Annotated in this window: 33 protein-coding genes; 10 read left to right on the plus strand and 23 right to left on the minus strand. The window is 61.9% G+C overall.

Features of this window, described 5'->3' with window-relative positions:
• Window positions 1-72: 72 nt before the first annotated feature.
• Both OW493_RS06730 and OW493_RS06735 read right to left on the minus strand, forming a co-directional pair.
• Entirely contained in the window at window positions 73-507 is a 435-nt protein-coding gene (locus tag OW493_RS06730; protein ID WP_077375898.1) for an OsmC family protein, read from the minus strand.
• A 62-nt stretch (window positions 508-569) separates the two neighbouring features.
• The gene (locus OW493_RS06735) at window positions 570-761 is read right to left on the minus strand and encodes a hypothetical protein (RefSeq protein ID WP_077375895.1); all 192 of its coding nucleotides are present in this window, start codon (window positions 759-761) and stop codon (window positions 570-572) included.
• A 272-nt stretch (window positions 762-1033) separates the two neighbouring features.
• Here OW493_RS06735 and OW493_RS06740 point away from each other — a divergent pair, with 272 nt between their 5' ends.
• Window positions 1034-2107, plus strand: coding sequence for a folate-binding protein (locus OW493_RS06740; protein WP_289863672.1), 1074 nt, complete (start codon window positions 1034-1036; stop codon window positions 2105-2107).
• Window positions 2108-2348: 241 nt separating this feature from the next.
• On the opposite strand, the gene OW493_RS06745 is transcribed toward OW493_RS06740, so the two are convergent.
• The 5 genes from OW493_RS06745 to OW493_RS06765 form a co-directional block, all read right to left on the minus strand.
• On the minus strand, window positions 2349-5117 hold the full coding sequence (locus OW493_RS06745; protein ID WP_289863674.1) for an EAL domain-containing protein: 2769 nt from the start codon (window positions 5115-5117) through the stop codon (window positions 2349-2351).
• Window positions 5118-5238: 121 nt separating this feature from the next.
• Window positions 5239-6006, minus strand: a complete 768-nt coding sequence (locus OW493_RS06750) for a TatD family hydrolase (RefSeq protein WP_289863675.1) — start codon at window positions 6004-6006, stop codon at window positions 5239-5241.
• Between the two features lie 135 nt (window positions 6007-6141).
• Entirely contained in the window at window positions 6142-6624 is a 483-nt protein-coding gene (mscL, locus tag OW493_RS06755; RefSeq protein WP_077375883.1) for a large conductance mechanosensitive channel protein MscL, read from the minus strand.
• Between the two features lie 346 nt (window positions 6625-6970).
• Window positions 6971-8560 (minus strand): peptide chain release factor 3, encoded by a 1590-nt coding sequence (locus OW493_RS06760; protein ID WP_077375880.1) that lies wholly within the window; start codon window positions 8558-8560, stop codon window positions 6971-6973.
• A 132-nt stretch (window positions 8561-8692) separates the two neighbouring features.
• Window positions 8693-9523, minus strand: coding sequence for a helix-turn-helix transcriptional regulator (locus tag OW493_RS06765; RefSeq protein ID WP_191237107.1), 831 nt, complete (start codon window positions 9521-9523; stop codon window positions 8693-8695).
• Between the two features lie 204 nt (window positions 9524-9727).
• Between OW493_RS06765 and OW493_RS06770 the strand changes: the two genes are divergently transcribed.
• Window positions 9728-11203 (plus strand): Na+/H+ antiporter NhaC family protein, encoded by a 1476-nt coding sequence (locus OW493_RS06770; protein WP_289863676.1) that lies wholly within the window; start codon window positions 9728-9730, stop codon window positions 11201-11203.
• A gap of 107 nt (window positions 11204-11310) precedes the next feature.
• Window positions 11311-12051 carry an aspartate/glutamate racemase family protein gene (locus OW493_RS06775; protein WP_289863677.1) on the plus strand — a complete coding sequence of 247 codons (741 nt, stop codon included), beginning with the start codon at window positions 11311-11313 and terminating at the stop codon, window positions 12049-12051.
• A gap of 81 nt (window positions 12052-12132) precedes the next feature.
• Here the strand turns inward: OW493_RS06775 and OW493_RS06780 are convergent, their stop codons facing one another.
• On the minus strand, window positions 12133-12528 hold the full coding sequence (locus tag OW493_RS06780) for a helix-turn-helix domain-containing protein (RefSeq protein WP_289863678.1): 396 nt from the start codon (window positions 12526-12528) through the stop codon (window positions 12133-12135).
• 184 nt (window positions 12529-12712) lie between these two features.
• Between OW493_RS06780 and OW493_RS06785 the strand changes: the two genes are divergently transcribed.
• Window positions 12713-13495, plus strand: a complete 783-nt coding sequence (locus OW493_RS06785) for a cation diffusion facilitator family transporter (protein ID WP_289863679.1) — start codon at window positions 12713-12715, stop codon at window positions 13493-13495.
• A gap of 139 nt (window positions 13496-13634) precedes the next feature.
• Here OW493_RS06785 and maiA read toward each other — a convergent pair whose 3' ends face one another.
• The 3 genes from maiA to hmgA form a co-directional block, all read right to left on the minus strand.
• On the minus strand, window positions 13635-14285 hold the full coding sequence (maiA, locus tag OW493_RS06790; protein ID WP_289863706.1) for a maleylacetoacetate isomerase: 651 nt from the start codon (window positions 14283-14285) through the stop codon (window positions 13635-13637).
• A 145-nt stretch (window positions 14286-14430) separates the two neighbouring features.
• A complete protein-coding gene (locus tag OW493_RS06795) occupies window positions 14431-15450 on the minus strand; it encodes a fumarylacetoacetate hydrolase family protein (protein ID WP_289863681.1) in 1020 nt (339 codons plus the stop codon).
• A 75-nt stretch (window positions 15451-15525) separates the two neighbouring features.
• Window positions 15526-16839: a homogentisate 1,2-dioxygenase gene (gene hmgA, locus OW493_RS06800; RefSeq protein ID WP_289863682.1), complete on the minus strand. Its 1314-nt coding sequence runs from the start codon at window positions 16837-16839 to the stop codon at window positions 15526-15528.
• Between the two features lie 247 nt (window positions 16840-17086).
• Here hmgA and OW493_RS06805 point away from each other — a divergent pair, with 247 nt between their 5' ends.
• The 5 genes from OW493_RS06805 to OW493_RS06825 all read left to right on the plus strand — a co-directional run bounded on the left by OW493_RS06805 (window position 17087) and on the right by OW493_RS06825 (window position 21398).
• Complete coding sequence (locus OW493_RS06805; protein ID WP_289863683.1) at window positions 17087-17605, plus strand: MarR family winged helix-turn-helix transcriptional regulator; 519 nt, start codon at window positions 17087-17089, stop codon at window positions 17603-17605.
• Between the two features lie 117 nt (window positions 17606-17722).
• Window positions 17723-17890, plus strand: a complete 168-nt coding sequence (locus OW493_RS06810) for a DUF2256 domain-containing protein (RefSeq protein ID WP_289863684.1) — start codon at window positions 17723-17725, stop codon at window positions 17888-17890.
• Window positions 17877-19445, plus strand: a complete 1569-nt coding sequence (locus tag OW493_RS06815; RefSeq protein WP_289863685.1) for a DASH family cryptochrome — start codon at window positions 17877-17879, stop codon at window positions 19443-19445. The genes OW493_RS06810 and OW493_RS06815 overlap by 14 nt, the downstream gene beginning before the upstream one ends.
• Window positions 19446-19558: 113 nt before the next feature.
• Window positions 19559-20830, plus strand: coding sequence for an ATP-binding protein (locus OW493_RS06820; RefSeq protein WP_084208537.1), 1272 nt, complete (start codon window positions 19559-19561; stop codon window positions 20828-20830).
• A gap of 28 nt (window positions 20831-20858) precedes the next feature.
• Entirely contained in the window at window positions 20859-21398 is a 540-nt protein-coding gene (locus OW493_RS06825) for a response regulator transcription factor (RefSeq protein WP_077375848.1), read from the plus strand.
• Here the strand turns inward: OW493_RS06825 and OW493_RS06830 are convergent.
• The 7 genes from OW493_RS06830 to OW493_RS06860 form a co-directional block, all read right to left on the minus strand.
• Window positions 21395-22294 (minus strand): enoyl-CoA hydratase-related protein, encoded by a 900-nt coding sequence (locus OW493_RS06830; protein ID WP_289863686.1) that lies wholly within the window; start codon window positions 22292-22294, stop codon window positions 21395-21397. The genes OW493_RS06825 and OW493_RS06830 overlap by 4 nt on opposite strands.
• 192 nt (window positions 22295-22486) lie before the next feature.
• Window positions 22487-23260: a 3-hydroxybutyrate dehydrogenase gene (locus OW493_RS06835; RefSeq protein ID WP_289863687.1), complete on the minus strand. Its 774-nt coding sequence runs from the start codon at window positions 23258-23260 to the stop codon at window positions 22487-22489.
• Between the two features lie 245 nt (window positions 23261-23505).
• Window positions 23506-24933, minus strand: coding sequence for an ATP-binding protein (locus tag OW493_RS06840; RefSeq protein ID WP_289863688.1), 1428 nt, complete (start codon window positions 24931-24933; stop codon window positions 23506-23508).
• Window positions 24930-25592 (minus strand): response regulator, encoded by a 663-nt coding sequence (locus OW493_RS06845; RefSeq protein WP_077375836.1) that lies wholly within the window; start codon window positions 25590-25592, stop codon window positions 24930-24932. The genes OW493_RS06840 and OW493_RS06845 overlap by 4 nt, the downstream gene beginning before the upstream one ends.
• A gap of 98 nt (window positions 25593-25690) precedes the next feature.
• Window positions 25691-26575 (minus strand): hypothetical protein, encoded by an 885-nt coding sequence (locus OW493_RS06850; RefSeq protein WP_289863689.1) that lies wholly within the window; start codon window positions 26573-26575, stop codon window positions 25691-25693.
• Between the two features lie 163 nt (window positions 26576-26738).
• The gene (locus tag OW493_RS06855) at window positions 26739-27467 is read right to left on the minus strand and encodes an LrgB family protein (RefSeq protein ID WP_084208532.1); all 729 of its coding nucleotides are present in this window, start codon (window positions 27465-27467) and stop codon (window positions 26739-26741) included.
• Window positions 27464-27958, minus strand: coding sequence for a CidA/LrgA family protein (locus OW493_RS06860; protein WP_084208531.1), 495 nt, complete (start codon window positions 27956-27958; stop codon window positions 27464-27466). Before OW493_RS06860 ends, OW493_RS06855 begins: the two co-directional genes overlap by 4 nt.
• A 255-nt stretch (window positions 27959-28213) precedes the next feature.
• Between OW493_RS06860 and OW493_RS06865 the strand changes: the two genes are divergently transcribed.
• Window positions 28214-31390: an EAL domain-containing protein gene (locus OW493_RS06865; protein ID WP_289863691.1), complete on the plus strand. Its 3177-nt coding sequence runs from the start codon at window positions 28214-28216 to the stop codon at window positions 31388-31390.
• 188 nt (window positions 31391-31578) lie between these two features.
• Here the strand turns inward: OW493_RS06865 and OW493_RS06870 are convergent, their stop codons facing one another.
• The 5 genes from OW493_RS06870 to OW493_RS06890 all read right to left on the minus strand — a co-directional run.
• Complete coding sequence (locus OW493_RS06870) at window positions 31579-33681, minus strand: HlyD family efflux transporter periplasmic adaptor subunit (protein WP_289863692.1); 2103 nt, start codon at window positions 33679-33681, stop codon at window positions 31579-31581.
• A 3-nt stretch (window positions 33682-33684) separates the two neighbouring features.
• Window positions 33685-35061, minus strand: coding sequence for an HlyD family efflux transporter periplasmic adaptor subunit (locus tag OW493_RS06875; protein ID WP_289863693.1), 1377 nt, complete (start codon window positions 35059-35061; stop codon window positions 33685-33687).
• Complete coding sequence (locus OW493_RS06880) at window positions 35058-35864, minus strand: efflux RND transporter periplasmic adaptor subunit (protein ID WP_167592997.1); 807 nt, start codon at window positions 35862-35864, stop codon at window positions 35058-35060. The genes OW493_RS06875 and OW493_RS06880 overlap by 4 nt, the downstream gene beginning before the upstream one ends.
• Window positions 35865-35901: 37 nt before the next feature.
• Window positions 35902-37452, minus strand: a complete 1551-nt coding sequence (locus tag OW493_RS06885) for a TolC family protein (protein WP_289863707.1) — start codon at window positions 37450-37452, stop codon at window positions 35902-35904.
• A 206-nt stretch (window positions 37453-37658) separates the two neighbouring features.
• Window positions 37659-40494 (minus strand): VCBS domain-containing protein (locus OW493_RS06890; RefSeq protein ID WP_289863694.1); only part of this gene is annotated, 2836 nt, incomplete at its 5' end.

Raw genomic sequence — 40494 nt, forward strand, 5'->3', positions numbered from 1 at the left:
GCTCTCAATGGTGGCGGTCATGCCGCTCTTCAACTGACGGTGGCGGCCAGACTTGCGAAAGGACACCGCGCCCTACTCGGGTGATATCTCGCGACTCGTCACACTGACCCGGGTGCTGGTCATCAGTCGATGGATGGGGCAACGCTCGGAAATCTCGAGCAGGCGCTGACGCGTCGCCTCATCGAGTTCCGCACCATCCTCGGCCTGGAAGTGCATGCTGACGCTCAGACGATACTCCGCGTTCTCACCTGCGCGACGCTCATCACTGTCATCACGGTCCACCGTGGTCACGATGGACGCGAGTGGCAGCCCCTTGCGCCGCGCATACATCAACACGGTGATCGACTTGCAGGCACCCAGCGAGAGATCAAAGTAGTCGTGCGGGTCCGGCGCACTGTCCTCGCCACCCACCACGGTGGGCACATCCACCAGCAGTTCCTCGAAGCTCGCGACCTGAACCCGATGGACGAAGCTGCCAGCCTTGCGGGTAATCACCTCGATGCTCATGCACTACCTCCTTGTCGTGGACTCTCGCGAGACGCATCCAAGCCTGCTGGCGAGCAGAGCGCTCACTTCACCTTGTAACCCGCCTTCTCGACGGTCTTGACCACGGCGTCATACCGCACCTGCCCTTCGACCTCGGCAAAGCCACGCCCGACCTCGGCCTCCTTGACCCCGTCCATCATCATCAAGGCAGTGGTGACCTTGTTGACATCCTTGACGCTCTCGACACCGATCAATGTAAGGGAAAAGCTGGCCATCTCGTGATTCCTGTCTCGCTGGATAAAAAGGATCGCAGGCGCGATCAAACCGCCAAGAATACCACGTTTGACGAGGGCTCCCCCATGCATGCCAGCGAGTCGCCTCAGGCTCTCATGCCAGTGGATCGCCCCGAAAGATGCCGTGTTGCCCTGCCGGGGGCTGACAGCTGACCACTGCCGCGTGACAATGTCTGCATCGAATGTACCGCTGGCAATTCTCAGGCATTGAACCGCCTGCGGCGGACCCCTCCTTTGCGACAGGATAGCGCGACATGACTGACTTCAAGACCCTGATGCAAGCCCACGGCTTTCACGCGACACAGGAGGGCAAGCTTGCCCCCGAGTCGCCGCTTGCCCCCGAGACCGATGGCGCCGGGAGTCTCACGCCCCTCTCCTGCTTCGAGGTACTCGCGGTCAATGGCGCGGATGGTGAGCGCTTTCTCCAGGGCCAGACCTCGCAGCAGCTTGCGCTGGTGGATGGCTCACTCGCTCCGCTGACCGCCTTCTGCACTCCCAAGGGGCGGATTCTGGCGATGGCCCAGCTGATGCGTCTCAGCGAGGATTGCCTATGGCTGCTGATGCCGACGGGTACGGCGGAGCCCCTGCGCGCGCACCTTGCCAAGTTCGCGCCCTTCTACAAGGTGAGTCTCGAGGTCCGGGAGGATAGCGTGGTCGTGGGGCTCACGGGAGAGCCCGCCCTGACCCGGGCGGCCGAGCAACTGGCCGATGCTGCCTCCTCACAGCACACCGCGCTTGGCCCGCATGATTTTGCCATGCTGGCAACCTCGGATGCCGTGCTTGCCCGCCAGCCGGGGGCAGAGACGGTACGAGGCGTACTGGTCGGCTCTGATGCGCAGGTGACCCGACTCAGCCGTACACTGCTCGATGGCGGCATCAATACCGGTGACGAGAATCACTGGGCGCGCGAGGACATTCGTGCCGGCCTGCAGTGGGTGGACTCGGAGCAGACGGATGCCTGGCTGCCGCAGATGCTCAATCTGGAAGCGCTGGCGGCCATCAGCTTCAAGAAGGGGTGCTATACCGGTCAGGAAGTCGTGGCCCGCGCCCACTTCCGTGGTCAGGTCAAGAAGCGCCTGCAGCGCCTGACGGCGGAGCCGGTCACTCCTCTGCCGCAGCCGGGCGGCAAGGTGGTCTCGCCAGAAGGCAAGGCCATGGGTGAGATCCTGCGGGTCGCCAACAATGCCGATGGCAGCCTGGAAGTGCTGGCGGTGGTGAGCCTGCGCGATGAGGAAGTCCCCCTGACCCTCGAGACTGGGGAGCCCTTGCACCGCGCCCCGCTGCCCTACCCGCTGGAGCGGCGTGACCCGGAACAGCTCAAGGCATGAACTTGAAGGCATGAACTTGAAGACATGAGCTTGAAGACATGAGCACCAGGCAGCGCTGCCAGCCGTGACACGGATGCCACGGCTGGCCTGGTTAGCCACCTGCGGCGTCATGACAGACAGGCCCCGGCGAAGCGATTCGCCGGGGCCTGTCTGTATCAATGCCTGGCTGTATCAGAGGCTGACCTTGGCAGCATCCGGCTGAGTCAAGGCCTGGGCATCTCGAAGCGCGAGAGCCGGGACCCTAGCCCATTTCGCCAGTGACGCTGGCCGGCAACCAGTGCTTGCCGGCCTTGAGATGCTGGATCAGCTGCTCGGACGGCAGAGGACGCGAGTAGAGGTAGCCCTGATGAAGATGACAGCCGCGTGCCAGAAGCGCCGTGCGTTGCTCAGGGGTCTCGATACCCTCCGCCACCACGGCCAGATGGAAGGCCTCCCCCAGTCCCAGCATCGCATCAATCATCGCCCGCCCCTTGTCGGTATCCATCGCGACCACGAATTGCCGATCGATCTTCACCTTGTCGAACGGCAGTTGCTGCAATTGCGACAGGGACGAGTACCCGGTCCCGAAGTCATCCAGTGCCAGGGCGACACCCTGTGAGCGAATGCGCTGGAAGAGGATGGCCAGACTCTGGATATCTTCCGGCAGCTGACTCTCCACCAGCTCGATGGTCAGTTGGCGACACAGCTCAGGCCGCTGGAACAGCCTCTTGAGATCCGCCAGAAATCGCTCGTCCATCATGTGTCTGACCGTGACATTGACGCTGAGATGCAGCGCATGACCGGCGTCATGCACACGGATCAGGGTGGCAATGCTCTCCTTGATGACCCAGCGCCCCAGGGCCACATCGAGGTTGGCGGATTCGATGATCGGCATGAAGTCGCCGGAGCCCAGCAGACCATGCTCCGGATGCTGCCAACGCACCAGCGCCTCGGAAAGCACGAGGGATCCATCCCGTCCATCGACGATCGGCTGCAGATGAAGCCGCAGCTGGTCCTGCTGCAATCCCTCGACGAATTCCGCTTCGAGCTGCTTGAGACGCCTGACTTCTCGTTCGGCCTCTTCATCGAAGAAGTGCCACTCGCGATTGAGCTGAAGCGTGTCGTGCAATGCGCGCTCACAGCGGTAGACCAGCGCATCCATCTGCTCACCATCCTCGGGAAAGCGACTGATGCCGAGGCTGGGCAGCAGATAGATATCCTCGCCGTTGAGCGACACCTTGTGACGTACCGCCACCAGCAGCATATCCAGCCAGCCGCAGATGCCGCCCCGCGCGGCCTCGAGCAGCCGTCGTGGCACCATGATCAAGAGACGATCCGTCTCCAGACGTGCGACATGGCCTGATGTGCCCAGCAAGGGGTCCAGTCGACGTTGCAGCAACTCCAGCTGGCGATTGCCCGCCTCCGGCCCCGCATGCTCATAGAGCTCCTGCAGCCCGCCGATACGCAATGCCATCAGCACGAAACCATCAAGCCCCGAGACACGACCCAACTGATCGATACGCAGCTTGATCAAGCGCAGCATGCCTTCACGACTCAATAGCCCGGTGTCGGTATCCGTCTCGCGCTCCTGCAGCACCTGCTGCTGGAGCAGCAAGCGCTCCTGCTCCAGTCCACGAATGATCAAGGCATTCAGGGTTCTGTCCAGCACCGGCATCATCAGGCTTTCCTCCAGCGCCTGACCACGACTGGCGACCAGCAGCAGCTCGCTGCGACCGGGATGCGGCGAAACGGAATAGCCCAGCAACTGGGTCGCCCCGAGACGCTGACACAGCAGCTGGGCACTCTCCTCGGTGGACGCGTCCACATTCGTGGCACGATTGGCCACGATCCGCCCGGCCGGCAATCGCCACAGAGGGTCACGCCGCAACGAGACACTGCTCAACCATTCCCGCTCATCACGACTCTCGACGATCAGATAGCCTGCGTTGGGGTTGCCCACCTCGCGTCGATAGATGATGACTTCTGCTCCCGTCATCTCTCGTACCCGACGCAGATAGCCGGACAAGGTAGCCAAGGCGTGCTGGGGATTGTGCGCTTCATGCGGCAATGCCAGAAACCGCTCGTTCAGGGCAAGATGCTGCTCAAGCTGAGCTTCACGCTGCAGGCCCTGCGCGGCCCAATCTCGACGACGGCGCTGATCGCGCCACAGCATGCCGCCTGTCGCGATACTCGCCAACACGATGACCAGACTCAAGGCGCCCAAGGGCGCTCCCAATTGCCTGAGCATCGCGGTGACGTCATCTGCATCCTGCCAGCAGGCCATGGCAGCATGCTCATCGAAGCGCTTCATGGCCGGCAGGTCGCTACAGACGAGAGCGGCTTCCCCGCTCATCTGGCGTGACTGACTGACGACTTCCAGCCTTTCCACTCCCAGGGAAGCGGATGATTCGCTGAGCAACTCCGGGCGCATGGGCACCCCGAACACCAGCATGCCCTGCTCTTCCCGTGAAGGAAGCGCGTCTTCATCCGCATAGAGCCCGTGCACGCCCACCAGCCAGGCCCGCCCGTTCAGCACCATCCAGGCGATGACGGATCGCGTCGGGGTCTGGCGAGCCTTCTCGATCAAGGGGGCCATGGCGCGGCGCCACGCAAGCGGCTGAGCCCCCTGCCAATCATCGGACTCAAGCCCCGGACGTCGCTCCTGCCAGACAGCGGCCTTGCCATTTCCTCTGATGGCCCCGACGAGATGGATCCCCGTATTGATCGAGAACTCGGGCCCGTACATGTAGTCCAGCCACTCAGGGTTCGGGGCAGGCAAACGCAGGAACTCCTCGGTGGCCTCTTGCCAATCACCATGCTCGCGCAACTGACCTTCCAGGGCTCGCTGGCTGGCCTGGGCCCACATGGTGACGCGCTGACGCGCCGCATCCTGCTCTCCTGCTCGCAGTTGCTGTATTTGACTGATACCCAGCCAGGCGGTGGCAAGAACAGAGGCAATCAGCAGAAGCGGTATCAGCCACAGACGATGGCGGGGCTCCCGGGGCGGGCCTTGCCTCAAGGAGGCGCGCACGGACTTGTCAGAATCCGGTCGCGGATGAGCAGACGTTCTACGAGGCATTGAGTTACCGATGATGACGCGATCTCCTGAATCCCGTGGCACAGTGCTGCCGAGGTGCTGAGTTCAGTCTAGATCAGGCGCTCAGTTGAAGAATACGCTGCACGGTGCGGCTGGTCGTCTCGCTGATGGCCTCCAGAGTGGACTCACGCAGCGATGCCACACTCCTTGCCACCTCCGCCACCCTGGCCGGTTCATTGCGTTGCCCCTGAAAGCCCTGCAACGGCATGTCGGGGCTGTCGGTCTCCAGCACGAAGCCATCCTTTGGCAGCGACGCCACGACTCCCCGCAGTTTGCGGGCACGCGGGTAGGTCACGCTGCCGCCCAGCCCCAGCACGAAACCGAGCTCGAGAAAGCGCTCAGCCTGAACCTGACTGCCCGCAAAGGCATGAATGATGCCCCCCCGGGTGAGGCGCGCGTTCTTGAGCCGCTTGGCCACTTCGTCATTGGCACGCACGCAATGCACGATGACAGGCAGGGAGAATTCGCGTGCCATGCTCAGCTGGGCCTCGAACAGCTGCCATTGGGCGTCATGATCGGCCAGTCGCGCATCGAAGCCGCATTCGCCCAACGCGACGATCTCGCCAGCATGCTGACCGAGGGCCTGATGAAGCGCCGCCAGCGCGCTCTCGCCATGCTCGGACAGAAAATAGGGATGCAGCCCCAGGGCACCGAAGATACGCGGGGATGACTGCACGAGTTCCAGCACGTCCGCGAAGCTGGCCACCGTGGTGGATGGCACCACGAACCTCGACACACTCTCATTCACGGCACGCGAGATGACCGCGTCACGATCCTGATCGAAGACGGGAAAATCCAGATGGCAATGGCTGTCGATCAACATGCAATATCCCGGTGATGGTCGTACTGCCATCGTGCTATATCAGCCAGTGACAGACAAACGAAGGGACCGGCCTGGTGGCCGGTCCCTTCGTTTGTCGATGTCGCTCTGTCAGCCATCGTGACTGGCAAAGCTGGCCTAGGCCGCCTCCACCGGCGCTACCGGCGCCAGCTCGGAGGTGCAATGGCCACAACGGGTCGCCGCCAGCGGCACCTTGGAAAGACAGTACGGGCAGTCCTTGTCGGTGATCTCTTCCGGCGCTTCTTCGGCTTCCTTCTTGAGCTTGTTGATCTGACGGATCAACACGAAGACGGCCAGCGCCACCAGCGCGAAACTGATGATGGCATTGATGAACAGTCCATAGTTCAGTGTCACGGCCCCCGCATCCCTCGCAGCCTCCAGACTGACATAGGGAGCCGCCTGAGCCCCTTCCTTGAGCACGAAGAAGAAGTTGGAGAAATCGACGCCCCCGATCAAGAGTCCGATCAAGGGATTGAGCATGTCACCCACCAGGCTCTTCACGATCAGCGTGAACGCCCCCCCGATGATGATGCCCACCGCCATGTCGACGACATTGCCCTTGACCGCGAAATCGCGGAATTCCTTCATGAAACCGGCCATAGCCCCACCTCCTGATGATTGTTGTTGTCCTGTCGCGACCGACATGTCCCTTAGGGGCATGCGTCTGTCAGGCCAAGGCATGCGCCCTGTGACTGCCTGAGTCGCTGGCCATCCCCATGTCTTTCGCAAGGGAGTATGCGGCCAAAGTCATCGATCTTGAGTTGGTGTGGCTAACGCTTGAGGACACGTTCAGCCCGAAAGCACGAACGCCGCCCCAAGGGGCGGCGTTCGCATCAATCCTGAATCGATCAGGGGGCCTCGGAGATGGCCTCGTCAGGCCGAAGGGCACTCGGGTGCGAGCCACTCGGATGCGAGCCACTCGGGCATCCCCCCCCCCTGAACCGTATCAGTGCTCGCGGGTGGCGCGGAAGGTGATGTCCGGCCAACGTTCCTGCGTCAACTGCAGATTGACGCGAGTCGGCGCGATGTAGGTCAGGAAGCCGCCGCCATCGTAGGCGAGATTGGCGCTGGCCTTGCGCTTGAAGTCCTCAAGCATCTTGGTGTCATCGCAATAGATCCAGCGCGCCGTCTGCACGTTCACCGCTTCATACATGCACTCGACCTTGTACTCTTCCTTCAGACGGTGAGCGACCACATCGAACTGCAGGGTGCCCACGGCGCCCACGATCAGGTCATTGTTGTCGAACGGCTGGAAGACCTGGGTCGCGCCCTCTTCGGAGAGCTGCTGCAGGCCTTTCTGCAGCGCCTTCATCTTCAGCGGGTCCTTCAGGCGTACCCGCTTGAACAGTTCCGGCGCGAAGTGAGGGATGCCGGTGAAGCGCATGTCTTCCCCCATGGTGAAGGTATCGCCGATCTGGATGGTGCCGTGGTTGTGCAGACCGATGATGTCACCCGGCCAGGCCTCTTCCACGTGGGAGCGGTCCGCCGCCATGAAGGTCAGGGCGTCAGGAATCTTGACGTCCTTGTTGATGCGCACGTGACGCATCTTCATGTTCTTCTCGTACTTGCCGGAACAGACGCGCAGGAAGGCCACGCGGTCACGGTGCTTCGGGTCCATGTTGGCCTGGATCTTGAACACGAAGCCGGTGAAGCGTTCGTCATGGGCCGTGACTTCACGGGTATCGGTATCACGCGACTGGGGCGGCGGCGCGTATTCGACGAAGCCATCCAGCATCTCGCGTACGCCGAAGTTGCCCATGGCGGTCCCGAAGTAGACCGGTGTCAGATCACCGCGACGATAGGCCTCGAGATCGAATTCGTGAGAGGCGCCGCGCACCAGCTCGACTTCCATGCTCAGTTCTTCGATGAGATCTTCGCCCAGCACTTCAATGGCTTCGGGGCTGTCGAGGCCCTTGATGCGCACGTCATCGGGGATGCGGTTGCCCTGGCCCTGCTTGTAGAGATGGATCTCGTCATTGAGCAGGTGATAGACCCCCTTGAAACCCTTGCCGACGCCGATCGGCCAGGTCATCGGGGCACACTGGATGTTGAGGACCGTCTCGACTTCATCCATCACCTCGATGGGATCACGCGTCTCGCGGTCCATCTTGTTGACGAAGGTCAGGATCGGCGTGGTGCGCAGGCGGCAGACTTCCATCAGCTTGATGGTACGGTCCTCGACACCCTTGGCACCGTCAATGACCATCAGTGCCGAGTCGACGGCCGTCAGCGTCCGGTAGGTATCTTCCGAGAAGTCCTCGTGCCCGGGGGTATCCAGCAGATTGACCATGCGGTCCTTGTAGGGGAACTGCATCACGGAGGTGGTCACGGAGATGCCACGCTCCTGCTCCATCTTCATCCAGTCGGAGGTCGCGTGGCGATCGGCCCGCTTGCTCTTGACCGAGCCGGCCATCTGGATGGCATTCCCGAACAGCAGCAGCTTCTCGGTGATGGTGGTCTTGCCCGCATCCGGGTGAGAGATGATGGCGAATGTACGGCGAACATCCGCCGCCTTGGCAATCTGGGAATCTGACATGGGCTGAAAGGCATCCGGCTCGACGTGAGGCACGCCGCGCGCACTGTTAGGTGAATAGCAGAACGAAACGAATGGCGCGCATTGTAGCGGCTGGCGAGGCTCGGCAACAGAGGCGGGCGCGATCAGCGGCCTTCAGTCATCCTTGCGTGCGCGAAAATGCCAGGGTCCCTCGCCCACCGGCGCCTGGTCATTGAGGATCTCGTTGCGGATGGCATCCTCGATCTCGTCGCTGTCCAGGGGATAGAGACCGCATTGCTTCAGCGCGCAGCGAACCCGGATGTCACGCCCGAGATATTCGAGCAGCACGCGAGTACTGGCCGGCGTGCGATCACCGCTTGCCGATACCCCGATTCGCAGCCCCTTGAGGCGTGACACACGGCTGGTAAAGGTCGGGTAGAGAATGGTCTGGGTGATCTCATTGCCGGTCATCGACTCGTAGTCGGTCATGAAGATGCGATCGCTCAGATAGAACGCCATCCCCTGATACTTGCAATGTGACACGCCGACACCGGACGACTCGCGCTCGACCAGGCGCTCAAGACGCTGGTAATAGACACCATCCTCGCGCTGGATGATGGACACCAGCCCCCGCAGTATCCGCCCCGGCGACGACATCGACAGATAGTACTCATAGTAATGGCCTACATAGCGGCCCAACTCGGAGGCGCCCGAGCGTCTCAGCTGCGCCAGCGGCTCGCTCTCCACACGTGTGGCCTCACTCTCGCGCGGCTTGGGGCGCACCTGCACCAGACGCTGGAACTGACGATTGGGCAGCAGGATCTCGTGCTCCTCCACCCCGAAGAACTCACAGATCCGCCGCAGTGTATGTGCAGCGGGCCGGTATTGGCCGCTCAGGTATCGATTGAACTGTGGCCGACTGATCTCGAGCCGCCGACTCACCTCGGCGATGGATCGGTAGTAGCTGCACAGCAGCCGCAGATTGAGGGCCAGGTCTTCGTTCATGGGTCTGTCTCGCGCGGGATAGAGCCTCAGTCTACGCCGCCCACCCGCCATGACCCAGAGTGCGACAGGCGCAGCCTGCACCAGATAGTGCGTCTGAGTGCGCCACCTTGAGACAGGTCGTCAAATTCCGCGGCTGACCAGCGAATGATGCAATGCAGAAGTCCCTCACACGCAGATAGTAATAACCATAAAAGAGGCTATCGCATGACTCCTGCATCCAAACTCACGTTCCACGGCGGGCCCTGGGTCTCGTTCCTGCCCATCCTGTGCTTCATCACCACAGCCATTTATGTAGCCACCAGCCTGGAGGAGCCGACCATCCAGGGCATGTGGGTCGGCATTCTCGCCGGCCTGCTGGTCACCTTCCTGTTTGCCCGTGACAAGTCTGTCTACAGCGACACCATCATGAAGGGCATGGCCAGCAAGGTGGCCATCGCCCCGGTGGCGGCGTGGATCTTTGCCGGCATCTTCGCCACGGTGCTGCGCTCCTCAGGACTGGTGGATGGCATTCTGTGGGCGGCCTATCACACCGGCGCCACCGGCACGGCCTTCCTCGTCGTGACCTTCCTCGCCTGCGCCCTGTTCGCTACTGCGGCAGGCACCGGCTTCGGCACCATCGCCGCGGGCATGGGCGTGCTCTATCCCGCGGGCGTCATGCTGGGAGCCGACCCGCTGTTGCTGGCAGGGGCCATCGTGGGCGGCGGTGCCTTCGGCGACAACCTGGCACCCATCTCCGACACCACCATCTCCTCGGCGGCGAGTCAGGGCGCTGATATCGGTGGCGTGGTTCGTTCCCGACTGCCCTTCACGCTGGTGGCCGGCAGCATCACGCTGGTGGTGATGGTGCTGATCAGTCTGACGCAGCAAACAACGCCGCTGATCATCGCGCATGAACAGCTGGCCGAACACATGGACCCCAAGGGCCTGGTGATGTTGCTGCCCGCCCTGGCCGCCATCTACGTGGCCATGAAGAAAGGCGATGTGATCTTCGCCACCAGCGTGGGAATTCTGTCCGGCATGCTGGTGGCGATACTTACCGGCCTCAACACCCTGAGCGGTTTCGTGTCGGTCGAGAATGGTGCGCTGATCAATGGCGTGGCCGGCTGGATGGCAGACCTGTCGATTCTGGTGATCCTGCTGTCGGCGGGCATTCGTCTGATGCTCGATGGCGGTGGCAGTGAGAGGCTGATCAATGCGCTCAAAGGTGTCGTGCGCACACCGCGTGGCGCGGAAGCCTCCTCCGCCGGGCTCTCGCTGCTGATGTCTTCGCTGATGAGCATCAATGCCCCGGCGATCCTCGCGGTCGGCCTGTCCTACGCCAAACCGGTCGGTGAACGCTTCGGCCTGAGTCCTTACCGTCGCGCCAACATCATCGACAGCATGTCCTGCACCCTGGTCTATTCGCTGCCCTGGTCCGCCGCGCTGCTGTTCGCCTCCGGGCTGTCCGTGAAAGCCGCCGAAACCTTCCCCGGCGTGCCGGCCCTGATGCCGCTCGACCTGACGCCCTGGGTGCTCTACGCCTGGGTCCTGCTGGCCGTGATGAGTGTCTCCATCGCCACCGGCTGGGGTCGTCGTTTCAGCCCGGCAGACCAGGCGAGCGCTCAGGACGAGGCTGCAACCGAGGTGCCCGCTGGGCGGTCCTCACTGTCAGCGTCAGCCTCAAACTCAGTCTCAAGTTAAATCTCAAGCTCAGCCAGCTGATCTGCCCCTGACTGAGCTGCTCTTGACTGAGCTGCCCTCGACTGAACCTTCACTGCCTGCCCCGCAACAAGACGACGGACACCGCCATGCAAGATACTGAGCTGCGCCAACGCAACGTGATCGGCATCCTCACCGGCTCCGGCCCGGATGCCGGACTGGATCTCTGGAACAAGCTGCTGATCGCCAACAAGGCCCGCATCGGGCCTGACTATCGGGGAGATCTGGATGCCCCACACGTCCACCTGATCTCCCAGCCGGCGCTCGGGCTGTCCATGGAACTAGAGACTCATGACCAACAGGTGTGGGAGGCGCTGGCCGACAGCGCCCTCAAGCTCGCCGAGCATGTCGACTACTACGCCATCGCCTGCAATACGCTGAACTACTATCAGCCCCAGCTGGAGGCTCTGGCGCTGAATGTCCGGCTGGTGTCGTTCAGTGATGTCGTCATCGACAGGGTGCGGCGCGACGGCTTGAGCAAGGTGGCGCTGCTGGGCGCGAAGTCCGTGACGGACATGGGGGACTGGTCACCCTATCGGGCACTGACAGAGGTGGTGGAAGTCGAGGTACCCGCCGACCCACACCTGCTGCACCAGATCATCTATGACGTGAAGGCGCATGGCGGCGATGACCCGAGCGTGGTCCAGCGCTTTCATGCTCTGCTGGAGAGCCTGTCGGCAGACACCGTGCTGCTGGCCTGTACCGAGCTGCCACTGATTCCCGTCAACACCGTCAGCTCGTCAGACAACGACGCAGCCCCCGCCAGGACACTGATCGATGTCACGGAACTGGTCGCGGAGGAACTCGCTCGCAAGTCCTGCGGCGTCTGATCCTCCTTGCCCCCGCCTGAACCCGCCTGATCTCCAACCCGTGACCCAGCCCAGGCGATAGATGAACTGTCTGTCAGGGCCTTACTCCTCGACCTCGGACAGTGTCTCGACGATATGGCACTGTGCCATCACCCCGCCGGCACAGCAGTGCGTCAGGCGCTGCAACTCTTCTTCCATGATGGCGAGGTCACGCTGGCGCTTGCGCACCTCGGCCAGCTGCGCCTCGATGCGCGCGTCTATCTGATCGCAAGGCAAGGACTGCTGGTCCGCCAGGCCCAGCAAGGCGCGGATGTCATCCAGCGAAAACCCCAGCCGCCGACAACGGCGGATGAAGGTCAAACGCCTGAGCTGTGCATTGCCATACTCACGATAGCCATTGGGCGCACGCCGCTGCGGGGCTAACAGCCCCTGCTTCTCGTAGTAGCGGATCGTCACCGCCTGGACATCAGACGCCTTGGCCAGTTGGCCGATGCCCATCGTCACCTCGCCGTGCGATGACGTGGGCGATTCCCCTTTCCGTGTGAAATCTCTTGCGGTCATCGATGACTTCTCCTCTCGCCATGTGTTGCATGTCGATGCATCAATCGTTTCATCAGCCGACTTGACCTTATAGTGACTATAACCTCCATGCTGTCAGCAACACGACAGGAGGCCAAGACCCATGAAAAGCTGTTGCGAAAGCAAATCCGGCGAGCTGGCAGAGCTCAGAGCCTCACAGGGCAAGGTCCTGAAGATTCTGCTGGCGCTGAATGCCAGCATGTTCTTCGTCGAATTCACCGCGGCCTGGTGGCTGGGTTCCACCGCGCTGCTGGGGGATTCCCTCGACATGTTCGGCGATGCCAGCGTCTACGCCCTGACCCTCTACGTCCTGCACCGCAGTGTGCGTGAACGCGCAATGAGCGCGCTGATCAAGGGCATCGTGATGCTGGCGCTGGGCCTGATCGTCCTTGGCGAGGCAGGGCATCAGGCACTGCACGGCGTGGCACCGGCCGCCCACGGCATGGGCGCCTTCGCCCTGCTGGCACTGGTCGTCAATCTCATCTGCTTCGGCCTGCTGTGGCGCTTCAAGTCGGATGATCTCAACATGCGCTCCACCTGGCTGTGTTCACGCAATGACATCATCGCCAATGTCTCAGTGTTCGGCGCTGCGATACTGGTGGGCTGGACGGGCTCTCGCTGGCCGGACGTGCTGCTGGGCGCTGCGATCGCCGCACTCTTCCTGCAATCCGCCTGGCAGGTGATTCGCGATGCGCGAGTTGAGCTGCGCGAGGCGAAACAGGCCACAAACGCGCAGGCATCAGATGAGCAGGCAGCCAGCGATCAGGCATCGTCCTGCGCCACCAGCAGCTGTTGTGCACCGCCCACGGCTGCCACCGTGGTCGAACAGTCCCCCGCCAGCGGCTGCTGTTCCGGCAAGGGCGGTGGTGGAAACACCTCTATCTGACACGACTCAGGTGTCATTCCCGCCGCTCTGCCCAGCCACTGGCATGCCGTCGAATGCCATCATCCGCGTGCAGTCCGCCTGAAACGACAGCGCCCCGTCGAGCTCGACGGGGCGCTTTAGTGTCTGGATATCGCCAGGGTCAGGGGGCCGGACAATCTGGTTGACGCTCAGGATGCGCCTGCTGGAAAGCGTCCAGTGACTGGCAGGCCGCCTCGATGGCCAGAATCCTCGGGTAATCCTCGAGTTCACACTCGAAGCGGCGCGCATTGTAGAGCTGGGGCATCAGGCAGGCATCTGCCATGCCCGGGCTATCGCCATGGCAGAAGCGCCCTGCACTTTCCGCCAGCAACACTTCCAGACGCGCTAAACCTTCGGCGACCCAGTGGCGGTACCACTCAAGGCGCTGCGCCTGGGTGACATCTAGCCGATCGGTCAGATAATTGAGCACGCGCGGATTGTTGAGCGGATGCATCTCGCAGGCCATGAACTGGCACAGTGAGCGCACCTTCGCACGCGCCTCCGGCGTTGAGGGCAGCAGCGCCGGCGCGGGCCAGCGCTCCTCCAGATATTCCATGATCGCGAGCGACTGGGTCAGGGCCGCAGATGTTTCCGTATCTCCCACCATCAGGGTCGGTACCAGACCCTGGGGATTGATGGCCAGATACTCCTCGCTGCGCTGTTCGCCCTTGAGAAGGTTGACCGGCACCTGAGCGACCTCAATCCCCTTGAGCGCCAGCGCGATTCTTACTCGATAGCTGGTAGATGAACGGTAATAGCCATACAGACTCATTGAACTCATGCTGTACTCCCCTGTGACGCGGTTGGAAGCCGGCCGCTCATTCGCACTGCCTCGCACCCAGTTGGCTTGAGGCTTACCGGCACACGACGTCTTCCCGAGACGTGTCTGCGAGAAACTCTGCCTGATGAGGCCGCCTTCAGGCGTCCAACGGCGTCACCTGCTGATCAATGGCGCCGAAGATGCTCTGGCCATCGCGATCGAGCATCTCGATGCGGATACGATCACCGAAACGCATGAAGGGCGTGCGAATCTCATCGAACAGGATCTTCTCGACCATGCGCACCTCCGCCAGACAGCTGTAGCCCACGCCCCCTTCGCTGATCGGCTTGCCGGGCCCGCCATCCTTGCCGGGATTGGATACGGTGCCGGAACCGATGATCGCGCCGGCCCCCAGCGGGCGAGTCTTGGCGGCATGCGCCACCAGCTGCGGGAAACTGAAGATCATGTCTGGCCCGGACTCTGGCTCACCGAACGTCTCACCATTGAGATGCACGCTCAGCGGCAGATGCACGCGCCCCTGCTGCCAGGCATCCCCCAGCTCATCCGGCGTCACGGCGATGGGCGAGAAGCTAGACGACGGCTTGGCCTGAAAGAAGCCGAAGCCCTTGGCCAGCTCACCGGGGATCAACCCACGCAGACTGACGTCATTGACCAGCATCACAAGGCGGATGTGGCTCTCGGCCTGCTCCGGACTGACCTGCATCGGCACATCGTCAGTGATGACGGCGATCTCGCCTTCGAAATCGATGCCATGCTCCTCACTGACACACACGATATCGGCGTTGGGGGCCAGGAAGCTGTCGCTGCCGCCCTGATACATCAGCGGGTCGTGCCAGAAGGTCTCGGGCATCTCGGCGCCGCGTGCCTGACGCACCAGCTGGACATGGTTCAGATACGCCGAGCCGTCTGCCCATTGATAAGCGCGTGGCAGCGGCGAATGCAGAGTCTTCATGTCCAGATCGAACGTATCAGCCAAGGTGCCATCATTGAGCGCTGCGTAACGCTTCTCGAGCGCTGGTGTCAGCGAAGCCCAGTCCTCCAGCAGCGCCTGCAGCGTCGTGGCGACATCCGCGACCTTCACGGCGCGGGTCAGATCACGGGAGACCAGCAGCAGTGTTCCATCGCGGGAACCATCCTGGTGAGTGGCGAATTTCATGACTGCCTCCTTGAGAAGCTTGAGGGATGAAAGGACGTGGGTAGACCAGAGCGGGATGACAGGCACATGCCAATCTCAGCGCTTTCGGGGAGTGAAATGAGACGCCAACCCCTGCCAGACCGAGCCGTAGTCGCGCTGACGAGCGCTCGACGACAGGGCCTGTGGGGTGGGCTGGAACAGATAGCGACTCTCGAACATGAAGGCGAGCGTATTGCCCTGATAGCGGGGGGCGAGTTCCGCCTGAGTGGCGGCCTCGAAGGTGGCAGCGTCAGGGCCATGCGGGGTCATGGCGTTGTGCAGACTCGCGCCTCCCGGGCGGAAGCCTTCGCGCTTGGCATCATATTCACCATGGATCAGTCCCATCAGCTCGCTCATCAGATTGCGATGGAAATATGGGGGACGGAAGGTGTTCTCGGCGACCATCCAGCGCGGCGGGAAGATCACGAAGTCGAGATTGGCGACCCCGGCGGTGTCCGATGGTGATGTCAGCACGGTGAAGATCGAGGGGTCCGGATGATCGAAGCTGACCGTGTTGAGGGTATTGAAGGTCGCCAGATCATATTTGTAGGGCGCGTAGTTGCCATGCCAGGCCACGACATCTAGTGGCGAATGATCCAGACTCGCGCGCCAGAAACTCCCCCCGAACTTGGCCACCAGCGTGAAATCACCAGCTTCGTCCTCGAAACGCGCCGATGGTGCGAGAAAATCACGCGGGTTGGCCAGTCCATTGCTGCCGATGGGCCCCAGAGAGGGCAATTCGAGAGGCGCGCCATAGTTCTCGGCCACATAGCCTCGACAGCCCTCCACGTGCCCCGCCAGCGGATTGAGCTGGAACTTGATACCGCGCGGAATCACCACGATTTCGCCGCTGGCGACTTCCAGCAGGCCCAGCTCGCTGCGCACCTCGATGGCGCCCTGTTGCGGCACGATCAGCAATTCGCCGTCGGCATTGTAGAAAAAGCGCTGCTGCATGCCGCGAGAGAAGGCATAGAGGTGCGTGGCACAGCCCTGCTGCGCCTGGGCGTCCCCATTGACCGCCAGCGTGATCAGGCCGTCCAGAAAGTCCCCTGTCGAGCATGTGATGGGGTCCCAGCGCATCGGATTGGGGTCCGGCACTCTCTCGGCCAACGGTGCAGTGGCGACCTGCGGCATCTCCATGGGCTGGTAGGCGCCCTGCACGACCGAGGGCCGAATGCGGTAAAGCCAGCTGCGTAGGTTGTGACTGCGCGGTGCCGTGAAGGCCGAGCCGCTCAACTGCTCCGCATACAGGCCATAAGGGCAACGCTGGGGAGAGTTCTGGCCCTGCGGCAAGGCGCCAGGCAACGCCTCGGTGGAGACATGATTACGAAAACCGGCGTGATAATGGCACTCAGCGTTGCGCTCGCGCATGACGATTCATCTCCTTGTGGGCTCGCGGCTCCTGAAGATCTGGGGCATCCACGGCACGACATACCGCCAACGCCCTAACTGGTTACATATGAAACCATATAGGCATACCCACACCCTGACAATCGCCCAATTGCTAGACTTTTGTCTTGCTCGCTCTCGAAGGTGGTAACATTGGTAACCTGATCCACCTGAAACGTTTCAATGCGACTCAGTATGCCAACCCTCTCACCGAGTCAGGTAACTTTCGATGCAACACACTGATGACACTCCCGAAGCTCGCGATGCCCTTGACGGGGAACCCCCACAGGACACACCCCGCTGCGAGCTGGATCTTGACCAGTTCCTGCCCTATCGCCTCAACCGTCTGGCCGAGCGAACCAGTGAGGCGCTGTTCGTCCGTTATGGTGAGCGCTTCGCCATCAATGTCGCCGAGTGGCGTCTGCTGGCCTGGTTGAGTCGTGGCTCGTCATTGACGGCCCGGGAAATCAGTCAGCGGACTCATATGGACAAGGTGCGCGTCTCTCGGGCCGTCAAGTCACTGGAAGCCCGTGAACTGATCCTGCGCCGGCCGAGCGAGCAGGATCAGCGTGCGCAGTTGCTCGCCCTCACCGCCGAGGGTGAGGCCATGCTCGCTGAGCTGATCCCCGAGGCCCGCCGCTTCGAGGATGAGTTGCTGAGCGCCGTCAATGCACGCCAATACCGGGATCTGCTGCTCACCATGCAGACCCTGGAGCGTCAATTGGATCAGCTGCCAGGCAACGACTGAGACTCGCGGGAGGCAGCAGGTGCGCCACCTTGTGCCCCATGAGATTCTCGACAGGACACTCGCACTTCGTATAAGTATGGTATAAATCACGTACTGGTTTTATGGAGTCGTCCCCGCATGCATCGCAAACCGCACCTGCCAAGCAAGTTGTGTCAGACCTGTCAGCGCCCCTTCACATGGCGCAAGAAGTGGCAGGACTGCTGGGAAGAGGTACGTCACTGCAGTCAACGCTGCCGACGCAATGCGCGTCAGGCAGCCCGGGAGACACACCATGACCAGCACTGATACCTGGCTTGTCTGGCTGGACGATGACCTGCGTCTCGATGACAACCCCCTGTGGCAGGCCGCGCTCGAGGAACACCCGGCGCACCTGCTGGTGGTATACATCCTGCCGGAGACGACCTTCCAGCCCGTTGGCAGTGTCAGCCCTGATGCTGCCAGGCTGCAGCCACTCAGCGTTGCACGTCAGCGCTTCCTGCTGGAGAGCCTCGAATCCCTGCAGGCAGGGCTTCAAACCCTGGGCAGTGATCTGCTGATCCTCCAGGGTGACGCTGCACATCTGATACCCGAACTCGCCAGGCAGCATGCGTGCCGAGGCGTCATCGCGCGACGCGCCACAGGTCTGGTGGAGCGACGCCAGCAGCAGGCAGTGGCCGCCAGCTGTCGCCTGCGGCAGGTCAATAGCGGCTTACTCCTGGACGAGGACGACTTGCCCTTCACGCTCAGTGAGCTTCCTGAAACCTTCAGCGCCTTTCGTCGCAAGCTGGAAAAGGCCTATCCGGATATCCAAGCCATGCCCGCTCCGATGGCGGCGCCTTGCGCGCTGCCGAGCTGGCCGGCACAGGCGCCGCGTGGCATGCAGGGCAGCGCCAGACGACTCCATGCAGCCAGGGACTGGCAGAGCGACCCGCGGGGAGAGCATGCCTTCCTTGGGGGTGAGCCCGCAGCGCTGCAGAGACTCGAGCATTATCTGAGTCCTGAACATGCCGGCCAGTACAAGACCACCCGCAATCGCCTCAGTGGGGCAGATTTCTCGACCCGTTTCTCTGCCTGGCTGGCACTGGGGTGTCTCTCACCACGACGCATACTCGACAGGTTGCACACCTTCCAGAAGACACTGCCTGAGCTCTGCGAGACCCCACAGGCGGCGTTCAAGGACAGCGACTGGATTCGCGTCGAGCTCTTGTGGCGGGAGTACTTTCATTGGGATACCCGCCAGCTGGGGAGACAGGTCTTTCTGGCAGGCAGGCCCGGTACAGACTCGCTGCGGCACGAGGCGTGCGCTGCGATACCGGATGCGCTTGCACGCTGGCAGGCCGGAATGACCGGCGTGCCCTGGGTGGATGCCGGCATGCGCGAGCTGGCCGCCACCGGCTGGCTGAGCAACCGCATGCGCCAGAACGTGGCGAGCTATCTGATCAAGGATCTTGGCGTGGACTGGCGGCTGGGTGCCGCCTGGTTCGAGCATCAGCTGCTGGATCATGATGTCGCGTCCAACTGGGGCAACTGGCGCTACCTGGCAGGCGTGGGACGCGATCCACGTGCGGACCGTCATTTCAACATGATGAAGCAGGCTCGCCAGCACGACCCGCTCGGCCATCACGTCACCCGCTGGATACCCGAACTGGAAACGCTGCCGGCCGGCATGCAACGCCATGCTCCCTGGATTGCCTGGTCATTTCGCGTGACGCCCGGGGCGTCGGGAGGCATCAACGGGACGACGCAGTCCGGCTACCCGCGCCAGCCCTTGCATCTTGTCGATGCCTGGCAGCCCCATCTCAGCGACGTCACACCGACACGTGTGAAGCCATGGCTGAGTGGTTCCTTCGAACGGGGCTGAGAGGAGACTGACAGCGGACACAAGCCGTCGGGCCACTGACGCTAACTGGCCGTCAGGACTGCACTTTACCGGCCTTATTCACTATCATGGCCGCATTCCTTGCAGGAGTCGTCATGAATCAGCCGCTACCGCCGCCACTGTCCACACCGCACCGCAATCTCATTCGTCTGACCATCGCGCGCGGCATCACCTGGACAGGCTTCCTGATCCTGATCATCTTCGGGATCGAGATCATCGGCTTTCAGCTCAATGTCCTCCCCGTCATCTCGATCATCATCGCGATGGGCCTGGTCAATGTCGCCAGCTGGTGGCGTCTGGGTCAGACGCATCCGGTCACTGACACCGAGAACCTGCTGCATCTGCTGGTGGATATCGCCGGTCTGACGATGCTGTTCTTCAATACCGGCGGCTCCACCAACCCCTTCGTGCCCTACTATCTGGTGCCGGTGACCATGGCGGCCGCCACCTTGCCCTGGCGCTATGCCTGGATCATCGCGGCCGTCGGCATGGGCTGTTACAGCTTCCTGATGGTGTTCTACGAACCCGTCCCGCAGCTGGCCACCTACGAACTCGGCGGGCGCATCAGTCTGCACGTCATCGGCATGTGGCTGAACTTCGGCCTGTCGGCATCGCTGGTGACCTATTTCATCTTCAAGATGGCTCATGCCCTGCGCACGCGAGACCAGGCGTTGTCCACCACACGAGAAGCGGCTCTGCGCAGCGAACAGGTACTGGCAGTCGCCAGCCAGGCCGCCGGCACCGCGCACGAACTGGGCACCCCGCTCTCGACCATGGCGGTGCTGTTGAGCGAGATGCGCGAGGATGCCAAGGACAAGAACGACCCGCAGCTGGAGGAGGATCTCGCACTGCTGCGCAGCCAGGTCGACACCTGCAAGCAGCGCCTGCAAGCGATGGTGGCCGCGGCCGACCGTCGTCGCATGGAGCAGCCCCAGGCGCTCAACGCCGCGCGCTGGCTGGAGGAAATCGTGCAGCGCTGGCTGGTGGTACGCCCGGATGTGCAACATAGCGTCGAAGTGGATGCCTCCGCCCGCAAGGCTCAGATCCTGGTCGATACCACGCTTGAGCAGGCGCTGATGAACCTGCTCAACAATGCCGCGGATGCCTGCCCCGATGACATCGAGATCACCCTGGAACGGCGGGATGACGAGGTCACCATCGACATTCGTGACCATGGTGCAGGCGTTCCCATGGCGGTCGCGGACCAGCTCGGTGAGACCTTCATCTCCACCAAATCCAAGGGGATGGGCATCGGCCTGTTCCTGACCCACGCCACCATCAATCGTTTCGGTGGTGGCGTCAGCCTGTACAACCACGAAGACGGCGGCACCTTGACGGAAGTGCGCCTCCCTCTTTATCTGAACTGATGGCGGCAAAGACCGCCCAAGTGAGCCCCTGATGAGCGAAGAAACCCGACTGCTGATCATCGACGATGACGAATTCTTCTGCCAGGTGACGGCACGTGCCATGACACGCCGCGGCTATGCCGTGGAGGTTGCCCGGGACGAGGCACAGGCGCTGAGTATCGCGCGCAGCCATCGCCCCGAGCTGATCACGCTGGATCTGAAGCTCGAACAGAGCTCCGGCCTCAAGCTGTTGCCCGAGCTGATCGCCTTGTTGCCGGAAGCACGCATCGTGGTGCTGACGGGCTACTCCAGCATTGCCACGGCAGTGGAAGCCATCAAGCTGGGTGCCGTGAACTACCTGTGCAAGCCCGCCGATGCCGACGAGATACTTCACGCCTTCAAGCGCGAGGGAGGTGATCCGGAAGCCGAGATCTCCGACAACCCGCCCTCGGTCAATCGCCTGACCTGGGAACACATCCAGAAGGTGCTCAACGAGCACGACGGCAACATCTCTTCCACGGCTCGCGCCCTGGGGATGCACCGCCGCACGCTGCAGCGCAAACTGCAGAAGCGACCGGTAAAGCGCTAGCGCTTCATTCGGGCCAGCAGGGCCGCCACGGCAGCATGATGCTCCGGGTCCTGATGGCATTGGCCCTGAAAACTGGCACACAGATCCAGGAAGTCGTCCAACCGCATCTCGGGGGCACGACGCATCAGACGCTTGGTCAGCCGTGTCGCCTGACGCGGCTGACTCGCCATCTGACGTGCCATCTCCAGGGCACGTGTCATCAGGTCCTCCTCTGCACAGACTTCCAGCACGATCCCCAGTGCCAGCGCTTCCTGCGCCGAGACGATACGCCCGCTGAAGGTCAGCTCACAGGCACGCTGATAGCCGATCAGACGTTGCAGCAGCCAGGCGCCCCCATCACCGGGGATCAACCCCAGCGACAGGAACGTCTCGCCGAAACGTGCCTGGTCACTGGCCAGGCGAATGTCACACATGTTGGCGAGATCAAAGCCGGCCCCGATGGCCGGACCATTGACCGCCGCGATCACGGGCACCTCGATGCCCAGCACCGCAGGTGTCATTCGCTGGATACCGCGGCGATAGCGCGCCGCGACCTCGGCGGCATCTCCAGCAAAATCCCCCTTTCGCTGCGCCATGTCCTGCACATTGCCTCCGGCAGAGAAGGCGCTGCCCTCGCCGGTGATCACCAGGGCACCCACGCTGTCACAGCCATTGACCCATTCGGCCACTGCCAGCAGATCCTCCACCAGCGCAGTCCCCGTCAGGGCATTGCGCACGTCGTGACGGGCGAAGGTCATGACGGCGACACCGTGCTCGAGACTGAGGTGACTGTCGACAAGGGGCACGGGTGCAGCCGCTGACCTCAGCCGGGCGCAGCAGGCGTCAGTGGAATCGCGTGGGGATGAGGTAGCGTCGTGAGCAGCGGCGTGAGTCGTGTCATGTGGCGAAGCGGTCATGGCGGATTCCTGGCGTCATCGATGGCCGTCACGAGCGAGGGCCCTCAAGGGGCCTGTCAACTCGCACATACGAGAAGACCCTTGCCCTCCGTGCAGCGTCATGCGGCGGGAGAGACAAGGGCCTGTCGGTCTTGCCGGTGGTTCACGCAGCGGGCAGGCGGGCTGCCGACCCCACGCGAGGCGTCACGCGACTTAATGTGCCGTCCAGCCGAGATCCATGTTGAAACTAGAGCCCGTCACCGAGCCTGCCTTGTCGGAGGCCAGCCACACCGCCATGTCAGCGACTTCGGCGGGGTCGATCATGCGCTTGATGGCGGCCCCCTTGAGCATGATCTTCTCGATCACCTCATCCTCGGGCATGTCATTGAGCCTGGCCTGCTCGGCGATCTGCTTGTCGACCAGCGGAGTGCGCACATACGCCGGGCAGATGGCATTGGCCGTGATACCACTCTCGCCGCCTTCCAGTGCCGCCGTCCTGGTCAGCCCCATCAGACCATGCTTGGCGCTGACATAGGCCGCCTTGCCGGGCGAGGCGACATGCGCGTGAATGGAGGCCATGTTGACGATGCGGCCATATCCATTCTTCTCCATGTGCGGCCAGGCAGCCTGAATCAGCGTGAAAGGTGCCGTCAGCATCAGCGCGATGATCTGATCCCACTTGGCCTGCGGGAACTCCTTGATGCGCTCGACGTGCTGGATACCGGCATTGTTGACCAGGATATCCAGGCGACCGAAGCGTGACACCGCTTCCTCGACAGCGGCCCGACATTGCTCGCCATCCGTCAGGTCTGCCTTGAAGAATGCAGCGCCTGCCTTGTCGGCGACCTCTGCCCCATCGTCACTGAAATCCACGGCAAGGACCTGATGACCGGCCTGGCACATCGCTTCCATGATGGCGGCGCCGATACCACTGGCAGTCCCCGTGACAAGGGCGACGCGGGTCGGGGCTGACTGTTGTTCACTCATGAAGGTCTCCTTCGGGCTGATGTCATGCCGCAGGAATGCCCAGCCCCAGACAGGGACCGGGTGGCATCGGATGCTGCTCTGCAACATATAGTGAAGATAGCGCTAATAAAGCCACCTTCGCCACCCGACCATCGCCTTGTTGGCCTGCCGGCGACAGCATGCATGGCGTTGAACCGCCTGGAGCCTGCATGCCAGAGCCGTGATGCAACTTGCGCAACCGCCAGGGCGCAGCATGCAACGCGAGCTCAGCCGAAGTGCAATCGAGCTGACAGACCGGGCGACGCCGCACTCCCCAGCGGACTGTCATCCAGGGTCAGTTCCGCTCCCAGACGCTCGGCCAGTTCATCGACGATCGAAAGGCCCAGCCCTGACCCCGAGGTGTTCTGCCCCGCCAGACGCACGAAGCGCTCCCGGACCCGCTGACGCTCAAGGGGCGGGATGCCGGGGCCGGTATCCATGACTTCCATGATCAGACCATCGCCGAGAGAGGTCTCGCGGCGCCGAATGCTCAAACGCACTTCCCCCCCCTCGGGCGTATAGCGCAGCGCGTTGTCGAGAAGATTGCGCAGCAGCACATAGAGGCCGTTCTCGTGGCTGATCAACTGCGCGTCGGGCGTGACGTCGACAGACATCCCGACGCCACGCTGGCGCGCCATGGGGCCGAGATCCCGCGCAAGTTCATGCGCCAGATGCCCGAGATCGACGTGACTGCGCGGCACCTCGGCACCACTCTCCAGCCGCGACAGCGTCAGCAGTTGCTCCACGACACGCGTCATGCGATTGACACCATCGACGATCATGCGCGCCGAACGCCGCGAGTTCTCATCGGTGGCATCCGCCTCGACATTCTGGGCGTGCACCTTGATGCCGGCCAGGGGCGTTCTCAACTCGTGTGCCGCATTGGCAGTGAAGCGACGCTCCTTGTCGAGCGTGTCGGCCAAGCGTCTCAGCAAGCCGTTGAGCGCATCCACCATCCCGCGAATCTCGTCCGGCGCCTCACTGGCATCAAGTGGCTCTAGATAGCCGGGCTGACGGGCAGTGATCTGTCGGCTGATGCGCAGCACGGGACGGAATCCCCGAGAGACGGCGACACCGATCAGCAAGGCGATCACGAGCAGCCCGACCACCAGCGCCAGCACGTTGTGCAGTGCGATCTGCCCCGTCAATTCATCTCGTACGTCTTCCCGCTGAGCGGCCGTGACCCAGATGCCGCTGTCAGGGAAATACAGCGTGAAGGTGAACCAGTCGTGATGATCCGTGTGCTGCTTGGCATAGCCGGGCAACGGCAGATAGTCGAGCATGACCGAGGGAGTGGAGAGCCCCAGCAAGGGCTGACCGAGTGCATCCCACATCTGGAAGACCAGCTTGTCTTCATAGACATGACCGAGGGGCGACTTCTCGTGCCCATCCGCGAAGCTCAGGGATGGCGGTCGCAGACTGAACTGCCCCGAGGTCATCTCCTGAAGTCTTTGCTGACGCGCCACCGGCGACAGCGAGGCCAGCTCGGATTGATAGAGGCGGCCCAGCATGCGGGCATTCTGGGCCAGCTGTGCATCGAACAGCTCATCGATCTGCTCACGGGCATCGAAGTAGCTCCAGGTGGCAGCTGCCCCCAGCACGATGATCACCCCCCCGATGAGGCTGCGCCGCAGAAAACTGCGTATCGACTTCACGCGGACTCCCCCAGTCGGTAGCCGACCCCGCGTACGGTCTTCACCACGCCGGCCCCGAATTTGCGGCGAAGATGATGCACATGCACCTCGATGACATTGCTTTCCACATCCCCATCCCAACCATATAACTGCTCGACGAGCTGGTCCCGACTGAAGACACGACTGGGATGGAGGAGAAGAAACTCCAGCAGATCGAATTCGCGCCGCCCCAGCGTCACCTCGGCGCCGGCCAGGGTGACGGAACGACCGGCCTGATCAATGCTCAGGGCCCCCAGTTGCAGGCATCCGTTGGCCTGACCCGCATGACGCCTGACCAGCGCGCGCAATCGGGCCACCAGCTCGGCAATGTCAAAGGGCTTGACCAGATAATCATCCGCTCCGTTGTCCAGGCCACGCACTCGGTCACTGATATCATCTCGTGCCGTCAGAATCAGCACCGGCAGAGTGTGGCCCCGACGGCGCAGGGCGGTCAGCACCTCGAGACCGTCCATATCCGGCAAGCCAAGATCCAGCACCAGGACATCAAAGGAGGAATGCTTGAGAGTGGCCACGACATCGCCCCCCACCCGCAACCATTCACTGCTCATGCCTTCACGACTCAAGGCATGACCTATACCTTCACCCAACAGTGGATCATCTTCCACGAGCAGCACGCGCATGGGGTCTCCTGATGACAAGCGATACGTGAGAGGGAACAGGGGATATCCCATGCCCCCGCTGATGACAGATGACGAGAGCGGGATGGCAGCATCAACGACTAGGCGCGATTCCCGGCTCTCTCCGCCCATGGCCTTTGCAAGCCCCATCCCCTGCCCCGTCGTCTTGCGCCGAGGACAGCGCGGCGCTCCTGGCGGCGAAACACGATGCGTTGAAGCGCTTCGCGAATGGCCTCCAGGCCCGAGTCCAGCATGCGTTCCGGTTGGCCGAGAATGCGGCGCAATGCCCAGCCACCTCGAAGTCTCATGCGAGCCAACGCCCCCGGTGCTCGCAACAGGCAAAGCGGATACATCATCTGCTCGACCTGACACTCGATGCTGATGGGGTGGCATCCTTGATGCCGCGCCAGTTGCATCAGTAGCGGAGACTCTTCCCCGGTGATCAGAGGGGGAACGTGAAGCCTGACATGCTGGTGGGCACAGGCGGAGACCGGGGCGAACAAGTGGCCATCCGGCTGCAGTATGAACTCGACCAATTCCTCCCGCCCCGCCGTGACAAGAGAGGCCGAGAGACATTCCAGTACCCGCTGGCGCACGCCAGGCTGCCAGCCAGAGCCATGCAGAACATGCATGGCACGCCCGGCCTCCAGCTGCCACTCACCATCACCCGGCAAGCTCACCAGGGTGTGAGGACGCGACGCGGGCGTGATGCCGAGCAGCTGCTCACACAGCGACTCGCCGGTGACGTCCGAGACGGCGAGGGTCAGACAGCGATGCCGTTGCCCCAGAGGAGTCGGCAGCAGCTGGCACAGAAGCGCGAGATCATCTCCCGGGCGCTCCACCAGTGTCAGCGTGGCGCCATGGCCCGCCAGCTGCCAGCATATCTCCCGGCAACTCGAGGCCATGGGCGCTTCGACGAGCAAGCGATGACCGGCCAGCCGAGAACTTTCGACAGAACCACCACGGGAGCGAAACGGACGGTACATGGCAACATCCTTGGTCGGGGCATCGTCGATTCGACCATGCCAGGCTGAATGACCTACACGATGCCGACCAACGCTTAACGAAAGATTAAGCAGCGACTCTTTCCTTGCCCTCTGACGGAAGACTTGATGTCCCTTGCCGGCGCCAGACGCCGATGCCCGAAGTTTACAACCCGAACAGATGGACCAGCGGCGGCAGAATGAAGGCCGTCAGGAGTCCCGTCAGTCCCATGGACATGCCCGCGAAGGCACCGGCTAGGGTGCTGAGTGAAGAGAAGCAGTAAGCCGTGCCGATCCCATGGGCAGACAGGCCCATGGTAAAGCCCTTGACGGTATCATCACGCGCACCTGACAGCCGCAGCATCAGCGGACCGATCACACAGCCAAGCGTCCCGGTCAACAACACCAGTCCTGCCGTGAGTGAGGGAATGCCGCCGAGCTTTTCCGCGATCCCCATGGCGATCGGCGAGGTCACCGACTTGGGGGCCAGGCTCAGCGCCACCGGTGTATGCGCCCCCAGGACCAGGGCCAGACCGAGCGTGGTGGTCACTGCAGTGGTGATACCGACGCAACAGGCCGTCAGCAGAGGCCAGAGCATCTGCTTGACGCGGTCAAGATGATCGAACAGCGGCACCGCCAGTGCCACCGTCGCCGGCCCCAACAGGAAGTGAATGAACTGGGCGCCTTCGAAATAGGTCGCGTAGTCGGTATCCGTCAGCCAGAGAAAGCCGATGATCAAGGCAATCGACACCAGCACCGGATGGGCAAGAGACGCGCCACGAGCCAGGCGGTTGATCACGGTCGCCAGCAGAAAGGCCGCCAGCGTCAGCAACAGGTGCAGCAGCGGAGAGGCACTGAGATAGACCCAGAGAGCATCCAGAGGGGCGAGATTCACTGTTCCCCTCCCTTGCCGGCCACCGGACCTTGCAAAGATGAACGACGATCTATCAGCCGCTGCAACAGCCATGCTGTCACGAACTGCGTCACGGCGATGGACACCACCAGCGTCACCGCGATGGCGAGCAGGTCCTGAGCGATGAGGTCCAGATGCACCATGACCCCGACCCCTGCCGGGACGAACAACAGCGAGAGATGTGCCAGCAGGCCATTGCTGGCAAGCCTGAGACTGCCGGGCACTCGTTCACGCAACATGGCGCGGAGCAGCTGACGTTGACCAGCATCGTTGTCCGAGATGCGTACGGCGTCACCTTCCCTGTCCGGCGACGGTATCAATCGCTTGCGCAGACGGCCACGCACCATCAGCGCCAGCAGCAGGATCAGCATGCCCAGTACCGGTCCAGGCACCGGCAATACGAGGGCACGTCCCAGCACCTCGCCCACGAACTGACATGTCAGCAGAATGCAGAACCCCTTGATCAACTCCATCTCCGGCTAGTCTCCCCCATCAAGGCACTCATCTGACGTGCGGTAAAAGGCCGAATTGTGCCATAGATGCCCAATCACGGCACGGTGATACCGGGCCGTACCCGCCATGGGCGCGACGTGGGCTGCATGGCGCAGCCCTGGATGCACGTCGAAAGCCCGGCAGTGGCGGCAACGCTGGCTTATGGTAGTGTTCTGACTCGACTGAACCGCTACCTTCTCCGGCAAGGACACGCCTACGCGATGCCAGAATCCTTGATGCTTGATACTTCCATCACTTCGGAATGGGTCGAGACACTTCGACGCGAAGAGGACCATCAGGCCCGCATGCTGCTGGAGTTGGCAGCGGATCTCGCCGGGACTCCCCTCGCCTTGATCAGCTTGCGCAACGCGCGTCATCTCAAGCGTTGGGTAAGCCTGGACGACAGCATTCCCGATACCCTTCCGCTGCACGATAGCCTGTGTGGTCTGGCCGTCATCAAGGGAAGGCCTCTGGTGACGCGCGATGCCTATCAGCATGCTGAACTGCGCGATACCTGTTCGGTGAAGGGGGATGGCATACGCTTCTATATCGGACTGCCACTGCATGATGCCACTGGCGCTGTGGTCGGATGCATGAGCATGTTCGACACCTCTCCACGCCAGTCGCTGCCCGACGATGACACCTTGGCGCGGCTTGATCAGCTCGCTGGAATGATCAGCGAGGCGCTGAAGCGCCTCATGCAGAGTGCCCAGCTCAGTGCAGCCTTGCGCGACAGCTATACCCGCGCCAACTGGATACTGCGCAGCATTTCCGATGGCATCATCGAATGGCAGCTAGGCAATGAACGCCTGACGATATCGCCACGCCTGGAAATGCAGCTGGGCTACAGCGCCGGAACCCTGGACAGCCGACTCGAGGCGCTGCATGAAAGAGTCGCCCCCGAGATGCGCGAAGAGTTCCAGGCGCTTCTCGCGATACAGCGCCTGCAGGAAACCCCGTTCAGCATTGAACTGCGCATCCGCACCCGCCAGGGAGACTACCGCTGGTTCAAGTTGCGTGCGCAGTTCCAGGTGCGTGATGACGCGCCCTATCGTTTCATCGGCTCTCTGCTCGACATCCATCAGCAGCACATGGCCGCCGTGGCACAGGCCGACAAGCTATGTCGCTACGAACGTCAGCAGGCCGTGCTGATACGACTCGGCAACGCCCACCATGCCGAGGGCGCTCGGCTCGAAGATCTGATGCCATGGATCTGCCAGCAGGTGGCGGATGCCCTGCAGGTACGCAAGGTCAGTTTCTGGAAGATGAATCCCGAGGGAACCCGGCTGTCACTGAGTCATGTACACGACGGTGAACTGCCTGCCCCGCACGATGCGACCTCTCGGGCGCACCCCCGAGAGCTGTGTGACAGCCAGCTGGGAGAGTATTTCACCGCCCTGAAATCCGAGCGCATCCTGGCGATCAGCGATACCCAGCAGGCCAGCAGCGGGCTGTTGTTCAATGGCTATTTCAGCACGGACCTCCAGGCAATTCTCGATAGCCCCGTGCGCATCTCCGGCAAGATTCGCGGGGTGATCTGTTGCACGGAGTGTGGCGGTCCACGCGAATGGGCGGAGGATGAGCTCGCCTTCCTGAGCTCGGCCTGTGATCACGTCTCACAGCTTGCCACCGAGCTTGAACGTCACGCGACCCAGGAGCGACTGCGTGCCAGCGAGCGTCGCTATCGCGCCACCTTCGAGCACTCCGCCGTCGGGATGGCACACATGTCCAAGGCGGGCCAGTTGTTGAGGGTCAACCAGCGACTCGAGGACATCCTCGGCTACCCGAGCACCACGCTCGAGGGCTGCTATATCCGCGAACTGATCGAGCCGGAAGACCTGGCATCGCTGCAACGACGCCACCTTGCCTTGATCGAGGGCGGTATCAGTCACTTCACCCAACGCTGCCGCTTCCTTCATGCACGGGGCAACACGGTGCATGCCGACGTCAGCGTCTCCTCCGTCGATACCACCCCGGTGCAGGACGGCTATACGCTGGTCGCTCTGGTCGACAAGACCCATAGTCACACCATGTCCCAGCGACTGATCCATGAAGCCAACCATGACAGCCTGACAGGACTTCTGAACCGCGCCGCCTTCCGTCGCAGATTGACGCAGTTCTGTGACGTCGTGCGCGAGGACCACTCGCAACATTGCCTCGCCTATATCGATCTTGATCAATTCAAGGTCGTCAATGATACCTGCGGACATTCCGCGGGCGATGCCCTGTTGATCCAGCTGGTTGACGTCATCGGCAATGATCTGCGCCCACAGGATCTTCTGGCCCGTCTCGGGGGCGACGAATTCGGTCTGTTGATGCCCGGCATGACACTGGACGAAGCGGAACCGCTGCTGGAGCGACTGCGCCAGAGCGTGGCCAATTTCCGATTCATGTGGGACGACAAGCTGTTCAGCGTCAGCGCCAGCATCGGCCTGGTCAGCATCAGCAACGGCCAGAGTGATCCGCATCATCTGCTCAGCGCTGCCGATGCCGCCTGTTATGAAGCGAAGGACGCTGGGCGCAACCGCGTGCATCGCCATAGCGTGAGCGGAGACGAAGTCACTCAGCGGATGGAGGAAATGCACTGGGTCGCCGAAATCACCGCCGCGGTGGAAGCGCAACGTCTCGTGCTCTATCACCAGCCCATCGCCAGCACACGCACCAGGCCGGGCACCCCTGATGAGCAGCACTATGAAGTGCTGGTGCGCATGCTGGGGCGTGACGGCAGCATCATCGCCCCCGGGGCCTTCCTGCCCGCGGCAGAGCGTTATGGGCTGGCTGCCACCATCGATGAATACGTCATCCGGCATTATCTGGCCTGGCTGCAGTCGCAACCTGCCCATCTGGCCAGCCTGACACGGGTGTCGCTCAACCTCTCGGGTCACTCCATCAGCAGTCCCAATTTCCGCGACATGCTGGTCAGCCTGGTACGTGACAGCGGGATTCCCGGCCACAAGCTGTGTTTCGAGATTACGGAAAGCGTGGCCATCACTCGCCTGGGCGATGCTCGCACCTTCTTCGATACTCTGGGAGAGTTGGGGTGCTACTTCGCACTGGATGATTTTGGCAGCGGCGTATCGTCCTTCGGGTATCTCAAGAGCCTGCCGGTGAATTACCTCAAGATCGATGGTGCCTTCATTCGCGACATGGACACCAATCGTGTCTCCTACGCCATCGCGCGCGCCATCGCCGAGGTGGCCCGCGAAATGGGCATGCAGACCATCGCGGAATTCGTTGGCAGCCAGGAGGTACTGGCATGCGTGACGTCCATCGGGGTCGACCACGTCCAGGGCTATGCCATCGGCAAGCCTTCACCGCTGGTGGCAGATCACTCGACGCTGGCTCACAAGGCTTGCGTGATGACGTCGCAAGGCATCGCCAACAACCGCCCGGGGACGCAGCTCACGTCTTGAGCGACGATACCGATCACGCTGTGGTCCTTTCGATAGCATGTGGCAGCCCTCGGCACAGCCCCTCGACACGGCCCCTCTCGCATAAAGGCAGAGTCCGGACGCGCCTCTGAAACGAGACACGCACTGACAGCGATGCCGTCAGTGCGTGTCTCGTTGAAGCCGACCCCGGGGCGTCAGCCCCTCCTGCCTCAGAAGCCTGATTCGCGGCGCCAGACCCCCACCACCTCACGCCAGGTCCGACTCAACAGACTGCGGGCCTGAGTCTTGACCTTGACGACACCGCGGCGTCCGGGAATCGACTGGGCAAGTGCCTTCGCGGCATCCACCGGCGCCAGTGTCACTCGATACAGACTGCGAACCAGCGCCAGCTGACCTTCCTTTCCCTCACGTACCTTCAACTCCCCACCGTAGGGCACCGCCATCTCGGGCTGCTCCAGAATCGCGGCCGACTGGGGGTCCACGCCGACGACACGCATCTCGATCGGCGCCCCCACTGGCGCGAGGGGGTAGAACCAGGCGCTGGCATTCGGTGCAATGCGCAACACCTCCTCTTCCTCTACCCAGGCCGTGAGCGTCACCTTTTCAGGGTTGCGCAACGTCATCACCCATTCCCCCTCTCCAACCCAGCCGTCCTCCCTCAAGGCGGGATTGAGCGAATGGACCTTGCCGGTGAATGAGGCCACCAGCTGCCCTGTCGCCTGCTCGGCCTCCAGAGCACTGACACGCTGGCGCTGAACGTCAAGATCGGCCTGGATGACCGGACTCTCCTGCAACAACCTGCGATCCAGCCCGCTGGCAGAGCGCCGCCAGTCGAGCTGTTGCACGCGACGCCTGGCAGTGGCAAGCCGTTGGGCGACTTCCGGCGCACTGACCACCGCCAGAGCCTCACCGACGGTCACATCATCTCCCTGAGCGACCTCCAGGCTGATTCGACCACCAAAGGGCGCTTCGAGGCGTGTCGAGGGCTGCTCCAGCCAGCCCGGGAGACCCAATTCACCTTGCCACGGCCACACCAGCAGTCCGCCGAGCGCCATCAAGATCACACAGGTCCTCAACAACGCCAGATTGGCACGTGGCTTGCGACCTTCACTGAACCAGCGCCGAATTTCATTCACGATTGGCCGCATGATGAAGTACCAGATCTCGACGACGAACAATACGATGCCGAGAAGCTTGAAGAAGAAGTGATAGACCGCCAACGCGATCCCGAGAAACAGCAGCAGGCGATATACCCAGACTCCCATGGCAAAGCCGACCAACGCACGTTGCGGACGTTCCGGAGGCACTTCCTTGAACCCGAACAGCCACTCACGCAGCTGCCAACGTGCCAGCGCCTGTGAGCGGGGTTCAAGATTGGGCTGACGCCAGGCATCGGAGAGCAGGTAATAGCCATCAAATCGCATCAGGGGATTGAAGTTGACCAGTGCCGACATGATCCAGGTCGTCGTCGCCAGCCAGAAACACAGAGTGCGCATCATCCCCTCGGGCAACAGATGCCAGCTGAGCAGGGCCAGCACCGCGATGGATAGCTCTACCGCCACGCCCGCGACGTCCACCTTGACGCGATCCTTGGCATCGGTGAGGCGCCAGGCATCGCTGGTGTCGGTATACAGCACCGGCCAGCCGACGATGAAGGCCACCCCGATGGTGGGAACGCGCACTCCCTTGGCCTTGGCCACGAAGGCATGCCCCAGTTCATGCAACACCTTGACGAAGACCAATGCCGCCCCGAGCGTCAGCCATCCTCCGACAGCGCCCAGCGCGGAGAAGCTCGCGATGAACGTATCCAGCTGCCGAATCGTCAACCACACGCCGAGAAGCCACAGCACGCATAGACTCCAGAAGAAGCCCTTGCTGCCCAGCCAACGTACCTTGTTGACGTGGCGACTCAACCAGCGATCAGGATTTGCCAGCGGAATACGCACGAACAGGTAGTGATGCATCAACCACTTGAGGCCCTTGGGGCGAGATTCGAGACGCCGTTGGTATCGCTCCTGCTGCCCTGGATCGCCCCGCACCAGATCGTGCTGCCGCAGAAAATCCGACAGGGCACGCAGCTGCTCTCCGGGAACGTCACGCCCCAGACTCTCGCTGGCCTGCTTCGCGGCGACCGATTCCTGGCCGCCGCGTATGAACGGCAACAATTCGATGGCCGCTTCTCCCAACCGGTAGAAGCGCTGTGCTACCGGGTCATGCAGCAACCAGCGACGCTTTCCATCCCGATCCTGCTCGACGGGATGAAGCTTGAGGTCCTCACGCAATACCGCCAGGGGGGGAGTCTGAGAGATCATGATCTACCACCCGATCCAGCTACGCAGCGTGGCCCAGGGGCGACGGAAGAGGTAATAGCCAAGCGTGACCTGCTCGCCTTCCACCTTGGCTGTCCCGCGCCAACCGACGCGTGGCAGGTTCTCGGCATCGTTCAACAGGGCTCGCGCGCGGTAGGCAAGCTCACCGTCCGGTGCGAGCTCTGCGCGATAATTGACATGCGTCAGACTGGCATCGCGGACCTGGGAGGGGTCGACATTGAGGAACAAGGACACCTTCGCGCCTTCCGGCAGCGGGATGTTGTCGGCACTCGGCAGCCAGATTTCCACCTCAGCCCCGCGAGTGTCGGCGACCTCCAGCAGACGCTCGCCCAACTGGACAGGCCGCCCTGCCCAATCGCTGGCATCCCCGATGATCGCCACACCGGCTCGAGGCGCCTCTACACGGACTCGCGTCAATTGCTGCTCAAGAAAGTCGACATCGGCACGCGTCTGCTCCACTCGTGCCAGCAACAGTGGGACTTCCGCGCTGGCATCCCGATCAGTGAAGGCGCGCTGACGGGCACGGGCATATTCCGCCTGCGCCACGGCCAGTGCCTGCCGGGCTTCCGCAAGCCGTCCCTTGAGTTCGGCATCGTCCAGCCTGGCCAGCAGCTGGCCCTTCTCCACCGGATCATTGGGCGCCACGGCCAATTCCTTCAGCACGCCATCCAGCGGTGAACGAATGAGACTGCTGACCTGAGGAACGATCTCGGCCTGCCCCAGTACCGAAAGACGCACCGGAATCAACATCAGCAAGCCCAGCATCACCACGATAGCTCCCGTCAGCAGGCGCTTGCCCACCGGAGAGCGCTTGCGCCCGGCATGACGCGCAAGCACATGCTCAGCCCCCTGCACCCAGTGGGTCAGCAGTCGCTGCTCCGCCTCGTTCCACGGCTTTTCCCGCAACAGCAACAAACCGCCCTCGAGCCGGCCTCGCCAGACCATGGGAATCCAGATACCTTCGCGCGGCCAGTATTCACTCCAGTCGGTCCCCAATGCAGCATCCCGCTCGGCGAGACGCTCGGGCGTCAGCAACATCAGCTGATCCGGCGAGGAAGCAGAGGCGTCATCGACGCGTTTGGAGACATCACGTCGATCAAGCTCGAACGTCTTGAGGACTCGCCTCACCCAATGCAGATAGGGGCTCTGCTGCTCGACATCCGTCGCGCCTGAGTGAGCGGAAAGCTTGCCATTGGCAACCAGCAATATCTGGCGCGCCGGAAACAGATAACCGGTGTCGTTGACCAGTACATACTCGGCCTCCTTGCGCCCCTTGGCGCTCATCAGACGCTTTTGCAGCGTGATGAGGCCGGCCAGGCGATCCGTGGTGACACTGCCTGGCATCTCGACCCGCCGATTCATCGTGATGCCTCTCCACTCTCTTCGGCATCAAGGCCTGATGGATTCAGAGAGGGAAAGCGCACCTCACCACTCATGCCGGGCTTGATACCCACTCCCGGCTTGGCATCCGGCCTCGCGATCACCTTGAGGGTCTGGCTGACAGGGTCGATGCTGTCCACGACCCGGACGATCTTGCCGGAGAGCTCGGCGCCCGTCGCATCTGCAGTAAACGTCATGGGCGTGTCGCTTCCTACCTGCCCCAGCCACATCGCAGGTATCACGGCTTCGATCTCCAGCTCGTCGGAGCTGACCAGTTCCAGCATCGGCTCTCCATTGGAGACGAATTGATAGGGGTTGACGACGCGCGAGATGACTTCGGCATCAAAGGGTGCAGTGATGGTGCAGTCGCTCAAGTAGACATCAGAGAGCTTGACGGAAGAACTCGCCTCATTGACTGCCGCTCGTGAGAGATCGACATCCAGCTGGCTGACATTGTCATAACGCGCCAACTGCTTGTTGACCTTGTACTGTGAGCTGGCCCCCGACAGGCGCGCACTCGCGACCGCTCGCTCGGCCTTCAGGGAGCGGCAATCAAAACGCACCAGGACCTCGCCCTGCTTCACTTCTTCCCCAACGCGTCGATTGACCTCCAGCAAGCGCCCCGACAGCGGCGCTGCCAGCATGGTGGAGTTGACGGCACTGACCTGCCCGCGAACGGTCGGTTGCTCCGCGGCGTGAGCCTGACCCATCAGGCTCGTCCCCGCGAGCAGCAGAGATCCACTGAAGATCTGCAGGTAACGGGTAACTTGGTGTCCAACGGTCATCATCAGCATCCCTGTTGAAACAAGATGGGAGGCTAGTTCAGAGACTGGCCTGACCGTCCTGTGCATTGGTTGTCTCGGACTGGACTTCCAGCCAGAGGGCCGGATCCTGCAACGGCAGACTGCCACCGGACCATTGCTGGAAGGAGGCATCCAGATTGCTGGCCAGGGTATCCACGTCATAACGCTGATAATCCTCGGGCACCGGATTGAAGCCCAGACTGAACAGGAAACCTCCATAGGCATCCTGCGCATCGGCATAGGCCAATGAATTGCTCAACACCGAGTTCAATGCCTTGGCCTGGTTGAGCAGGGATTGCGTCCCCGAGATCGCACGGCTTGCCCGCGCCTGCTTGCTGAAGTCCGCGATCTGCTCATCCAGTGCCTGGAATCGCTGGGCGATACTGAGACTTTCCAGCGAATTATGGTATTGCTGCCAGCCAAGATTGACGCGGGCCAACGTCGCCATGTTGCTGGCCAGACGACGAGCCTCCACCATCTGATCACGCGCCTCGTTCTGAGCCTTGATCTCATCGATGGCAAACAGACGGAAGATATTCCAGCTGATCCTCACCCCTGCCTGTGCCCAGGTATCGTTGTACAGATAGCTGTTGCTGTCGTAATTGGCGCTGTAGGAGAACTCCAGCCCCGGCAACAGTCGCACCATGCTCTTGCGCGCTTCACGTTGCGCGATACGGGCATTGTAGAGCTGACCGACATATTCCCCACTGTTGGCCAGCGCGACACGCTCCAGCACATCCAGGTCATTGGAAGGCAACGGAGGAAGTGCCGGCAACTGGCTCGGCGCCTGCAAGGGGATCTCGACATTGGGGGCCTGATTGATCAGGCTGGCCAGTTCGATCTGCGAAGTCTCGACGGAACGCTGCAAGCTCTTGAGATTGCGCATGATGGAGAGCAGCTGGCGCTGCTCCTGCAGGACATCCAACGGCGCCCGGAGTCGTTCGCGCTGGATCTGATCCAGCTGGGCGAGCGCCTTTTCGGTGTCTATCAGCAAGGCATCGATGCGCGGCTTCAACTTCTGCGTCACCGCGGCCTTCCAATAGGCGCTGCGCGTCTGCTGAAGCAGCTTGGCCATGATGTCACGCCGGGCATTCTTGACGATCAGGAAGCGGTCCGCCTCCTGCTTGGCCTTCAGGTAGCTGACACCGAAATCCAGCACGTTCCAGGAAAGACGTAGATCGGCATCGGTACGGTCCTTGTCGACAGAGGTCGACTGGGCAAGGCTCTGCACGCCGGTACGCACGTTCTGGCTCGAGGAGGCATCTTCATTGTTGCGGCTGGTGAAACCGGCATTTGCCGCCAATACCGGGAGCATGTCCATCTTGGCCAGATTGAAGCTCTGCTCGGCCAACGCCTGTTCCATCAGCTTGACGCGATTGTCGAGGTTGTACTTCAGCGCGCGCGCCATCGCGTGATTGAGATCAAGTGGCTCGGTGATGGCCGGTGTCATCTGCTCGAAGAGCATCTCATCACTCTGGATGGCGGTCGCGATATCCTGACGATCCAGAGGCTCAGGCTGTACGGTGCCGCAGGCTGACAGAACTGCACCGGCAGTGGTGACAGCAATCACAGTGACCAAGGTCTTCAGTCGTCCAGCGCTCTTTGACTGACCCGGCGACGATGTCCGGGGTGTATTTACAATTGATGATTCAGTCATGTTGAAGCCCCTGTCCCTTACTCTTGTAGACCCGCCTGCCATATCAGGCGGGTATGATTCTTTTCACTGAATCAGGTAGGCAATCTCAAGCAATCTCAGCCTAGCCGAAAGTGTCTCATTCAAGAAATCCTGGAATCCCCTTCCAGTAACCTCATCAAATCGGCCAATACCTCGGCGTGATCATTACTGAATCCATCGCGCCCAGCAACCTTGAGCATATCGGAGAGAGGCACTGCACCAAGTACCGCAGTCTCTTCTGTGTCAGCCTGCTCTTGATCAGAAGATTCGTCTTGTTCATTACCTTCACTATCCCCCTGCCCCTCAGGAAGCTGATCATTCTCCGATGCCTGTCCATCATTACCGAAGGAGTCGTCACTTGCCTGTTCATCTTCCTGTTCAGGAGTCAGATAGATGATAAAGCTGGTGCTAGCTTCATTACCGGATTCGTCACGACCGATCACCTTGACATCGATGCGCTCCACACCCAGTGAAAGTGCCAGCTCACGATTCACGCGATAGGTAAGCGAGTCACTGTCGAAGACCACATAATCAGGTAGCGGGCTGCCATCTGTTCGAGTGGACTCGACCGTAATCTCTTCATTGTTGGTGCTTTCGAAAGCACCCGCCGGCAGAGAGAACTCGTAAATAGCTTCATTTGCAACGACATCACGCAAGATGATGGTCAGCTGAACCGGTTGGATACTCGGGATATCAAACTGAGAGGATTCGCTGAGCGGTCGGAATAGCTCCTCCTCATCTACCGTCAGCGGACCAAACTCATCCCCATCAGAACCGTCATTCGCTCCAGGCACCGTTGGAGAAATCACTGAAGTGCCGTCTACAGGTGCGACAGGGACCACTGGCTCCGGAGCCACATTATCACTGAGGCCTGCGATATTGATCGTCAACTCACCGACAGCCGTACCACCCTGTCCATCACTGACGACAAAGCTGAAATCATCCGTGACCTGCTGACCATCTTCCAGTGATTGAACTGCCTCACTTTCATTGTCCAGCACATAGCTCCAAGTGCCATCGGGGGCAATGATCAACTGCCCATAGGTACCCTGAATCACGGTGGCGGTATCAGCGACTTCCTTACCATTGACGCTCGCAATGAGCAGTGAATCGCCATCGCCATCGACAGTCACCGGCTCGCCATCAGCATCGACCAGCAGGCTGCCCTCAGCAGTGGTCTCTCGGTCCTCGGAGACGTCAGCGCTCTGATCCAATGCCTGCGGCGCAGGATTCCCTATCTCGAAGGTGAAGGTCGTGGTGACAACCAAGCCATTCTCGTCAGTGCCAGTCAGCGTGACGGTGTAAATGCCGTCGTTGTTGACACCGCCGGTGGAAGCATCCGCTGACAGCGTGCCGCTGATCTCGCCGGTGATCGGGTCGATCACCAGACCGTCCGGCAGGTTGTCGACGCTGTAGGTCAGCTCCGCACCCTCGTCGACGTCGGTGAAGGCGCCGGCAATGGTGAACGGTGTGATCGTATCGCCGTCATTGGCACTCTGATCGGCCGGCTGCGCCCCATCGACCAACACCGGCGCATCATTGGTGCCGTTGATGGTGACGGTGAGCAGCGCCGTGTCGGTGCCGCCCTGACCATCGGAGATCGCGTAGGTGAAGGTCTCGGTAATCACCTCGCCTTCCGTCAGCGCCTGCACCGCTGCATTGCCGTTATCCAGTGCGTAGGTGTAGCTGCCGTCTTCGGCGATGGTGACGCTGCCGTAGATGCCGGTGACCGGCGTACCTGCGACGGTGTCAGTGTCGGCATTGGCGCCAGCACCGATACCGCTGACGACCAGCGCATCCGTGTCGTTACCGCCATCGACATCGACGTCACCATTGGTGTCGCCATCGCTGAGTACATTGCCGGTGGTGGTGCTGGTGTCGCTGGTCGCAACGCCCTCATCCAGCTCGGCGGTGTTGTCGAAGGCTTCCGGCGCGACGTTGACCACGGTCCAGGTGAAGGTCGTGGTGACATCCAAACCATTCTCGTCGGTGCCGGTCAGCGTGACGGTATAGATGCCGTCAGCGTTGTCACCGCCAATGGAGGCATCCGGGGACAACGTGCCACTGATCTCGCCGGTAGTCGGGTCGATCACCAGGCCGTCCGGCAGGTTGTCAGCAGAGAAGCTGAGCTCTGCTCCGTTATCGATATCAGTGTAGGCATCCGCGACAGAGAACGGTGTGATGCGGTCACCATCGTTACCGCTTTGATCTGCCGGCTGCGCACCCTCCACAAACACCGGGGCATCATTGCTGCCGTTGATGGTGATGCTGACAACCTGCTCGGCAGTCACACCCTGGCTGTCGGTGACGACCACGGTGTAATCCAGCACCAGACTCTCGCCGACGGCGAGGTGATCGAACGCCTCGCCTTCGACGCTGGAACTATCGAAGGTCCAGTTCAGCGTGCCGTCGTTACTGACGCCATCGATGATCGCGTCGGCATCGACGGAGAGCATGCTCAGCAGCTGATCGTTGCTCAAGCCATCAGTGTCACCGGTGGCGGTCACGGCGGTGACGCTCGGCGTGACGTCGTCAGTGGTATCCAAATCGCTGACGGAGAGCGTGCCGGCGGTGGTCAGGGTGTCGTCCGTCTCGGTCAGCGACTCGACCGCGCTGTCGTCGCCTTCGATGGCGATGACTGGCGCATCGTTGCTGCCATTGATGGTGATGCTGACGACCTGCTCAGCCGTTACGCCCTGGCTGTCGGTGACGACCACGGTGTAGTCCAGTACCAGGCTCTCGCCCACCGCGAGGTGATCGAAGGCTTCGCCAGCGACACTGCTGCTGTCGAAGGTCCAGTTCAGGGTGCCGTCGTTGCTGACACCATCGATGATCGCATCGGCGTCGACACTGAGCATGCCCAGCAGCTGATCGTTGCTCAAGCCATCGGTGTCACCGGTGGCGGTCACCGCGGTGACGCTCGGCGTGACGTCGTCA

The sequence above is a fragment of the Cobetia sp. 14N.309.X.WAT.E.A4 genome (genome assembly GCF_030397495.1).
In the GTDB taxonomy this organism is placed as follows: Bacteria; Pseudomonadota; Gammaproteobacteria; order Pseudomonadales; family Halomonadaceae; genus Cobetia; species Cobetia marina.

What these genes read in the sequence shown, in the direction of transcription:
- OW493_RS06780 (WP_289863678.1), bottom strand. Translation starts at nt 12,528, where the DNA reads ATGGGCATCGGCCAACTGGCCAAGGCGTCTGATGTCCAGGCGGTGACG.
- OW493_RS06835 (WP_289863687.1), bottom strand. Translation starts at nt 23,260, where the DNA reads ATGAGTGAACAACAGTCAGCCCCGACCCGCGTCGCCCTTGTCACGGGG.
- OW493_RS06750 (WP_289863675.1), bottom strand. Translation starts at nt 6,006, where the DNA reads ATGTTGATCGACAGCCATTGCCATCTGGATTTTCCCGTCTTCGATCAG.
- OW493_RS06760 (WP_077375880.1), bottom strand. Translation starts at nt 8,560, where the DNA reads ATGTCAGATTCCCAGATTGCCAAGGCGGCGGATGTTCGCCGTACATTC.
- OW493_RS06805 (WP_289863683.1), top strand. Translation starts at nt 17,087, where the DNA reads ATGCAACACACTGATGACACTCCCGAAGCTCGCGATGCCCTTGACGGG.
- OW493_RS06740 (WP_289863672.1), top strand. Translation starts at nt 1,034, where the DNA reads ATGACTGACTTCAAGACCCTGATGCAAGCCCACGGCTTTCACGCGACA.
- OW493_RS06870 (WP_289863692.1), bottom strand. Translation starts at nt 33,681, where the DNA reads ATGATCTCTCAGACTCCCCCCCTGGCGGTATTGCGTGAGGACCTCAAG.
- OW493_RS06735 (WP_077375895.1), bottom strand. Translation starts at nt 761, where the DNA reads ATGGCCAGCTTTTCCCTTACATTGATCGGTGTCGAGAGCGTCAAGGAT.
- OW493_RS06765 (WP_191237107.1), bottom strand. Translation starts at nt 9,523, where the DNA reads ATGAACGAAGACCTGGCCCTCAATCTGCGGCTGCTGTGCAGCTACTAC.
- OW493_RS06875 (WP_289863693.1), bottom strand. Translation starts at nt 35,061, where the DNA reads ATGAATCGGCGGGTCGAGATGCCAGGCAGTGTCACCACGGATCGCCTG.
- mscL (WP_077375883.1), bottom strand. Translation starts at nt 6,624, where the DNA reads ATGGCCGGTTTCATGAAGGAATTCCGCGATTTCGCGGTCAAGGGCAAT.
- OW493_RS06785 (WP_289863679.1), top strand. Translation starts at nt 12,713, where the DNA reads ATGAAAAGCTGTTGCGAAAGCAAATCCGGCGAGCTGGCAGAGCTCAGA.
- OW493_RS06775 (WP_289863677.1), top strand. Translation starts at nt 11,311, where the DNA reads ATGCAAGATACTGAGCTGCGCCAACGCAACGTGATCGGCATCCTCACC.
- OW493_RS06795 (WP_289863681.1), bottom strand. Translation starts at nt 15,450, where the DNA reads ATGAAATTCGCCACTCACCAGGATGGTTCCCGCGATGGAACACTGCTG.
- OW493_RS06865 (WP_289863691.1), top strand. Translation starts at nt 28,214, where the DNA reads ATGCTTGATACTTCCATCACTTCGGAATGGGTCGAGACACTTCGACGC.
- OW493_RS06770 (WP_289863676.1), top strand. Translation starts at nt 9,728, where the DNA reads ATGACTCCTGCATCCAAACTCACGTTCCACGGCGGGCCCTGGGTCTCG.
- OW493_RS06860 (WP_084208531.1), bottom strand. Translation starts at nt 27,958, where the DNA reads ATGGAGTTGATCAAGGGGTTCTGCATTCTGCTGACATGTCAGTTCGTG.
- OW493_RS06730 (WP_077375898.1), bottom strand. Translation starts at nt 507, where the DNA reads ATGAGCATCGAGGTGATTACCCGCAAGGCTGGCAGCTTCGTCCATCGG.
- OW493_RS06815 (WP_289863685.1), top strand. Translation starts at nt 17,877, where the DNA reads ATGACCAGCACTGATACCTGGCTTGTCTGGCTGGACGATGACCTGCGT.
- OW493_RS06830 (WP_289863686.1), bottom strand. Translation starts at nt 22,294, where the DNA reads ATGACCGCTTCGCCACATGACACGACTCACGCCGCTGCTCACGACGCT.
- OW493_RS06880 (WP_167592997.1), bottom strand. Translation starts at nt 35,864, where the DNA reads ATGACCGTTGGACACCAAGTTACCCGTTACCTGCAGATCTTCAGTGGA.
- OW493_RS06850 (WP_289863689.1), bottom strand. Translation starts at nt 26,575, where the DNA reads ATGTACCGTCCGTTTCGCTCCCGTGGTGGTTCTGTCGAAAGTTCTCGG.
- hmgA (WP_289863682.1), bottom strand. Translation starts at nt 16,839, where the DNA reads ATGCGCGAGCGCAACGCTGAGTGCCATTATCACGCCGGTTTTCGTAAT.
- OW493_RS06820 (WP_084208537.1), top strand. Translation starts at nt 19,559, where the DNA reads ATGAATCAGCCGCTACCGCCGCCACTGTCCACACCGCACCGCAATCTC.
- OW493_RS06845 (WP_077375836.1), bottom strand. Translation starts at nt 25,592, where the DNA reads ATGCGCGTGCTGCTCGTGGAAGATGATCCACTGTTGGGTGAAGGTATA.
- maiA (WP_289863706.1), bottom strand. Translation starts at nt 14,285, where the DNA reads ATGAGTCTGTATGGCTATTACCGTTCATCTACCAGCTATCGAGTAAGA.
- OW493_RS06810 (WP_289863684.1), top strand. Translation starts at nt 17,723, where the DNA reads ATGCATCGCAAACCGCACCTGCCAAGCAAGTTGTGTCAGACCTGTCAG.